Below are 57,161 nucleotides of genomic sequence, written 5' to 3' on the forward strand. Positions count from 1 at the left end.
AGCAAACCTTCCAAGCGGCGCCTGAATTCTTTTCAGGAGGGGGGCAATTTGGTTTGCCTCTTTATATTTATTGGGTTCATCCATCAGATCACCTGTAAAGAAGACAATATCAGGCTTCAAGCTGTTTATCTTTTCAATCAATTTTTCTAGCTGCTTCAGGTCATAATGAAATCCTAAATGGGTATCGCTGAATTGGATGATTTTTTTATTATGGAACGCTTTTGGAATAGCGTTGTCAGAGATTTTGTATTTTGTAATTTCCAAGAGCCGCGGCTCAATATCCCGTGCATAATAATAGCCGCCTGCACTAATACCAAAAACAGCAGCAAAAAAGCCTAGAGCTCTTTTTAAAAAAGATCTTCTGGACACTTTTTCCGGCATTTAGCATACCAACCTATCTATAAATAATTTATTGACATGAGTAAAGGCACTGCCTTCTCATAGCAGTATCTTTAATACTATCAAACTATCCTATTAAAAAGAAGAAATAACTATACTTGTTTTTTATCCTTCGTTTTCCTTAAAATTATTAATTTATTTGTAAATAATAATTCGAAAATTCTTTATTTAATGGTAAAATATAAATGAATGATCATTCATTTTTGGGAGGGGAATTAGAATGAAGAATAAAACAGTCATTGTTACTGGCGGTTCCAGCGGCATGGGAAAATATATGGCAAAGAGGTTTGCTGAAGCTGGAGCCAACGTGGTGATAACAGGAAGAAACCCGGAACGCCTTGAGACAGCAAAAGCTGAAATTCAAGCATTCCAGGGACAAGTTTTGACAATTCAAATGGATGTCCGTGAAATTGAACATGTTAAACATATGCTCAATGAAACACTGAGTGCATTTGGACAAATTGATTTCCTTGTTAATAATGCAGCGGGAAATTTTATATGCCCTGCAGAGCAGCTGAGTGCAAATGGATGGAATTCTGTTATTAATATTGTCTTGAATGGAACCTTTTATTGTTCGAGTGAAGTGGGTAAATACTGGATTGAAAAAGGAATTAAGGGGAGCATCATTAATATGGTGGCTACATATGCTTGGGATGCTGGAGCGGGTGTTATACACTCGGCAGCCGCAAAAGCAGGTGTATTATCCATGACAAGAACCTTGGCTGTAGAATGGGGTAGAAAATACGGAATTAGAGTGAATGCAATAGCCCCAGGTCCGATTGAAAGGACAGGAGGGGCTGACAGGCTTTGGGAATCAGAAGATGCTGCAAACAGGACACTCCAAAGTGTGCCTCTTGGCAGGCTCGGGAAGCCGGAAGAAATCGCAGAATTGGCATTCTTCCTTTTCTCAGAGCATGCAGGTTATATTAATGGGGAGTGCATCACTATGGATGGAGGACAGTGGCTGAATCAATTTCCATTTTGATGTTTATAAATACCGGCTGAATCAATTTCCATTTTGATGTTTATAAATACCGGCTGAATTATTTTCAGCCGGTTGACATTATCTATTGGTAACTTACTGCCCTGGATTGCAATGCTTTCCAAGAGGAGATGAATCGTTCTTTAGAAACCTTCACCTGTTTTTTCCCTGAGAGGGGATCGTTTAGAATAACAAACTGTTCATCATAGCCTACTAATACGACTGCATGAAGATCTAATGGGGTTTTAATGGTTTTGCCGGAGTGAGTCCAGGACTCCCAGCGATCAGGAAGCCTATAATCTCCTGTTGTCCAGACCACAGCAGGATATCCTTTGGACACATGCATAAGAACCGTTTCAAAATGTTGGCCGGATAAATTAACGGCTCTTCCGGGAAGATATTTATTCACTAATTCTTCAATTGGTTTATCAAAAACAGCGTAGCCTGCACTTGTTCCGGTCATATCTCCTACAAATCCTTCTGCTGGATTACCCCATTTCAAAATATCACCTTTTGAACGTATCAGCGGATCATTATCTTTCTTTACTGCATTATACAAATCCATTTTTCCCACTTGCACACCTGCATGCCGCAGGACCATTGTCAGGCTGGTTACTTCGCACCCATACTTCAATTCGGGGTTTTGTCTGATTAGTGGAACATCAATAATGACAGATTCCTTTTTCACAGCCGAAAGAGTTTTCGTAGACTGGGCTGTTACATTCTGCTGTACCTTTGCCTTGACTGATATTAGTGCATCCAGCTCTTTTGATGCTATGTCAGATTTTTGGAAAGAACTGGCTGGTTCTGAATGGCCGCAGCCAAGCAAAGGAATAAGAAGGGATATAAATAGGAAATTCCTCATGAAATACCCTCTTTCTTAGATGTCCTGCTATTAGCTTGTGAGAGAAGGCGCGGCAATATGATGCAAAGCTTTTGCCAAACAATGAGGTTTTATCAAAAAGTGGAATCTATATTTTGAATAGTAAAAGTTTTAAGCGAATATGGTATAATAACTCATTAATATACATAGGGAGGCTAGGACATGGATGCATTGGATATCCTTACAGATTTGGATAATGTATTTCCTTATTTCCAGCCAATATTCAGTGCGGATGAGCATCGTGTCATTGGTTATGAGGTTTTAGGCCGATATAGAGGATCTGATGGAGTTGCCAGTAGTCTGGGGCCGTTCTTCCAGGATGAGAATATTCCTGAAGAATACCGGATTGAAGTAGATTATGAAGTATTAAAAAAGGCTTTGGATAAGGCCCGGGACCTGGATAAAGATATTTTGCTTTTCGTCAACAGGGATGCTGACTTGCTCATGTATAATGACGGGGAACAATTTTTAAATACCCTGCACGAATATGAAAAACAAGGAATAAGTCTTGACCGGATTGTACTGGAAATTACAGAACGGAATTATAAGGGCGATATTGACCATCTGGACCATCTATTGAATTATTACAGGACATATGGAATCAAATTAGCAATAGATAAACTAGGCAATGAAAGCAGTCATCTGGACAGGATCGGGCAATTGGCTCCCGACATTTTAAAGGTGGATCTGGAGTCCATGAAATCAAATGCTTCTGCCTATAATTTTAATGATATCCTCTATTCTTTATCCATGCTTGCCAGGAAAATAGGAGCGAGCATGCTTTTTGAAAATATTGAAATGGTTTATCAGCTTCAGTTTGCCTGGAAAAATGGAGGCCGTTATTATCAAGGTTATTATTTGCAAAAACCGGCTGAAAATTTCACTGATAGAGATATTTTAAAGGAAAAATTACGAAGTGAATGCCATCGGTTTATTGTGCATGAAAAGAAAAAATTGGAGTCCTTGTATCAGGTTACACTGGAGTTCAATGAAAAGATGATTGATTTTGCCAATAAAAATAAAAAGGTTTTTGTATATGAAGAAACTTTGGAGCAGATTACGGTTCTTCTGGATGGTGCAGCTTTTCGCCTGTATATTTGCGATGAAGATGGATTCCAGAAATCTGCGAATTATTTCAAACGGGATGGGGAATGGATAACCCAGGAAGAATATCTTCACAAAAACTGGAGCTGGCGACCATACTTTCTTGAAAATATCATGAAAATGCGAATAAATAAAAAAGGTATCCTCTCTGATTTGTATACCGATATTGAGACAGGCGAAACAATCAGGACATTTTCCTTCCCGCTTAATACCAATGATTACTTATTTGTGGATCTATCGTACGAATTTTTATACAACCATGATGGGTTATTATAAGCATAAAAATTAAAAAGTATAAACAATCTTAATTTGAGGAAATGTAAGTGTAGAACTTTCCTTGAGGAGAGATTAGACATGAGCATGTACACATTGATCATATTAGTTATCGGTTTGGGGATACTCGGTTACGCCCTGGCTTACACCCTGTTTGCTGCAAAGGAGCGAAAGGCTGTAAAAGGTGATATTGATGCAGAACTGCCTGATAATGTTCAAAAGCATGCATATATCAGAAACCCAATCTTTCTCACATATGCGATTTGCTTTGGAATTCTTCTTGTTATGATCACTTATTTTGCACTTACATGGAATTGGTAAAGACCCTCATAGGCAGGGTCTTTTTTTATTTAAATAGGTACATGCTGCTGATTAACAATATTTACATCTTCATTTATATACACTTTTCCGCTTATTGCGTTAATTCTTTGTCAATACGGGTAGATTCATAACAAGAAACGAATTTTTATGTCAAAACATAAGAGAATTTCGGGTACGAAAACCGGCAACAGCAGATTTATTTGCTGGTAAAATTGATGGTATAGAATAGTGAACGATTAAGAAAGGGAGAGTGGAATGTACAAGCACTTAACAGGAATTATTATCACAATTGCAGTCATGGCAGCAGCGATTCCTTCCCATACAAATGCCGAGAGCCTTAACAATAAACAAGAGGTATACAAATTCCTGCAAAATGCATTTTATTCACAGGTTTCGCTGAGCGAGGAAGAGCGAAGCATGAAGGAAGTCGATGAATTGCTTGACCCATATTTTTCAGAAAAACCTAAAGCTGAATTTCTGAATGAAAACCTTGTTTCAGAGAATGGCAAGTACTTTACCCTTGGATCTGATGCTGCTGCATATTACATTCCCTTCTTTACGTATTCAGGTAATACAGAAGTAGTTAAAGAAGGAAGTAAAATTTATGTGTATGAATACTTTCCGGATAATCAAGACGGCCCTGTCGCATATGAAGGTCACTATGAGGGACTTTTGCTTGCGGAACAAGAAGGGGGATTTAAAATCACCAAATTCCTGGGTGAAAATATACCCGAGAAAATTTTAAAGAAAGCCGAGAGTAATGAAGAAGCAGCAACACAAAGCTCATTTAAAACACCTGAAAATCCAATTTGGATTAACAAACCGTCGTATCAATTCGGATTCCTGCTAAATCCATTCGACGCTTTGTTTCGTTCAGGAAGTATGCTTTTAACAGATAATAAACAAGGTATAATTGCTTTATTTGAACATCAGGAATTAAACGGGCAACTGGCATCCAATTAGATGATAGGAGCTTAAAAGCTTAGCTTTTAAGCTCCTATTTTAATTATTGCAGCCTGACAGGCAGGAGATCCCTGCAATGGAAGTTTCACTTTTTGCCATCATCTAATGCAGATTGCAGTCTTTCAAGGTCAAAACCCCTAATGACAGTATCTCCGATGACAATTGTAGGAGTGGAAAAAGAATTATATTTCCTGGTCAGCTCTTTGTGGGCTGCTGTATCTTTTTTAATATCTTTTATCGTATAAAAATATCCTTTTTCATTCAAAAACATCTTCGTAATCTCACAGGGCGGACAATCCGGCTGTGTGTATAAAACAATTTCTTTCAAAGTGCTTCCCCCCTGAGTTTTTTGTTATTCCATCATAATGCAGGATCTTAAAGTAAGCAATTAGTTTGTTTTTTGCAGATAATCGATCAATCCCATAGAGCACACGGTGATATCCACAGAGAGGATCTTATATACAGGGTGGTCAGATGGGATGCCTCTGCCATTTAGATAGACTTTGATTTTTTCTTCAAGCATGTCTTGCGCTGCCTGTGTCTGCTGATCTAAAGAACCGCCTTCAGATACGGCAATTCTGCCTGCATGCAGGAAAATCTTAAGCCAATCCTTAATTTGCCTGTAGACCTCTTTGGGGTTTGAACTCATGCCATAATGGCCAAAGAAAATAAAATCAATATCCATTTTTTCGTACATGGCAATGGATTCGAGCATTTTGTCTGGATCGAATTGGTTTGGTGAAGTTGACGGCAGATACATTTCAATTCCATTTTCTTTTAATTGAGGATAAGATACACCAGCAGTGTCTCCTGTGAACATTCCATTTAAACCAGGATGAAAGATACTGAAGTGGTGATTAGCGTGTCCGGGTGAATGATAAAATTTCAGGGTGCAATTTGGTCCTATTTTAAGCTCTTCTTTATGTTCTTTTGTGATAATTTTATCCTCTTGAACAGGCAAAATAGGATTAAATAGTCCATCAAATTTATCACCATAAACAGCTTTTGCACCAGCAATTAAGCGGGAAGGATCTGCCAAGTGCCTGCCGCCTTTCGGGTGGACAATAACCTTTGCATTCGGACAGTGGGTTAGTAAAAGGCCTGTGCCACCTGCATGGTCAAGATGAATATGGGTAACGATGATATACTCAACTTCCTCGGGTGTAATGTGAAGCTGGCTTAGTCCTTCCAGTATGTAGGGAATTGAAGGACTTGCGGAAGTTTCGATCAAAGTCAGCTTTTCTTCTGTTAAGACATATGTACCGGTACGTTTTTCCAATGAAAGATCAAAATCGTCAATTAAATATAGATTTTCCGCCAATTTTTCAGGTTTTGCCAAAAAAAATCACATCCTTTATTAAGCTTTTGCTTGTACAAACACCTGACAATATTTTATTCTGTTAATATTGGTATGTAAAGCTTCGAGCTTGAATATTCTGAATTTATTTCTTTAGGATAGAAACATGCCAAAAGAGAAACCTAAATGTAGAATTATGGGTTTTGTTTTGGAAAGGAGAGAGAGCATGTCACAGCTTCAAGGTATATTAACACGCTTAAAAAGCTTACAGGAACAAGCAACAGGCGGAGAGCCAATGCAAAGATTTTTTGAGGTGAATGGTGAAAGGAAATGCCAGGTCACTTTTCATCCGAAAAATGAAACATTTGAACTGGAAGTATATTACGATAAAGAAAAGCCAAAAAGATATCAATTCGACAATATTGATATGATTACAATCGAAATTTTCGATTTGATCCAATAATTCACCACATACATAAGGGGCCTTTTGGGCCTCTTTTCTTATTAAAAATAGCTTGAAGAGAAAGCGTGCTATAATATGAAATATCAATCTCCCAGAGGTGTGAAATGTATTATCTGCTCATGATTTTGCTGTTTTTTACAGTTCTTCTTTTGCTTGCAGATTTAATTAATACAAAAAAAGAAGTAATCCGGATCAGGAAAACTCTTGAAGAAATGAAAGAAATTTTAAAAGATAATAAGGACTCGAAAAAATAGGCATTGAGAACAATAAGTAATAAAGGACCTTTTGATTTGAGGTGAAGCAGAATGATGCCAAGTGTAACATGTCCAAGATGCATGGCTGAAAAAAACATTGATGCCGTTTTAACCGCACAGTCCAATCAAAATGTTATTTTTCGCTGCCCTGACTGCGGCTATGAAGTAAAAGACATTCAAACGAGTAAAGGTTAATAGGGGCAAAATACCGGAGACTATGATAAAATGGTTAAGAAGTATAACTAATTTTTGAGGAGTTTTCGGCGATGATCAGTCTCCATAGCGAGGAATTTTTAGAATTTAACATTAGTGATTTCATGATTCCTTCTGAACGGGTAGCACATGTACAGGTTGGAAATAACTTGGAGCATGCCCTCTTAGTGCTAACAAAAAGCGGGTATACAGCAATACCTGTACTAGACCCGCAATATAAGCTGCAGGGTTTAATCAGCACACCCATAATCATGGATTCCATTCTCGGGCTAGAGCGGATCGAATTTGAGCAGCTGGAGCAAAAAAGGGTTGAAGAGGCTATGAACAGAAATATCCCGCGGCTTGATGCCGAGTCTTCTATACAGCAATCGATCGAACTATTAGTTGACCATCCCTTCATATGTATAGAAAACAAGGAAGGCTACTTTGAGGGGATACTGACTCGCAGAACAGTTTTGGATCAATTAAATAAACACATCAGACGATTAAATAAGCGATAAACATCACTCAGCTCCCAGCAGTGGGAGCTTGCTTTATTTTCAATGATGAGAGTACCGGTGGATTTATTGCCGTCATTTTCAGGCGTTATTCATGTTTTTATTCATTTTGGAGGGGAAATGCTTGAGTCAGACTTTACATAAAAAAATGCCGGAAGGAAAAAGAAAAGTTACGAAAAAGCCTTTTGTGCTTGCTTCAGTTATGCTTGCCATGTTTATGGGTGCTATAGAGGCAACCATTGTTTCAACTGCGATGCCTGCCATTGTTGGGGATTTAGGCGGATTTGCTTTATATAGCTGGGTGTTTTCAGCTTATTTGTTAATGAATGCTGTGACTGTTTTGATTTACGGCAAGCTCTCAGACTTATTTGGGCGGAAGCCTGTTTTAACATTCGGGATTATCATATTTTTAATTGGTTCTATTTTATGCGGTTTTGCTGAATCAATGACAGCACTGATCATTTTCCGATTAATCCAAGGGGTTGGTGCTGGAGCAGTCATGCCGATAGCAACCACCATTGTCGGGGATATCTATACAAAAGAGGAAAGGGCACAGGTTCAGGGTTATCTATCAAGCGTATGGGGAATTTCAGCCATCATGGGTCCTGCAATAGGGGGGCTTCTTGTTGAATTCGTCAGCTGGCGATATGTTTTTTGGGTTAACATTCCGCTTGGCATCATGGCTATAGCAGGCTTATGGCTCTTCCTTCATGAGAATGTGGAAAGAAAAAAGCATCAGATCGATTATGCAGGGGCTGTGCTATTAACGGTTTCCATTTCATCTCTGATGTTTGTGCTCGTTGAGGGAGGAACAAATTGGGCTTGGAATTCCATTGAAGCAATCAGCCTTTTAGCGGTTAGTGTAATTGCCTTTATTTTATTTATCCTGCAGGAACAAAAAGCAGCAGAGCCAATGATGCCTTTTAATATTTGGAAGGAAAAACCGATTTTAATTGCTAATTTAGCTTCACTGACAACTGGTGTGATGCTGATAGGGATTTCCAGTTTTCTGCCGGCATTTGTCCAGGGTGTAATGGAAAGGTCACCAATTGTCGCCGGCTTTACACTTACGACGATGTCGATAGGTTGGCCAATAGCTTCTGCAGCTGCAGGCAAGCTTCTTCTGAAAATTGGTTTTAGAAGCACCTCTGTAATAGGGGGAGTATTTTTAATTGCAGGGAGCATTTTATTCGTCACACTCACTCCTGAAGCGGGACCTGTATGGGCGGCGGCTGGAAGCTTTTTAGTCGGGGCTGGAATGGGATTAACGAGCACTGCTTTTATTGTTTCCATTCAGAGTACAGTGGAATGGAAGCAAAGGGGAATTGCCACTGCTGCCAATATGTTTATGAGAAATCTTGGCAACACTATAGGAGCAGCCTTGCTGGGCGGCATTCTGAACAGCCAGATAAAATCATATATACAGAATAATGGTCAAGGCATAGATTCAAGCCTATCTTTAGATTCAGCAAATGTACTTTTAAATGAAGAGGCGAGAAACAGCCTGAATACGGGAGTGAAGGAAATCCTGCAAAATGGTCTCACCATTTCACTTCATTCAGTGTACTATGCAGTCCTATTATTTGCTGTTATAAGCTTCTTATTGGTAATTGCTCTGCCAAAGCATGAAAAGGAAGTTGCCGATTAAACGGCCAGAGATCTCTGCATCTACCATGCAGAGATCTTTATTTTCTTAAAGAGCTGTAAGCATTTCAGGTGCTGTGACCATTTTAATGATAATGAAACTCTAATTCAATTAAGATATACTATAAGAAAAACTTATGAAGGGAAGATGTTTATGTCTTCACTTACGGAATTTCACCTTTTATCAGTGCTGGCACAGGAAATGAATATGCGAAAAGCGGCAGAACGTTTATTTGTTTCGCAGCCGGCACTTTCACAGCGTCTCGTTAATATTGAAAAGGAATGGGGCAGCAAACTATTCCTCCGCTCACAAAAGGGTTTGTCACTGACGCCCGCTGGAGAAATTGTATTACAATTCATTAATGAAGTTCTTGCGAAGGAAGAAAAGGTCAGGGAGTCTATTACAGCCTTGAATTCAGAGGTCCATGGCACCTTAAAAATAGCAGTTGCTTCAATCGTAGGGCAGAATTGGCTGCCTCAAGTTCTTAAGAAGTTTGTTAGCCGCTATCCCCAGGCAAAAATTTCTCTGATCACCGGCTGGAGCAGTGAAATTTTAAAATCGCTCTATGATGATCAGGTTCATATTGGAATTATTAGAGGAACTCCTGACTGGAAGGGGATTAAAATCCCTTTATTTAAGGACAGTCTTTATCTAGTGGATACAGAGATTACAAGGCCGGAGCAGGTCCTGGAAACAGACAGGCCCTTTATTCAGTTTAAGAGTGATTCCAACTATTATCAGGAAATTCAGGACTGGTGGCTAAGGCAGTTCAAAACCTCTCCAAAACGGACAATAGTAGTTGATCAAATTGAGACGTGCAAGCAAATGACTTTCAATGGAATAGGGTATGCTATTCTTCCGGCCATTACGCTGAATGGTGCGGAAAAAAATATTTTTAAAATCCCGCTGCTGGATGAAAATAATTTGCCGATTAAGCGTGATACATGGCTGCTGGGATATGAATCCGCCTTTCAGCTCAAGCAAGTTCAGGCATTTGTTGAGTTGATTAAGGAACATATTGAAGAAGAAGGAAAATGATATCACCCATGACTTCTATTTTCATTTATTTTTCTTGTTTTCAGCGCTTTTGTTTGTTAAAGTAATGCTAGTTGCAATGTTATACATAGAGGAGGATTTTTAATATGAAAATGATGGATGCCAATGAGATTATTTCATTTATCCAGAACAGCACAAAATCAACACCTGTAAAGGTTTATATTAAAGGTGAATTAGAAGGAATCGACTTCGGTGCTTCAGCAAAGGCCTTTATAAATGGCAGCACCGGTGTGGTATTTGGTGAATGGCCTGAACTTAGCCAGGCAATTGAAGCAAACCAGTCAAAAATTGAAGATTATGTTATTGAGAATGACCGCAGAAACTCAGCGATTCCATTGCTTGATATGAAAAATATTAAAGCCCGCATTGAACCGGGTGCGATCATCCGTGACCAGGTTGAAATCGGTGATAACGCTGTAATCATGATGGGTGCATCCATTAATATTGGTTCAGTGATCGGTGAAGGTACAATGATTGACATGAATGTTGTTCTTGGCGGAAGAGCTACAGTCGGCAAGAATTGCCATATTGGAGCAGGAACAGTATTGGCTGGAGTTATTGAGCCTCCTTCAGCAAAACCTGTTGTTGTAGAAGATGATGTAGTAATCGGAGCCAATGCAGTGGTTCTGGAAGGTGTAACGGTTGGTAAGGGAGCAGTAGTTGCGGCAGGTGCGATTGTCATTGATGATGTGCCTCCTTATACTGTGGTGGCAGGAACACCAGCTCGTGTAATTAAAGAAATTGATGAAAAGACTAAGTCTAAAACAGAAATTAAGCAGGAACTTCGCCAATTATAAGAGTTTGAAAAGCGTGGATTGCGATCCGCGCTTTTTCTAAAGGTGAAAACCTTTTGGTTACGCAAGACTGCTGTAGAGTGAATGAAATATAAGGGGCATTTTTAAGAAGGGGGAATAAAGTTTTGGTCACAAACAATCCATTCGTTGCATTACGGCGGGAGCTGCATAAAATACCGGAGTTAGGGTTCCGTGAATTTAAAACACAGCAGTTTCTATTAGATTACCTGTATTCTCTCCCTCAGGACAGCATGGAAATTAAAACTTGGAAAACCGGTATTTTTGTGAAAATCAGCGGCAGGAATTCGACCAGGATGATTGGGTACCGTGCTGATATAGACGGTCTCCCAATCATTGAGGAAACAGGCCTGCCGTTCAAATCCGAGCATAGTGAACAGATGCATGCCTGCGGACATGATTTTCATATGTCGATTGCACTTGGCCTAATAACAAAATTCATTGAAGAACGCATTAACGATGATTTACTGTTTATATTTCAGCCAGCTGAAGAAGGGCCTGGTGGAGCAGAACCTATGCTTAAATCTGACATAATGAAGGAATGGAAGCCGGATATGATATTGGCCCTCCATGTTGCTCCAGAATATCCCGTTGGAACAATTGCATTGAGAGAGGGATTGCTGTTTGCAAATACCTCGGAACTTTTCATAGATTTAAAAGGAAAAGGGGGACATGCGGCATATCCGCATAATACCAATGATATGGTTGTGGCAGCATGTACTTTGGTCAGCCAGCTTCAGTCCATCATTTCAAGGAACATTGATCCCTTGGACAGCGCGGTCGTAACTATTGGAAAAATAACAGGTGGCACCGTTCAAAACATCATAGCTGAAAAAGCAAGGCTTGAAGGTACCATCCGAACGTTATCCCCTGAATCAATGAAAAAAGTAAAAAGCAGGATTCAGGCGCTAGTAAAAGGAATTGAAGTTGGGTATGAATGTGAAGCTTCAATCGACTATGGCAGCATGTATCATCAGGTCTACAATGAGGCAACCTTAACAAAGGAATTCATGGAGTTTGTACGCTCCAACACAGACATTAACGTTGTTGAATGCCGGGAAGCCATGACGGGTGAGGACTTCGGATATATGCTTGAAGAAATTCCAGGCTTCATGTTTTGGCTTGGAGTCGATTCAGAATACGGACTTCATCATGCCAGGCTGAATCCAAATGAAGCGGCAATAGAGAAAGCGATTGAATTGATTGCATCATATTTAAGGTATAAAGGATAAGTCAAATCAGTTTGCAATAAGTATTTACTAAAAAATGAAAAATTTTAAAAAGCTGATTTCTCAGCACCTGTTTAGGTTCTGCGAAATCAGCTTTTTGCTTACGGTTTTATCCGGCAGCACTTTCTGATCCTGCCTGTTTTTGAATGAGTACCTGATGAGGGAATGGGATTTCGATTCCGTTAGCTTCCAGGGCTTCCTTCAGTGCTTTTCTCAGCTGCCGTTCGACAGCCCACTGTTCCATGTTTTCTGTCTTGGCAATAATTCTTAATACAACATCCGATGAGCCTAATGTTTGTACGCCAATGACATTAGGTCCTTCAACAATCGCCTGGTTTACTTCGGCGATTTTGTCGCAGGTTTCCTGAAGTACTGTGATAGCTTCATCAATATTGTCATCATAGGAGATTCCTATATCAACCAGTGCGCGCATATTGCCGCGGGAATGATTGCTCAGACTGGTAATTTCCCGGTTGGGGATATAATGCAATGTTCCGTCAAAACCGCGGATTTGTGTAGTTTTTAATCCGATTTGCTCCACTATTCCTGAGTAGCTTCCGGTTGTAACATAATCCCCGACATCAATTTGCCTTTCCAGCAATATAAAAAATCCTGTTACTACATCGCTGACAAGGCCTTGAGCTCCAAAGCCGACCGCTAATCCGATTACCCCGGCACCGGCAAGAATGGCAGTTGCTTTTATACCGAAAATCTGAAGAATCGTAACAGCAAAAATAAAAATAAGTACGTAAGAGAAAATGTTTTTAGCAAGACTTTGCAGTGTCTTCGATCTTCCCGGAGATATTCTTTCCTTCCTCCCGATTCCCTCAAAACTTTTATGTATGATTTTATTTCCCGCAGACTTAACGATTAAAAATGCAAAATAGATAGCTGCCAGCTTTAATAGAATAAGTCCGGCATCTATCAGCAGGGCTTCCCAATTTATTTGCGATAAATTTAGATTTTCCATTCTAACGCTTCCTTTCAGTATGATTAAAGTCATCATTTTATCGCAACAGCACTTTATATGCAAACGGTTAGCTTTCTCTCATGCGGACAGCTCTATATAATGGCCTCGATGTGAATAATCAAATTACTGATATGCAGGTTTTTAGATCGAAAGCCTTTTTAGCGATTTTGAAGGGCATTAATAAAGATTAGGAGTTTGAATAGACACATTATAAAGATAGGCTTCAAAAAAAGTGGAAAAATCAAACAAAAAGGGGTGGAAAAATACTTCGAAACTCGATATATTTAATATTACGTTCTAACTTTTCTAATTTTTCCGCAAATTAAAAGGGGGCATGCAGATGGAAACATTTAAAAAGTTAAAGCAATATTACTTGCCATTTAAACATTACTTTCTCTGGTCCATATTCTTTCTGTTTATTGTGACAGCGATTACGGTTGTGTATCCGATGATCCTTCAGCTGACAATTGATGAGGTTGTCATTGGGGGAAATTATGGGTGGATACCCTATTTGGCTTTAGGCTTCATTGCCATAATGGGTGTAAAAGGGGCAGCGACTTATATCCATCAGTACACTGGTGATTTGTTTGGGATCACATCGGTCTATAAACTTAGAAATGTACTTTATGAAAAGCTGCAGTTCTTGCCGTTTCGATATTATGACAATGCAAAAACAGGCGATTTAATGTCTCGGCTTACTGCTGATGTTGAGGGGTTCCGTTTTTTTCTTTCATTCGGATTTTCTGAACTCATTCGTTTTGTTTTACTGATCTTTATCAGTGTTTCGGTCATGTTTTATTATTCAATCCCACTGGCGATTGTCACCCTTATTACGCTGCCTTTTCTTGCGGTAGTTACCTTTAAATTTGATAAAGCTGTGCATCCGGCATTCCGGAGCATCCGTAAATCATTCGGCCGACTGAATACAAAAGTTCAGGAGAATATAAGCGGAATTAATACAGTGAAGTCATTATCACGGGAAGATTTTGAGATTAATAAATTCAATGACTCTAACAGTGACTATAAAGATAAATATCTCTTTACATCGGATATTTGGGCTAAGTATTTTCCTTTAATGGAATTTTTAGGAAATTTAAGTGTTGTATTGCTTCTGGCTTACGGAGGTTATCTTGTTATGGCTGGCAGTCTGAGGCCAGGGGAACTTGTCGCTTTTTACAGCCTTGTCTGGTATATTATGTGGCCTATTATGAACCTTGGATTCATCGTTAATCTCTTTTCTCAGTCTAAAGCTTCCGGAGAGCGGCTCATTGAGATCCTTGAGGCAGATAATGAGATTGAGGATATAGAATCATGTGTTAAGGCAGAACGTTTGCTGGGTGAGGTGGAATTTCGCGATGTTACGCTGAAATATACCAAGGATGATAATGACGCTTTATCCAATATCTCTTTCCACGCTGAGCCAGGAAAGGTAATTGGGTTAATAGGCTCGACGGGATCAGGAAAAACGAGCTTAACACAGCTTATGACAAGATTTTATGAGCCAGTTGAAGGTCATGTGATTATTGATGGGGTAAAAGTGCAGGAATACTCTCTTCAATCTCTCAGAAGAAACATTGGCTTTGTTCTCCAGGAATCCTTTTTGTTTTCTTCTTCGATTAAAGCAAATATTGCATTCGGAAAGCCTGAATCCACTATGGAGGAAATCGTTGAAGCTGCCAAACGTGCACAGGCACATGAATTTATCATGGAGCTTACTGATAAATATGATACCGTTCTTGGCGAAAGGGGCATGGGGCTTTCAGGCGGACAGAAGCAAAGGATTGCGATAGCAAGGGCCATCTGTGCAGATCCGAGCATTTTAGTATTGGATGATGCAACAAGTGCTGTGGATATGGAAACAGAATTCAGAATACAAAAAGCTTTGAAAGAAGTGATGGCTGATCGAACTACCTTTATCATTGCCCACCGGATTTCTTCCCTGAAGCATGCTGATGAAATACTTGTACTAGAGAACGGGAGAGTGGCAGAACGGGGGACACATAAAAAGCTTCTTAGAAATAATGGCCCATATCAGCGGATTTACGATATTCAATATCAGGACCGCGACAAGGTTCTCCAATCAAATGCAGGCTAGGAGGTGCCTCCTTGAAAAAAAGTAAAACTAAAAATGACAATGTGTTAAATAGATTTCAATACTCTTCAGACGAAGTTATTGAGAAGCCATTTAACTGGAAGCAGATGCTGCGCTTATTCAGTTATATGGAGCCATACAGAAAAAATTTACTTCCGCTATCTATTATAATGGTATTAATAAATACAGCAGTCAGGCTTATAATTCCCATCTTAATAGGTGTGTATACCTTAGATAAAGCATTGATTGAAAAGGACAGCGGGCTCCTTGCCATTCTGGTTTTAGTGATTGCAGTACTCTACACCATTTCATATGCTGCAAACTATTACAGGATTAAATGGATGAATAAACTTGGCCAAAGTGTCATTTATGATCTTCGGAAACATTTATTTACACACGTACAGACCCTTTCACATCGTTTTTTTGATCAGCGTTCGGCAGGATCCATACTTGTAAGGATTATGAATGACATAAATTCGCTTCAGGAGCTGTTTACCAATGGAGTCATAAATCTGCTGATGGATCTGATTATGCTGGCAGGGATTTTTATTATTTTATTTACTCTAAGTCCAGAACTGACTTTGGCTATCATGGTCATTTTGCCTATCATGTTTTTTATCTCCACAAGTTTGCGCAGAAATATCCGCAGATCGTGGCAAACGGTCCGGTTAAAACAATCCAAATTGAATTCTCACTTAAATGAAAGCATTCAGGGGATAAGGATTACCCAGTCTTTTACACAGGAAAAAGAGAATATGGCATTCTTTGATGGTGTGAATACTGAGAACTTTGAAAGCTGGAGAAATGCATCTCAGAAAAATGCTATGTTCAGGCCGCTGGTTGAATTGACCAATGCTCTGGGCACAGCTGTACTGATTTGGTTTGGGGCACATCTGATTCAGGACGGGTCAATCTCGATCGGTGTATTTGTTTCTTTCGCCTTTTATTTAGGAATGTTCTGGGAGCCTATTTCTCGGCTTGGGATGGTTTATAACCAGCTTCTCATGGGAATGGCTTCCTCTGAAAGAATCTTTGAATTCCTTGATGAGAAACCAATCGTATCAGAAAGCAACGATGCATTTCATTTGCAGGAGATAAAAGGGAAAATTGAATTTGAGAATGTCACATTTTCTTATGATGAAAAAAGAACTGCCTTAAATGGGGTTTGCCTTGAGATAAAAGCAGGGCAAACCGCGGCTCTTGTGGGGCATACAGGATCGGGTAAAACGACGATAGCCAATTTAATCAGCCGCTTTTATGATCCTTCAGGAGGTACTGTAAAAATAGATGGCTGCGACCTTAAGGATGTATCCCTATCAAGTTTGCGCAAGCAAATCAGTGTGGTGCTGCAGGACACTTTCATATTTTCTGGAACAATCTATGATAACATCCGTTTTGGCAGACCTGATGCAACTGATGAAGAAGTAGTGGAAGCAGCCAAAGCTGTCGGTGCACATGGATTTATTGCAAAACTTACCAAGGGATACGAGACCGAAGTGGAGGAAAGAGGAAATATATTATCGGTGGGTGAGAGGCAACTCCTCTCCTTTGCCCGTGCTTTGCTTGCAGACCCCCGTATTCTTATACTTGATGAAGCTACTGCCAGTATTGACACTGAGACAGAGGTCAAAATCCAGCAGGCTTTAAAAACACTTTTAAAGGGCAGAACGGCCATTATTATTGCCCATAGGCTATCCACAATCCGTGAATCCGATCAAATCTTTGTGCTGGATCATGGAAATGTTTTAGAACAAGGAAATCATGAAGAATTAATGAATGCAAAAGGTGAATATTATCATTTGGTAAAAGCACAATTCAATATGCTTGATGCAATGTGAATGAACAAAATAAAACCTCCGCTCGGAGGTTTTATTTTGTCAGGAAGGAAAATCTAATAGCTATACTTCTGTCTGTGCTAATATGGTATTATTGTCTATATTGCTAACTATGCTGGGGGAAGATAGGATGAAGAAAGAATTTGCTGTTATCGGACTTGGACGTTTTGGAGGAAGCATCTGCCATGCTCTGGCTGAAGAAGGCATGGAAGTAATGGCAATTGATGTAAATGAAGACCGGGTGAACGAATTTGCTAGAATCGCTTCACACGCAGTGGTTGGCGATACCACGGATGAATCCGTTATCAAGAGTTTGGGAATACGCAATTTTGACCATGTTATCGTGGCAATTGGCGATAATATTCAGGCCTCCATCCTGACCACATTAATTTTAAAAGAGGTAGGGGTTAAAAAGATTACCGTTAAAGCTCAAAATGATTATCATGCAAAGGTATTGAGGAAAATAGGGGCAGATCATGTTGTTCATCCTGAAAGGGATATGGGCAGAAGAATTGCACATAGTATCGTTTCTAATAACGTTCTGGATTATCTGGAACTATCGGATGAGCATAGCATAGTAGAAATTGTAGCTAATGAAAAACTTGCTGGCCATAGCATTATTGATCTTGATATCCGTGCAAAGTATGGAATCAACATTGTTGCAATAAAAAGAAAAAATGAAATTATCGTATCTCCGCAGGCAAATGAAAAAATACAATTTGACGACATCCTTATTGTTATTGGAGCAGACGTAGACATCAACCGTTTTGAAAAGAAAGTGATGTCTTAATTTGAAAAAGGCTGAATCTCTCAAGTGAGAGATTCAGCCTTTTTTATACAAAATATAATAGATCTACTCGCGTCCATTAAGGCTTTTAAACTTCCATAATAATCGGTAAAATCATTGGACGGCGCTTTGTTTTTTCATAAAGGAAGGGTGCAAGTGTGTCAGTGATTTCATTCTTAATTTCTGACCATTGAGTTGTTCTGCGTTCCATAACCTTGCTTAAGTGTTTTGTAATAAGTGCCTGTGCATCATTGATTAAATCTCCGGATTCCCTCATGTAGACGAATCCGCGGGATATTAAGTCAGGGCCAGCGGCAATTTTGAAATCCTTCATATTGATGCTCACTACGACAACCACTAAACCTTCTTCAGAAAGAATGCGGCGGTCACGTAAAACGATATTTCCGATATCACCGATTCCGCTTCCATCAATATAAACAGAACCAGACGGTATTTTACCTGCAACTTGAGCAGAATCATCGCTGAGGGCAAGGACTTCACCATTATCCATGATGAAGCAATTCTCTTCATCCACTCCACAATCCACAGCTAATTTGGCATGCATTTTCTGCATTCTGTATTCACCATGAATCGGCATGAAGAATTTCGGCTTAATTAAACGAAGCATTAGCTTTTGTTCTTCCTGGCCGCCATGACCGGATGTATGAATATCGCTTAATTTTCCATAAATGACTTCTGCACCTGCACGGGAAAGTCTGTCAATAGTTCTGCTGACACTAATTGTGTTCCCGGGAATGGGAGAGGAAGAGAATACAACAGTGTCGCCAGGAATGATTTGGATCTGGCGATGCGTTCCGTTAGCAATTCTTGATAGGGCTGCCATTGGCTCTCCCTGGCTTCCTGTACATAGGATCGTCACCTGGTTGGCTGGAAGTCTATTAATTTGATGCGCATCAATAAAGGTGTCCTTTGGTGCCTGAATATAACCCAATTCCTGTCCGATATTTATAGCTGCTTCCATGCTTCTTCCAAAAACAGCAATTTTTCTGCCATTCGCGACAGCCGCTTCAGTCACCTGCTGAAGACGGTGAATATTAGAAGCGAAAGTGGCAAAGATAACCCGTCCTTCAACTTTGCGGAAGATATCATGAATACTATCGCCAACTCGGCGTTCAGACATGGTGAATTCAGGTATTTCACTGTTTGTGCTGTCAGAAAGCAGGCAAAGGACGCCTTCCTTTCCAATCTCAGCCATTTTTGTCAGGTTGGCCGGCTCTCCCACAGGAGTGAAGTCGAATTTGAAGTCCCCAGTGTGAACAACCTGTCCAGGCGGCGTTTTAACAACAATGCCATATGAATCAGGGATACTGTGAGTCGTCCGGAAAAAAGTCACGGAAGTTTTCCTGAACTTAATGATATCGTCTTCCTTAATTTCATGAAGAGTGGTTTGTCTCAATAGTCCGTGTTCTTCAAGTTTATTTCTCAGAAGGCCAAGGGCCAGCTTTCCGCCGTAGACCGGGATGTTAACTTCTCTTAGGAGATATGGAATTCCGCCGATATGGTCTTCATGCCCATGAGTGATAAATAATCCCTTAATCTTATCTTCGTTTTTCACTAAGTAAGTGTAATCAGGAATAACATAATCGATTCCAAGAAGCTCGTCCTCAGGGAATTTAATTCCAGCATCAATCAGGATAATTTCATCCTGGAATTGCACAGCGTAAGTATTTTTTCCAATTTCACCCAGTCCGCCCAGGGCAAAAACGGCTGTTTGATCATTTTTAACAAATTTCATAAATTACTCAATCTCCAATACTTTAAAGTCTTCATTTTGTTTTTCATATTCCAGGAATTCTCCTTGGACAGAAGTTACAAATTCAATATTATAGTTGCGGTCAGCCAGCTTTTTGCGTACGTCTCTTTCAGAATCGCCTTCCACAAAAATGGTTTTTGTTTTTTCTCTAACCGGTACCTCTGTCTTAGAATCCTGATAATATACCTTGAAAATCATTTCTATCTCTCCTTAATCCGATAAAAAACTTTTATCTAATATATAAAATAATAACATGTATTACATGTTTTTTCCTGCCGGATCTTAATAATAAATTTCTTCTCAGTGCTAATATGCTCCCGAATCTATGTAAAAAAGTATACTGATAACCAATTTACAATAAGGAAGGAGCCCTTCGCAAGTTTGAAGGGCTCAAATTTGTCAGGCAATTGATTTTTTTCGAAGCATTTCATTCCACTGTTTTAAAAGCTTCTTTCTCAGCTTCTTTAACATAGTGGATCAACTCCTTACTTTCTATTTTAAACGATCCTTGTCCAAAGTAAAGGCAGCAAGGACGTTTTAAACAGATTTTTGTAAATAATGAGGTCTCTTTTAATAACTATCTAGCGCAAGCAGCCTGCCTCGTTGTCGGGGGCAGGGCAGGCGCATCTGCTTTTCTTATTTATATTATATGGTAAAATAGTTAAATCTCTCGTGGGTAAAAATGGAAATACCGTCTGTTAATAGAAAGGAAATTGACTTTTTAACTTTATGGGTTTAGTGTTTTATTACGATAAATCATGTCATAGCAGTCAGCAAAATAACGCTTGAAAGGAAGTTAATTTTAAAATGAAAAAGATTGTTTTCTTTGATATAGATGGGACCTTATTGGATCACGATAAAAACTTGCCGGATAGTACGAAAGAGGCAATCGGCAAGCTGAAAGAGAACGGAACTTTCGTTGCAATTGCCACCGGCAGGGCGCCTTTCATGTTTGAAAGTCTTCGCAGCGAACTCGAAATTGATTCATTTGTCAGCTTTAATGGCCAATATGTAGTATTCGAAAACGAACCCATTTATCGTAATCCTCTTAAATCATCTGAGATTGAAAAGCTATATCTTCATGCACAGTCAAATGGGCATCCATTGGTGTTTATGAATGAGAAAACGATGAAATCTTCCGTACACCACCATGCATTTATTGAGAAAAGCATGAGCAGTTTAAAGTTTCCGCATCCTGAAGAAGATCGTGAGTTTTACAGTGGCAGGGAATTATATCAATCGCTGCTGTTCTGCGAGGAAAAGGATGAGGAAAAGTATATTTCTTCTTCTATATATCCTGATTTTGGCTTTATCAGATGGCATCCATACTCTGTTGATGTTTTGCCTGCAGGCGGGTCTAAAGCTGAGGGGATAAAACAAATGATAAAAAGACTTGGGTTTGATTTGAAGGATGTATACGCGTTTGGAGATGGACTAAATGATATAGAGATGCTGAACGCTGTAGGAAACGGAGTAGCAATGGGCAATGCAGAAGAAGTGGTTAAGAAGGCAGCAGACCATGTAACCTCCGGTGTTGACGATGAAGGAATTTGGAAGGGACTAAAGGAACTTCAATTAATATAGGAAGTGAAGGAAAGCATCCGATTAATTAGCTGGAGGCTTTCCTTTCCTTTTGTTATGTTTTGCTATGCAGCAGCAAGCTACCGTTCTATAGCAATTGCATTTTCAATTGGCTGAAAAGGATTTTGTTTATTGATGTGATCGTAAAACATGATTCCGTTCAGATGATCAATTTCGTGCTGAAATACGATGGCTGGCAGCCCTTTGAGCTTGAGTTTTACTTCATTGCCCTGCAGATCGGTACCTTTTACAGTTACTTTTGCATATCTGGGCACAAAACCGGGTATGGATTCATCAACAGATAAACAGCCTTCTCCTGCAGCCAGATAAGAAAGCTGCACGGAATGGCTGATGATCTTAGGGTTGAAGAGAGCATAACTGAATAACTCCTGGTTATAGGTTACATGAACAGCGATCATCCGCCTGGAAATATTAATTTGAGGAGCAGCTAAACCAATGCCTGCCCTTAAGCCATATTTTACAGAAAGCTCTGGATCCTGGCTGTTTTTTACATATTCCATCATTTCATTTAAAATTTGTACTTCTTCTGCAGATGGAGGCATGTCCACTTCCGCGGCAATTTTCCTTAAAGTTGGGTGGCCATCGCGAATAATATCTTTCATGCTCAGCATGATTCTCACTCCCGCTAAGTAATAAAGAAAAATGGCAAAATTATTGGCTAGAAGATCAAATGCCATAGCCAAAAAAGCCCTTTGTCTATTTAATTATATTCAGTCTATCAGAGCGGGGCAAAAAAGTTAATAAGAGAAGGTGCCTTTGGCACCTTCTCAAGTAATTAAAACTTCCAGCAAGCGCAGCCAACTATAATTAAGAGAATGAATAATACTACAATTAACGCAAAACCTCTGCCGCAGCCGGCCCCTGCTGCTGGATAACCGCATCCATAACCGTATCCGCCATATCCGAACATGTAGGATAACCTCCCTAAAGTAAGATTATCGTCCATTTTTTTTGCCTTGCCGCTTAGGACGATTAATATAGCCTATGTTTCAAGGGATGTTTGGTGTAGGCCATTACCCAAGTCATAAAGGAAAAATGAAGTGAATAGATTTAAATTATACTTGTAATAAGGACAAGCTCTGTAATGATGCGAAGAGTTTCGAACCAAAGGGCTATTGTCAAACCGGGCAGGTACCTTTATAGTTAAAAATGTTATAAGTAAGGGGGTTTCAAGGTGTCGATTTTGAACAAAAGCAGACTGCTGCTTGTTTTTATCATAGGGGCTTTCATCCTCACAGGCTGTATGAACAGCCCGGATCCCGAGGAAAAAATATATGATGTGCTGGAGAATGTAGTAGCTAAAGAAAAGGATTTTGAAAAGCAGCAGGAACCGCTCGTTAAGCTGGAAAAAAGAGAAAAGGAATTATACGATAAAATTATCAACCTGGGGATGAAGGATTTCAAGGAAATTAAAAAGCTGTCTGATGAGGCTTCCTCCATTGTGGAGCAGCGGGTTACTCATATGGAGAAAGAGCAGGAAAGCATCCAGGCGTCGAAAAAAGAATTTGAGACATTATCTCCGACCATAGAGGAGATAGAGGATAAAAAATTGAAAGATAAAGCTAAAGAGCTGTATGAGATCATGATGGACAGGTATAAAATCCATGACACTCTTTACAAGGATTATTCTAAAGCGACTCAATTAGATAAAGAATTATATGCCATGTTTAAAAAGGAGGATCTTACTCTAGAACAGCTGGAAGGCCAAGTGAGCAAAATAAATGATATGTATGAAAAGATACTGGCTTCAAATAAGCAGTTCAATGAAAAAACAAAAGAGTATAACGAAGCCAAACTTAATTTCTATAAAGAAGCAGGACTTGAAATAAAAACAGAAGAATAATTTTTATGCCGGCATATTTATGCCCGGCATTTTTTTTGCTTTTTGCTATCCTAAAAGCAATTGAATGGGAGAAAACACGGCTCGGGATGAATCCGCTTTCTTTTTGAGGGCGGTGCTTTTTATATTAAAATAATGACGGGAGGCTTCTCTTTACTATAACACATCGGAATATAATAGTTTTTTATAGTACAGATGAGGTTCATCCGATAATACAGTTTTGGTTATCAATAAAAAATATAAAAAGTATGGAAACTGTGAAAAACAAAAAGCAAGGTAATTGACTAAGGTCTTGAAGGTGTATTAAACTAAATCTCGTAATTAATTCTGTATCAATTATGTTGCAAAATAAATTGATACAGAATATGATAGTTAAAGATGAACCGAAAGACGTTTTTTTAGAAGTGATCTGTGGAACACTATTTAAAAGTATGCATATGGCAGAAACGAATGTTCTGCTTTTTAGAGATGCTTAATAAAACATGCCGAAAGAGAAAACTTTTTGCCTTTGAAAGAGTATCTAATATGGCTTCGTTTTGGGTAACCTAAATTTTGTGTATAAAACTCTATTAACGTCTTTTTATGAAAGGAAAGGGTGACTGATATGGCTTCTAAAACAAAGAAGGCACAATTCGATGCTAAAAAACAGCTCGAAACAGTTGAAGAACAGTTCCAAACTCTACAAATTTTAAACGAAGATGGCAAGGTTGTTAATGAATCAGCAATGCCTGACTTAAGCGACGAGCAGCTTCAGGAATTAATGCGCCGTATGGTTTATACTCGTATTCTTGATCAGCGCTCCATTTCACTTAACAGACAAGGCCGCCTGGGCTTCTATGCTCCTACTGCCGGACAGGAAGCTTCTCAGCTAGCATCTCATTTTGCATTGGAGAAAGAAGACTTCATTCTTCCAGGATATCGTGATGTTCCTCAAATCATTTGGCACGGCCTTCCGTTATACCAGGCTTTCCTATGGTCCCGCGGACACTTTGAAGGCGGAAACATCCCTGAAGGTGTAAATGTCATTTCACCTCAGATTATCATTGGAGCTCAATATATTCAGACTGCAGGGGTTGCCCTGGGAATGAAGAAGCGCGGCGAAAAGACAGTTGCCATCACTTATACTGGCGACGGCGGTGCTTCACAAGGTGACTTCTATGAAGGCATCAACTTTGCAGGAGCATTCAAAGCACCTGCTATCTTTATTGTTCAGAATAACCGCTTTGCAATCTCTACTCCAGTAGAAAAACAATCAGCAGCAAAAACAATTGCACAAAAAGCAGTGGCAGCCGGAATTCCTGGAATTCAGGTTGATGGTATGGATCCGCTTGCTGTCTATGCAGCTGTTCGCGAAGCGCGTGAACGTGCATTGAATGGTGAAGGTCCTACACTAATCGAAACTTTAACTTACCGTTACGGACCACACACAATGGCCGGTGACGATCCAACGCGTTACCGTACTTCTGACCTGGATAATAAATGGGAAAAGAAAGATCCGCTTGTTCGTTTCCGCAAATTCCTTGAGGATAAGGGCATCTGGAATGAAGACATGGAAAACGAAGTAATTGAACAAGCAAAAGAAGATATTAAAGAAGCTATTAAAAAGGCTGATGATACACCTAAACAAAAGGTTACTGACCTTATGAACATTATGTATGAAGAAATGCCTTATAACCTAAAAGAACAGTATGAAATATACAAAGAAAAGGAGTCGAAGTAAGCCATGGCGCAAATGACAATGATTCAGGCAATTACTGATGCTCTTCGCACAGAATTGCGCAACGATCCGAATGTATTGGTATTCGGTGAAGATGTGGGCGTAAACGGCGGCGTTTTCCGTGCTACCGAAGGCCTTCAAAAGGAATTCGGCGAAGAGCGTGTATTTGATACACCTCTAGCTGAATCCGGAATCGGCGGTCTGGCAGTCGGTCTTGGTTTACAAGGCTACCGTCCGGTGCCTGAAATCCAATTCTTTGGATTCGTTTATGAAGTAATGGATTCAATTTCCGGCCAGCTGGCACGCATGCGTTACCGTTCCGGCGGAAGATATAATTCACCGGTTACAATCCGTTCACCATTCGGGGGAGGGGTACATACTCCTGAAATGCATGCTGACAGCCTGGAAGGCTTAATGGCTCAACAGCCTGGACTAAAGGTTGTTATACCGTCAACTCCTTATGATGCTAAAGGACTGCTTATCTCTGCAATTCGCGATAACGATCCTGTTATCTTCCTTGAGCATATGAAATTGTACCGTTCTTTCCGTCAGGAAGTGCCTGAAGAAGAATATACAATTCCTCTTGGTAAAGCAGAAGTTAAACGTGAAGGTTCTGACCTGACTATTGTGACTTACGGGGCAATGGTTCATGAATCTCTAAAAGCTGCTGAAGAGCTTGAAAAAGAAGGGAAATCTGCAGAAGTTATCGATTTGCGCACAGTTGCTCCTCTTGATATTGAAACAATCATTGCTTCTGTTGAAAAGACAGGAAGAGCAATTGTTGTTCAAGAGGCACAAAAGCAGGCTGGTATTGCAGCAAATGTCGTTGCAGAAATCAATGATCGTGCTATTCTCAGCCTGGAAGCACCAGTTCTGCGAGTAGCTGCTCCAGATACTGTTTTTGCTTTCCCTCAAGCTGAAACTGTTTGGCTTCCAAACTATAAAGATGTAATCGAAACAGCTAAAAAAGTTCTTGAATTTTAATCGCATATAACTGATAAAACAAGGGGGAAAATATCCCCCTGACGTGTTTTATAATGAACGATCGAAATAATAGGAGGGTGAATTCCATTGGCATTCCAATTTAGATTGCCTGATATCGGTGAAGGTATCCATGAAGGTGAAATCGTCAAGTGGTTTGTAAAGCCAGGTGACGAAGTACAAGAAGATGACGTGCTTTGTGAAGTTCAAAACGATAAAGCGGTTGTAGAGATTCCTTCCCCAGTTAAAGGTAAAGTTGAAGAAATCCTTGTTGAAGAAGGTACGGTCGCAACTGTAGGTCAAGTATTGATTACTTTTGATGCTCCTGGATATGAAGATCTTAAATTCAAGGGAGACCATGAAGATGAGGCTCCTAAAGAAGAAAAAACAGAAGCGCAAGTTCAGGCAACTGCTGAAGCTGGCCAGGATGTAAAGAAGGAAGAAGCTCCTGCTCAAGATGCACCAAAAGAAGGAGTAGTTATTTCTGAGGCTGAAGTAGATCCTAATCGCCGTATTATTGCTATGCCGTCTGTTAGAAAATACGCTCGCGACAAAGGTGTAGATATTCGTCAGGTAGCTGGAAGCGGCAAAAATGGACGCATCCAGAAAGATGATATTGATGCATTCCTGAATGGCGGAGCAAAAGGTGCTGAAGCCACTGCTAAAGAAGACGCACCAAAGGCTGAAGCAAAAGAAACTGCACCTGCAGCTGCACAGGCGATTCCTGCTGGACAATATCCAGAAACTCGCGAGAAAATGAGCGGAATCCGTAAAGCAATTGCAAAAGCTATGGTAAACTCTAAGCATACAGCTCCACACGTAACATTAATGGATGAAATTGATGTTACGAAACTTGTTGCACACCGCAAGAAGTTTAAAGAAGTTGCAGCTAATAAAGGAATTAAGCTTACATTCCTTCCTTATGTGGTAAAGGCATTAACAAGTGCATTGCGTGAATTCCCGGCACTAAACACTTCAATTGATGATGCAGCAGGTGAAATCATCCATAAGCATTACTACAACATCGGTATTGCAGCAGATACTGAAAAAGGTCTTCTTGTGCCAGTTGTTAAGGATGCAGACCGCAAGTCGACATTTGCCATTTCTAATGAAATCAATGAGCTAGCTGGTAAAGCTCGTGATGGCAAGCTTGCTCCAGATGAAATGAAGGGTGCTTCATGCACAATTACAAATATCGGTTCTGCCGGCGGTCAATGGTTTACTCCGGTTATCAATCATCCTGAGGTTGCCATTCTTGGAATAGGCCGTATTGCTGAAAAGCCAGTAGTGAAGGATGGAGAAATTGTTGCTGCTCCAGTATTGGCATTGTCACTAAGCTTTGACCACAGAATTATTGATGGAGCAACTGCACAAAATGCATTAAATCACATCAAGCGTTTACTGAATGATCCAGAACTATTGTTAATGGAGGCGTAATAACAAATGGTAGTAGGAGATTTCCCAATCGAAACAGATACTATAGTCATTGGTGCGGGTCCTGGTGGATATGTTGCAGCGATTCGTGCAGCACAGCTTGGACAAAAAGTAACAATCGTAGAAAAAGCTAATATGGGCGGAGTTTGCTTAAACGTTGGATGTATTCCTTCAAAGGCTTTAATCGCAGCAGGCCACCGCTATGAAAATGCAAAGCACTCAGATGTAATGGGTATTACAGCTGAAAATGTAAAAGTTGACTTTACAAAAGTACAAGAATTTAAATCTGGTGTAGTTAATAAGCTTACTGGAGGAGTAGAAGGTCTTTTAAAAGGCAATAAAGTTGACATCGTGCGCGGGGAAGCTTACTTCGTTGATGCGAATACCCTTCGTGTAATGGACGATAATTCCGCACAAACTTATACTTTTAAAAATGCGATCATTGCTACAGGATCTCGTCCAATTGAATTGCCAACGTTTAAATTCTCCAAACGAGTTCTTGATTCAACAGGTGCACTGGCACTTCAAGAGATTCCAGAGAAAATCGTCGTTATTGGCGGCGGTGTTATCGGTATAGAACTTGGCGGAGCTTATGCGAATTTTGGTTCTCAAGTAACGGTTCTTGAGGGTGCAGATGATATCCTTGTCGGTTTTGAGAAGCAAATGTCATCACTTGTTAAACGGAACTTAAAGAAAAAAGGCGTTGAATTCATTACGAAGGCACTTGCTAAAGGTGTTGAAGAGAATGAAACTGGAGTTACCGTTAAGTTTGAAGAAAAAGGCGAAGAGAAATCTCTTGACGCAGATTATGTATTCGTAATGGTTGGAAGACGTCCAAATACAGACGAATTGGGCTTAGAACAAGCCGGCATTAAGATGACTGAACGCGGTGTTATTGAAATCGATAAACAATGCCGTACGAATGTAAGCAATATTTATGCTATTGGTGATATTGTTGCAGGTCCACAATTGGCTCATAAAGCTTCTTACGAAGGTAAGATTGCTGCAGAAGCAATTGCAGGCCATAACGCAGAAATAGATTACTTAGCAATCCCAGCTGTGGTATTCTCTGAGCCTGAATTGGCTTCTGTAGGATATACTGAGCAGCAGGCTAAAGAAGAAGGAATCGAAGTAGCGGCAGCGAAGTTCCCATTCGCAGCTAATGGCCGTGCCCTTGCACTTGATTCAACTGACGGCTTTTTAAAGCTAGTGACACGTAAAGAGGATGGTCTTGTAATCGGTGCGCAAATCGCTGGCGCAAGTGCATCTGATATGATTGCTGAGCTTGGATTGGCTATTGAAGCAGGCATGACTGCAGAAGATCTTGCCATGACTATTCATGCTCATCCGACATTGGGTGAAATCACAATGGAAGCAGCAGAAGTTGCTATTGGAAGCCCAATTCACATTGTAAAATAATTTAAAAATCCTTCCCTGGCGGGAAGGATTTTTTTGTATATGATGACTACTTTTAGTCCTTTTCATCCATTGCATCGGCAAGCGGATGAATGATCTTCTCTTTAGGTACAGTGCCTTTAATTTCAACAATCACTTTATCTTGATATACCAGCAGCATGGCAGGGCAGTTTTCTACATTATAATTGCTAATATGGCTGGATTCAGAAGCTGTTATGATTTTCATATTCTTGATCAGATCCGGATAGCTTCTCTTTAATTCGATGATGGCATCATAATAGGATATTTCCTGTTCATATTGTTTATTATCCGTGAAAAAAATGAGCTGTTTAACACTATCGTCTATCTTCAGCTCTTTTTTTACTTCCTTATGATTGCATGAAGAGGTCATAAACAAGAGTGCAGTAATTATGATCAGCGGCAAACCTTTCATCATTTTGCCCTCACTTTATTATAAATTCCAAAGTATGAGATAAGATCGTTTTATCTGAATCAGTATAGAAGTCTCGGTAATTTTCCAGTCTTCTAACAGTTGATGAGCAATTCATAATAAGAACTTAATATTTATGAGTATTTTATCATATAGTAAAAGAAAATTTTGGCTTGTCATTCAAATGTTACAGAAATGAAAAATAAGAATATCCTTTTCAACATATATTACATACACAAGTGTTTCTTCAATTAAAAAAGCGGGTAAGGATTAAAAAGTTTGGTGGTGGAGTGCATGAAGATTTATACAGCTCTTTTGCTGCAGATGTTAATATGGAGCGGATATACTTTTATTGAATGGCTGTCAAAATATGACCAGCTCATATATAAAGTCATTATGTTTTTTGTTTTTTTCTATTTGGCAATAAACATTGGAAATTGGGTAATTAAGTCTGCAAAAAAAACATTTATGGTAACTGTTATGAGCTTAAGCTTGTATGCATCTTTCCATCTTGCAATGTCCTACTTGTCTCATTGGTAAAGATACGAGTAAGGATAAAAAAATCGGCACCTTTTGCAGGTGCCGATTTTTTATTATTATCAGCTATTTTTTTTCTGGATGACTTCTTCTTTAAACGATTTAGCCAGCGATACCACAATTAGAAGCATAATGATGGTAAAAGGGAGTGCAGCTATAATGGAAGCTCTTTGGAGAGCTTCAAGACCACCGGTCCATAAAAGGATGGCTGCAGATGCTGATTGAATAATGCCCCAGACAAATTTCACTTTATTGGGAGGGTTTAGGCTGCCGTTAGTCGTCTGCATACCAAGAACAAAGGTAGCTGAGTCTGCAGAAGTAATAAAGAATGTACTGATTAAGAAAATAGCCATTGAGCTAAGAACAGTGCTGAAAGGGAAGTTATCAAACACGGTAAACAGTGCTACTTCCATTCCCTGCTGCTCGATTGTTTCCATGATAGGCTTAGCCTCGAAGAATTCAAGGTATATACCTGTTCCTCCAAAAACAGAAAACCAAAGGGCTCCAAATAGGGTTGGAACAGCAAGCACACCAATGACAAATTCTCTTATTGTCCTTCCACGGGATATCCTGGCTATGAACGTACCGACAAATGGCGCCCAGGCAATCCACCATGCCCAATAAAAAATGGTCCAATCCTGAAACCATGTCAGCTCCTGATCAAAAGGGCTGAGCCTGAAGCTCATGGATGGAAGATTTTGAAGATAAGAGCCAATAGTCGTTGTGAACAGGTCCATAATAAAGTTAGACGGACCTACAAACAGAAGAAATAATAATAAAGATATTGCTAAGATAATATTTAAATTACTTAAATACTTTATTCCCTTGTTTAATCCGGTTTGGGCTGAAAGCATAAACAAGACCGTTACAACGATAATAATAATTAATTGAGTGGTGAAATTATTACCGATGCCGTCGAATATTCCAGAAAGTCCTCCGGAAATCTGAATGGCACCCAGACCTAATGATGTTGCAACTCCGAAAACAGTAGCAAAGACGGCAATAAAATCAATTAATACGCCCAGCGGCCCATCCACTTTGCTCCCTAAAATTGGCCTCAAAATGGAGCTGATAACTCCCGGTGCTCCTTTTCTGAACTGGAAATACGCCAGTGCAAGCCCAATGACAGTATAAATAGCCCATGGATGAAGACCCCAATGGAAAAAGGAGTACCTCATGGCTGCCCTAGCTGCTTCTGGTGTCTGTCCTTCGAGAAAAGGAGGGGCATAAAAGTGATACATAGGTTCCGACACTCCCCAAAAAACCAGGCCTATTCCCATCCCGGCACTGAAGAGCATGGCAAACCATGATAAATAGCTATATTCGGGCCTATCTGCATCCTTGCCCAGACGAATATTCCCGTATTTGCTGAATGCTAATAAGATAGAAAAAATTAAAAAGATAGAAGCTGATAAAAGGTAAAACCAGCCGAACTTCTCTAATATGAATCCTTGAACAGATGCTGTAACAGAATCAAGATTGCCCTTTGGCAGTATGGTCTTCGGGACAAGTCCCCATAAAATAAAAATTGCTGTGAATATGACTGAAACCGTAAATACGGGTGTCAGTTTCTTCATCAAATCCCTCCAAATCTTAATAAAATGAACGTAGATAGAATAATTCCGTAATACTCCTAATCCTAAAAATGCAGGAAAATAAGCATTCCGCATTCCTGACAGTTATAGCTTGATTTTTAAAGCATATTGAAGCTCAGCAGGGGAGAGCAGCTTCCCGAAAAAGATCGCATTTCGAAAATCGAAAGGATGTATAGATCCACACTTAATTCTAAATTTTACTTTTAAATGTTCAAAACGTATCTATTTCGGGTAAAATCAGTAGGTAATAGTAAGGTATCAAAAAGGGGAACAACTCCTTTAAAAGGCCATTTTACATACTAACACTAATTGGTGTGAGTTTAAAGGAATAAGCACTCTAGGAGGTCAATATGAAAATAAAGGGACTTATCATAGGCGTTTTTTTTCTAATGATTCTGGCTTCATGTACGGATCTTAATGCGGTTGAAAGTCAGCCATCAGAATTGGAAAAAGAAGAGTATAAGCAAGAAGAAAATAATTCGGATGATCATTCCAAAGTTCATGAATCCAATTTGCAGAAGAACAAAGAAGATGCCAAAAAAGAACCGAAAGAAGAAGCTGTATCCTTATCAGAGCCGCAATACAAGATAAATGCAAGTAATTGGACAATAGAACCAATGAATCATGCAAACTCAAAGGTTGTATTACTGACCATTGACGATGCTCCTGATAAAAATGCATTGGAGATGGCCAGGATCTTAAAAAAACTTTCAGCACCAGCTATCTTTTTTGTTAATGGACACTTTATTGATACTCCGGAAGAAGCAGAAGTTTTGAAAGCTATTCACGAACTTGGTTTTGCTATCGGTAATCACACATACAGCCACCCCAACTTAAAAACTTTATCCGAGGAACAGCAATATGATGAGATTGTTAGTCTTAATGATCGAGTAGAAGAGATTATCGGAGAGAGGCCAAAATTCTTCAGGGCACCATTTGGATCCATTTCAGACTACAGCAGAAAGGTTGCTAAGGATGAAAACATGCTTCTCATGAATTGGACATACGGATATGACTGGGAAAAGGAATATCAATCAAAAGATGCTTTAGCAGATATAATGATTAATTCACCCTTTTTAGTGAATGGTGCAAACTTACTGATGCATGATAGGCAATGGACAAAAGAAGCATTAGAGGATATCGTGAAAGGGCTGCGGAATAAAGGATTTAGCCCAGTTGATCCTGCTCAGATCAGCCAGGAAATAGAATGAGAACAGCAGCTGCTGTTCTCAACGTTTTTTTATAATCAATTATTTTCTTTTATAATAGTACATGATTCTTCCATTGAAGAGATGCAGTTCACCTTGCAGCTTTTTAGCGAGAAATTTGCAAAATTCATTTGCTTTACCTTTATCTCCAAATGTTGCAGTTTCCGGCAATGTAACCTGTATGTAGACCTGCTCCCGTTCAGAACCGTCTTCCTCAATAACATTTTCTTTATCAATGCCAAGCAATATGGCGTTATATCGGTCATGGTCTGAAAATAGGTAAAACCAGGTTCCTTTTGCTTCAGGCTTTTCTTTAATCTCATAAGGAAAAGCGGCATCATTATATTCCCATTTAATCTGGCTGCCTGTTTTACCTGTAATATCCTTATAATATAAGAAAAGTTCTTTAAGCTCTTCAGTTGAAATATTATCCTTAGCTGATGAAGGAACCAGCTTGATAAAAGAATTAGCTGCCAACATCTTTCCCCCCATTATCCCCATAATTATGGTAATGAACATCTTCCTTCATTCTAGCATTAGATAAAATCTTATGACAACTTAAAATAGAAGGTAAATATAAATTACTTGTCAAAGCGCCTAAAGTGAATTATAATAATATTCTAAATATTTATTCAAAAAGGAGGTATTTTATGGATTATTTTGAGAAGCTCTATGATGAGCATGAAAACGTGAATGTCCGTTTTGTTGGATTTACGACCGAGTCAACACGTTATGATTTTGGAATTGTTTATACAAACCTCTTCTTTTCTAAGCCTCTGGTTATTTGTATGCAGACCGGCCGCTCCACTCTCCTCGACCCTAAAGATCTCGAAGACATCGAATACTTGCAAAAGGCATTTAAGCTTGATTTATATGAACAGGCGGCTGATTTAAGCGAGTTTTTCATAGAAGCGATCCCTGGTGCGCGTTTCGAAGAACAATACGATTAAACAAAAAAACAGGCCGAATTGGTCTGTTTTTTTATTATGTCATACTATTGATAAAGGTTTATAAATCTTATAAGCTTAAATACCAATAAAAAAATAATTATGTTATACAATTGGGCTTGATAATTTAATAATGTTATATTATTATTGATTTATAGATAAAGCGCTTTCAAATAATACTAAAACTCATTGAAAAGGAGAATGAAAAGATGGGTACAATCGTATGCCAGGCTTGCAATTCAACTATTGATCACTTTGAGGATGAAAAAGTAACAGTACTATATTCAAAAAAATGCAATTGCTGTGACGGAGATAAAACAGAGAATACAAAAAATAATCGTTAATAATAAAAAGAGCCTTTCCTAAAGAGGAAGGCTCTTTTGCATTATCTGATGGCCCGGTGCTCCTCAATAACGCGAAGATATTTGAAGTCATAATCTTCCGGCCCTTGAACTGGAAGTCCCGCTTCCATATTCGTTTTAATATAACGAAGGTTTTCCTTAGTAATGATTTCCCCTGGAATAAATATAGGTATTCCGGGTGGATAAACCATAATGAATTCAGCGATAATTCTACCTTCTGACTTGTCAAATGGAACCAGTTCTGTATCGGCATAAAATGCGTCACGGGGTGTAAGTGATAAAACGGGAATATCAGGCAGCAGCACTTGAGTTTCAAGCTTTTCAGTATTTCCTTTACGCTCATTAGCGAGTTCGGCAAGAGCGGAAACTAAGATATCAGCTTCTCTTTCAGTGTCACCGGGGGTAATGATGCAAAGGATATTATATAAATCAGACATTTCTACTTCGATATTATGATGCTCCCTAAGCCAATTTTCAACATCGAAACCATTCATGCCAAGTTCTTTAACAGAAATAATCAATTTGGTCGGATCGTAGTCATGCGCCGCTTGTGTTTCCAGTATTTCTTCACCGACACAATATAGCCGGTCAATTGCATTGATGCGACTGCGGATGGACTGGGCCAAATCAATAGTCTTTTGAATAAGTTCTTTTCCTTCAGTGGCAAGACGTTTTCTGGCAACATCCAAGGAGGCAAGCAATAAATAAGAAGTGGAAGTTGTTGTCAGCATGCTTAAAATGGATTGTACCCTTTTGGCAGAAATAAGGTTCCCTTTCATATTTAAGATTGAACTTTGTGTCATGGATCCGCCCAGTTTGTGGACTGATGTTGCTGCTAAATCAGCTCCGGCCTGCATGGCGGATAATGGAAGCTCGTCATGGAAGTGAATATGCACACCATGGGCTTCATCCACAAGGACAGGTACATTGTATGAATGGGCTATTTCAACAATTTTTTTTAAATCGGCAGAAATACCGAAATAGGTAGGATTAATCACTAATACCCCTTTTGCATCCGGATGAAGTTCCAGGGCTTTCGAGACTGATTCAGTTGTTATTCCGTGAGATATGCCCAATTTTTCATCAATTTCAGGATGTATAAAAATAGGGGTTGCCCCTGAAAACACAATTGCAGACATGACGGATTTATGAACATTCCTAGGAACAATGATTTTATCTCCTGGCCCGCAGACAGCCATAACCATGGTCATGATGGCTCCGCTTGTTCCTTGTACAGAGAAAAATGTTTTATCTGCCCCAAAGGCCTCTGCTGCAAGATCCTGTGCTTCTTTTATAATGCCTTTGGGCTGATGAAGATCATCAAGAGGACCAATGTTGATAAGGTCAATAGCGAGTGCATTATCACCTATATATTCCCTGAATTCCGGATCAATCCCGGCACCTTTTTTGTGGCCGGGTATATGAAACTGTACCGGGTCCTTTTTTGCGTGTGCAAGCAAACCGCTGAACAGCGGTGTTTTGTATTGAGACAACTTATTCCCACACCTCTTTAATAATAATATTTCAATATGCTCATGCTGTTATAAAACATTTGCATTATAGCATTATTCAATCCCTTTGCATAGAAAGTTTTATTGCACACTCATTCTGTTAAAGCGCATTCTAGTTACCGCTCCTAGGGACGAAAGGCTTGCCAGCCCCTTCCTTAAGGCAGGGCTCGTCTTATGCTTGTCGTCCTCCACATTTCGGTTTGCCATTAGTTTTTGAAGTTAACAGGAATTTAAACCTTACGAATAGAAAATAAAAGTTAGGAAGAAATGGAGGGTATATAAATGAACTGGAACACACGTGTGACAGAATTATTGAAAATTAAATATCCAATTATACAGGGCGGCCTTGCCCATCTTGCCTATTCAGAATTGGCTGCAGCTGTTTCAAATGCCGGAGGATTAGGGCAGGTTACCGCAATGTCTCTCAGCAGCCCGGAAAAACTAAGAGATGAGATCCAAAAGGTGAAGAAATTGACAGACAAACCATTTGGAGTTAATTTTGCTATTGGACAGCATGGAAGGCCATTTTCTCACTACCTGAATGTTGCGATTGAAGAAGAAGTCCCTGTTATTTCTATGACAGGGGGAAATCCTGCTCCTATTTTTGATCAATTAAAGGGTGTCAATGTTAAGAAACTTGTACTTGTGGCGGCAAAACGGCAGGCGGTAAAGGCGGAGGAACTTGGGGCTGATGCTGTGATGGTTGTCGGGCAGGAAGGCGGCGGACATTTAGGCAGGGATGATATTGGAACCTTCGTTCTAGTACCTCAGGTGGCTGATGCTGTATCCATTCCTGTTATTGCATCAGGAGGAATCGGAGACGGCAGGGGCCTAATGGCAGCATTAAGCCTTGGAGCAGAGGGTATTGAGATGGGGACAAGATTTGTTGCAACAAAGGAATGCGTACATGCTTCTGAATTATATAAAAATCGTTTAGTTGAAGGAACAGAAAATGACACAGTAGTAATAAAAAGAACTATAGGTGCACCTGCAAGAGTTATCGCCAACTCATGGTCGGAAAAAATACTCGAAATCGAAAAGCAAAACGGCGGCTATGAGCAGTTAAAAGACTACATTAGCGGGAATGCTAATAAAAAATATATATATGAAGGGAAAGACCATGAAGGATTTGCATGGGCAGGACAAGTTATGGGATTAATTAAGGATATCCCGTCTGTTCAAGAATTATTCCAGCAGATCATTGCAGAAGGAGAATCAATCAGGGGGAAATGGAATAAATAATTATGATAAAATAATGTGAAAATGCACCATGAATTATCGTAAATGAGGTGAAGTGAAATGGAATATCAATACCCGATTGACCAGGATTGGTCAACAGAAGAAATAGTTGACGTTATCAAATACTTTGAAAGCATTGAAATGGCATACGAAAAAGGAATTGAGCGAGAACAATTCATGAATGCATATAGACGCTTTAAGGAAATCGTTCCGGGGAAAGCCCAGGAGAAAAACATCTGTGATGAATTTGAAGAACAAAGCGGCTATTCCTCTTACCGGACAGTTAAATTGGCCAAAGAACGTTCAGCCGGGGATAAAGTAAGAATGCAGAAATAGACTTAGTAAAAAAACAAACCTTCAAATTGAAGGTTTGTTTTTTTTGAGCTGCGTAATCCACGTAGTGCGAAACATGTTTATGCCATTTTGTATAGGGGTAATAAATTTCTAAATACAGATTCAGCTTTTTCAATAAACTGATCAGGTGACATGTGAACGGCATCCTCTCGAGAAATATGATAGCCGCAAAGAATTTCAGCTTTTTTAACATTTTGCAGGCGCTGAAACATGGATTTCAATTCTTCTTTGGAAAGTTGATTATGCATAACAGCATCTGGTTTTGTGTGATCGCCGGACCAGACATAATCTTTGGGTATCTCTTTATAAAATTTATCCAGGCTGTTCTCAAAAGACTTGCCTGCAGCAGCTTTATTCGGTGCTTCATAGATGATGGCAAACCAGATGAATACATGCGTTTCCCACAAACCTATCTGGAAATGGGGAAGCATTTTGTATCCCCTTGCATTGCCTGCAAATGCGACCCAAGTATCATTTGGCGGATTCTTTGTTCTCCTAGCATGCTTAGCAACATGAGGGAACATTTCATCTCCGGACAGGTTTGAGAGAGAGGGTGCAAAATGGCGTCCCAAATCTTCTAACTTAGGCCTAATAACAGATTTTAATCTGTCCATTCTTTCATCAAGTCCATCTATTTTAAAGACATCGAAATCATCATTCGTAAAACCAGAAAAAGACATAAGCTAACCTCCTATATACTTTGTCAAATATTGTAGCATAACCTCGAACAATCGAAAAATTTTAAGCTCTAAAGACGAGACTAAATAAAGTTTTAGGTTATCGCACAAATTAGTTGCAACTGAGAATTGTCCTTCATATGATAATAGTAAAAATAATCAGAAAATTAAACACTTTTGGAAGGGGTGTACTGTCTAATGAAACAACTTATGAATACAGTTAAGAAGAAAAATGGTGATAGGGAAAGAACTGCGGTCTTAAGGCTGGAAATGGATTATGAGTTAGCAACTTTGTTTGATGCCATGTCAGAAAAAAATGAAGATCTTCAGAAAAAATCAAAACTAAAGCTTGAAAAAATCAGGCAGGAACTTCTTAGATTAAAAGCGCTTTAAGATTAATTGTGACTAAAGGAGAAAAGGCAGAAAAAATGCAAAAGAAAAGAAAGGATAATTAGAAACGGACTCCCAGAATATTATGAGGAGTTCGTTTATTATTTTGTTAATTGTTTTTACTGCAAATGATAACCCGCATCATAGGAGAGTATATAACTTGAAGAACATTGCTATTTAATTTAAGCTAGTTATATTTTAAGGATATACCAAGCGGAGGGTGGACCCATGACAAATTGGAGTGAAATTCATACATATGCCAAAGCCTTGATTAAAGAGGCTGGCGAGAATATTAAAAATTCTTTCAGCAAAACGTTGACCATCACCACCAAGTCAAATGCAAACGATTTAGTGACAGATATAGATCAGGAAACAGAACAATTCTTCATAAAAAAAATTAATGAAAAATATCCTGGCCATCGAATTCTTGGTGAAGAGGGTTTCGGTGATAAGCTGAGTGATATGGAAGGAATTATCTGGATTATTGATCCAATTGACGGAACAATGAATTTTGTCCATCAGCAAAGAAACTTTGCCATATCAGTAGGCATTTATGAAAATGGAAAAGGGAAAATTGGTTTAATTTACGATGTAGTCCATGATGAGTTATATCATTGCATGAAGGGGCAGGGTGTGTTCATGAATGATTTGGAACTTCCGCCATTACAGGAAACGGATGTCTCAAAGGCAATAATCGGATTGAATGCTACATGGGTTACGGAAAATAGAAGAATTGATCCATCACTACTGGCTCCCCTCGTAAGAAAGGCAAGAGGAACCCGATCCTATGGTTCAGCTGCAATTGAAATGGCATATATTGCATCCGGGAGGGTTGATGCATACATAACAATGCGTCTGGCTCCATGGGATTTCGCAGCAGGTGTGATTATGATTGAGGAACTGGGAGGAATTGCAACAACCGTTAAAGGTGATCCGCTGAACTATCTTGAAAATAATTCTGTTTTTGTCTCTAAGCCAGGGCTTCATCAGGAAATTATGAAAGAATATTTAAAAAATGGAAATTGGTAATTTATCAGGCAGCAGGTTCAAAGATGAAGACTTTCCATTTTTTTTAGAGGTCATCAGGGATAGTGCTGCTTGGGAAGAAGAAGAAAAAAGCGGGCATAACCTAATGGATTATATGGCCAGGTATCAGGAATTGAATGGGGAGTGGAGAATTTGGAGGCATGATGGAGAACGGATAGCCGTCACATTCCATGTAAATTCATCTCCTTCTAACCGGAAACCATGGCTCGGTACCATCCTGGTTAAGAACAGTATTCGAAGGAAAGGAATCGGTACCAAGATTATCGGGCAATTGGCCGCAGAATTAAAGAAAAAAGGAGAAAAGTCCTTCTTTGCAGGTGTTCCTGAAAACCGGCAAAGTTGGATATATTTTTTAGCTGATGCCGGTTTTGAGCAATTCAAAATGGAGGCTTCCCCTGATGGAAAAGACTTTTTAATAATGGTCTGTCCATTAATTTGAAAAAGCTGCAGCGCAGAGCTGCAGCTTTTATGCCGTTTCTATAATAAACCGTCTTCCCTCATTTTCTTCTTTGTTTTAAAACCGTATCCCATTACAAAAATTAAAGCAATGATGGCAATGATCATGCCTATAATGCTTCTTTCAGCTACTGCAACGCCTATGCCCATCATGCATAGAGCTGCCCCAATCGCAAAGGCTAATAAAGGCCACTTGATTTTGTTCATAATTTTTTTTACACTCCCAAGCGGATTATTTTAAGTAAATACTGGCGAAAAATAGGTAAAGAGAATAAAAATAAACAGCGTACATCAGAAATAAATCCTTTTCTACATTATTTTACACAAAAAGCTTTTAGGTTTCTATAGTAATTGTGATATAATGTATCAGTTGTGAAAAATGTTGAAAAGTGATTCAGTTTTTATAAATAGGAGGAAATCTTTTGAAATTAAGAGAAGATATTCGAAATATTGCAATTATAGCCCACGTTGACCATGGTAAAACAACATTGGTTGACGAGCTTTTAAAACAGTCCGGGACTTTCCGTTCAAATGAGCACGTGGAAGAGCGCGCAATGGACTCAAATGATCTGGAAAGAGAACGCGGTATTACGATCTTAGCTAAAAACACTGCAGTTAAATATAAAGATACAAGGATTAACATTCTGGATACGCCTGGACACGCAGATTTTGGCGGTGAAGTAGAACGTATCATGAAAATGGTTGATGGTGTTTTATTAGTAGTTGATGCATATGAAGGGTGTATGCCTCAAACTCGTTTCGTACTCAAAAAGGCTCTGGAGCAAAAATTAACACCAATCGTAGTAGTAAATAAAATTGATAAGGAATCTGCCCGCCCAACAGAAGTTGTTGATGAGGTAATCGATTTATTTATCGAACTTGGTGCAGACGAGGACCAGCTTGAATTTCCGGTCATATATGCGTCAGCTATTGCTGGAACTGCAAGTACAACTCCTGATAAACAGGATGATGATATGCATTCGGTTTATGAAGCAATTATTGACCATATACCGGCACCTGTTGATAATCGTGAAGAGCCGCTCCAATTCCAGATTGCCCTTTTAGATTACAATGATTATGTGGGAAGAATCGGAATTGGCCGTGTATTCCGGGGAACAATTAAGGTCGGCCAGCAAGTTGCACTCATGAAGCTTGATGGATCTGTAAAACAGTTCCGGGTAACGAAAATTTTTGGTTTCTTCGGCCTGAAGCGCGAGGAAATTCAAGAAGCTTATCCTGGAGATCTAATTGCTGTTTCTGGGATGGAAGATATAAACGTCGGGGAAACAGTCTGCCCTGTCGAGCATCAGGAAGCACTACCTGTTCTAAGAATAGATGAGCCAACATTGCAAATGACTTTCGTTGTAAATAACAGTCCGTTCGCAGGGAGAGAAGGCAAGTATATTACAGCCAGAAAAGTTGAAGAAAGATTGCGTGCCCAGCTTGAGACAGATGTGAGTCTTCGTGTCGAAAATACAGATTCACCTGACGCTTGGGTTGTATCTGGACGTGGAGAACTTCATTTATCAATCCTTATAGAAAATATGCGCCGTGAAGGTTTTGAATTGCAGGTTTCCAAGCCTGAAGTAATTATTAGAGAAATTGATGGTGTTCGCTGTGAACCGGTAGAACGTGTTCAAATTGATGTGCCAGAGGATAATACCGGCTCAATCATTGAATCAATGGGTACACGTAAAGGTGAAATGCTTGATATGGTCAATAACGGAAATGGCCAAGTGCGATTAACATTCAACGTCCCAGCACGCGGACTAATTGGCTACTCCACAGAATTTATGACGCTTACTCGCGGATATGGTATTATCAATCACACATTTGACAGCTACCAGCCTGAAATTAAAGGACAAATCGGAGGCAGAACCAAAGGTGTGCTTGTATCCATGGAAAGCGGAAAGTCATCCACATATGGTATTATGCAAGTAGAGGATAGAGGTACCATTTTCGTTGAACCAGGTACTGAAATCTATGAAGGAATGATTGTTGGAGAGCATACTCGCGAAAATGACCTTACTGTCAACATCACTAAAGTGAAACATGCAACCAACATCCGTTCTGCTAATAAGGATCAAACGAATGTAATTAAAAAGCCGCGTATTTTGACACTTGAAGAAGCGTTGGAATATTTGAATGATGATGAGCTACTTGAAGTAACACCTGAGTCAATCAGACTGCGCAAGAAAATTCTTGACAAAAATGAACGTGAAAGAATGGCCAAGAAGAAGAAATACGCTGAAACGAACTAAGGCTAAGAAGGGAGAGGAGAGAAGGATATGGATGTTTCACAGCGCCTGTCTTTTTTCGCTGCTTTGTTCAAAGTCGATGAGAATCCCACAACCGGAATGTGGCTTCTTTATATAACAATTGTTCTATTATCTATCCTGGTTTTTAAATTGGGATTTGCCAAGAAACTTCCTATTATAAAATCAGCTGTGATATACACCTTCTTAATTTTGGGATGCACTATGCTGACATTTCTTGGGGTATTCCTTCCTGTAGCAGAAGGACTTGTTGTGGCTGCGTTAATCTTGATTGTCTATAAGATCCGCCTTCACCAGGAAAAGAAGGAACAGGCAAAGGCGGAATAACAGGGAGAGGCTGAGATGAAATCTTTGCAGGATTCACTGTATAACTGGTTAACGATAAAAATTGTCTGTGATGAACGTCCGGATGATACAGCAGCAGCAGACACGGAAAAAATGTTTTTTGACATTCTTTCAGAAGAGCATAGGATTTCTGATATCGAAGTTGAGAAAGATGATTTTATGTACTTTGTGCATTATTCTAAGGATAGAGAACGGAAAAAGAGCCGTTTTCCCCGTGAATTAATAGAAGTGATGCTTAATCAGATTCAAAATGAACCTGAAAAGTATGTGAATTATCCAGAGGATTAAGAAAAGCCGTCCCTATATGTTCTTAGGGACGGCTTTTTTATAGTTTAGGAATTTCTAAAATATAACGATGTAAATAACTTTGATGAAAAATTATCTGCATCCAGCTCTAGCGCCTGCCCCTCGTGTAATAAGAAAAATCACTCCAGAAATCAGGACAAGGAATACTTCAGCAGCGATACATTGCCCGCCCAAAGTAAGCTTTGGGAGGTTTTCTGTGTAATTCATCTTAAGCCTGTCAGGGGATCAAGGAGCTTCCGCTTTTGTTGCTTCGTGATCGGTGTTGCCCGATTTACCATTCTTCCTCCTGGACTTTGCTTCGGTAGAGGTTAAAGTTTCCGGTTTCTGCTCTTTCTTGAGTTTTTTCGGTAATTCTTGTTTCACATGGTTTGCACATATATGTGTGAATAGGGCGGTTTCGAAGCCGTTTAGCCTGTAAGGACTCGTTTTCAATTGATTCGATTTTATCACAAAGTACACATTTAACTCGCATAGGACACCTCATATTGTTTTAGCTGTTGTTAATACCATTATAGTATAAGTTAAGGATTGATTCGAATGCTTTAACGGCAAATTAAAATTTTTACGGTTTGGCCGTATCGGGTTTATTGTGTTAGTTCATATTAGTATTAAAGTGCAAAGGCTTCAAACAGACTTGAGGAAAAGGATGTTATTGGTTGAAAGAAAAGCGTTATCATACTATGATGAAGTTAATAAAGGAGGGAAAAGAATGGCAAATCAGGTAGAACCGAAATTAATTAAACCATTATATGACGAACTGCAAAAGGAACGATTTGTTACACTTGCCACTGTTGATTTTGAAACCGGCGGTCCTAATGTCAATGCGATATCATGGGTATTGGCAAAAAATGAGGAAACATTGTATTTTGCAGTCGATAACCGTTCCAGGATTGTTCAAAACATAAATAGCAATAACATGGTTGTTCTGAATATTATTGCAAATGAATCTACATATTCCATCGCTGGTGAAGCTTCTGTTAAGGCAGAAAAGATGGAAGGAGTACCTCTTAAGCTTGCACTTATGGAGATCACTGTGAAAGAAGTCCGTGATGTTATGTTTTACGGGTCTAAAATCACAGTAGAGCCGCAATATGACAAAACATATGATAAAGACGCAGCAGCCCGTTTGGATAAACAGGTTATGGAAGCGATGAAAAAAGCTTAGTTCCCTTTGGGAACTAAGCTTTTTTTGGGGGCTAAAAAAGCGGCAGGCACCTAGCCGTTTATCTAAAACAGCAGATGCCTGTCACCCTTTTATTTATGATAATTCGATTGTTCTTCCTGTTTTTGTTCGAGCTGTTTTTCCTGATTGTTGTCGAGCTTTTTCTTTGGATCTTCGGTTGCGTTTTTCTCATTTTTCTTTTTTGGATCAACTAAATCGGCAGGAACTTCAGGCATAAGCCGTCCCGCGATATCTGCCAGTTCATTCATGATTCCTTGCAAGGGCTCACCGTTTTGGATGTCTTCAGCTATTTCCCGAAGCCTTGCGTTAATATCCGGATCAGCCACTACAATTGCTCTTGCACCATGAGGATCATTTTTGAGGCTTTCGGCAACTGAATACTTAATTGTTCCAACCTCAGAACGGTCGAGGTTTTTGTTCACATCTACTCCGACAATAGCAAAACGTCCAAGAACAACAGCAGTCGCATCATTCACATTAGGGACTCGGGTAGCCAAATTGACAAGATGCCTGGAAACTTGCTGTCCAGTTTCCCTGTCAACTTCCTGTATTGTACTATTTTTAACATTTATAGTGTTAGTATTTTGCTGTTCCTGATGGTCCTGCGCCTGATTGCCGTTCATACCGCACCCTGATAATAGCAATCCTGCCATGCATATCAGCAGCCATCTATTCATATTTGACACCTCCGGGCGATCAAAATTTCCCTGAAATTGAAAATGGTCACTTGACTTTTCAGGTTCAGGAATAATGAGATTCTTTAATGTTATTGTGCAAAATTTCTTCTATCTTTATTCGGCATTACATATATTTTTACCAAGATAGATTTGTCCACTTCGTAAGAAAGCTTTATTCCTGATTAATCAACATCTTAAAAGGAATGAATAATATAAAACAACAGGAGAATAATCCATCAAGATTGAAGGTGATTCTTTCATAAAGCTGCATCCGCAAGCAGGGGACCTCGCTTTTGTAATTTGCTTAATAAAGACACAAGAGGAGCAGGAGGCATCATATTGAGTAAAATTTACGTATTAGATACCAATGTCTTGTTGCAGGATCCTAATTCCATATTTTCATTTGAAGAAAATGAAGTAGTCATTCCAGCTGTAGTCCTGGAAGAAGTTGATTCTAAGAAAAGGTATATGGATGAAATTGGGAGGAACGCAAGACAAGTATCCCGGCTGATTGACAGCATGAGGGAGACGGGTAAGCTGCATGAGAAAATACCTCTTGAAAATGGCGGAAGCCTGCGAATAGAGTTAAATCATAGGTCGTTTCATGAACTTCAAGAGATCTTTGTAGAAAAAACAAATGATAATCGGATTTTGGCAGTTGCAAAAAACTTATCACTTGAGGAAGAGACAAAAGAAAATGGACGAACGGTTATTCTTGTAAGCAAAGATGCCCTTGTCCGAGTTAAAGCAGATGCTATCGGGCTAATTTCAGAAGACTTCTTAAGTGACCGTGTGGTTGAAAATGATCATTTATATCCTGGATTTCTGGAAGTCTATATCGGTCTCGATATTATGAACCGCTTTTATGAAAAAGGAGAACTGCCGCTATCAGAAATAGCGAACCATCCTTTATACCCTAATCAGTTTCTGGTGATGAAGGATGCGCTGGGTTCATCTTCGTCTGCGCTTGGTATTGTGGACAAAAGTGGAAAAATGGTGAAAAAGCTTATTTTTGACCATGATCATATTTGGGGGATCAAGCCAAGGAACGTCCAGCAGACAATGGCTCTCGAGCTCTTGCTTAGAGATGATCTGCCGCTTGTTACGCTTATCGGAAAGGCAGGAACCGGGAAAACTCTTATGGCGCTGGCATCCGGATTAATGCAGACAGAGGATTATGGCCAATACAAAAAATTGCTGGTGGCTCGCCCCATTGTGCCGGTAGGAAAAGATTTGGGATTCCTTCCCGGAGAAAAAGAGGAAAAGTTAAGGCCGTGGATGCAGCCGATTTATGATAATTTGGAGTACCTGTTTAATGTCAAAAAGCCAGGTGAATTGGATGCAATATTGGCTGGTATGGGCTCTATTGAGGTGGAAGCTCTGACATACATTAGGGGCAGAAGCATACCAGATCAATTTATTATTATTGATGAAGCGCAGAATCTGACAAAACATGAGGTAAAAACCATTTTAACCAGGGTGGGGGAAGGAAGTAAAATTGTCCTGATGGGAGACCCAGAGCAAATAGATCATCCCTACTTGGATGCTTATAACAACGGGCTCACTTATGTGGTGGAGAGATTTAAAGATCAGGTTATCTCAGGCCATGTCAAACTTGTTAAAGGTGAGAGATCTGGCCTTGCCCAGCTTGCTGCTGACCTATTATAGCCTGCCTAAAAGTGGCCCTGGAATATGCGGTTTATATGACGGGGAAGGTTCATGCCCGTTTGACTCCCAAAAGAAAAGCGCAAGTGCCTTGCCCACCCCCGACAAGCACAAGACGAGCCTCCCGGAAAGGTGTCGTTTGCCTTTTTGGGAGGGATTGCCCGAAATGTGGAGGCGACTGCCCTTTCAAGGAACGCAGACTAATAGCGCCACGTCCTGAGACAATGTCTGCATGACCCGCATCCTGCGGTGCCTTAGGCATAAGATGGTTCATGTTAGACGTTCTTCCTTCTGAAAGGAAACGGCTTATGACCCCGAGCCCCTGGGAGCCGCAACAAGACATGTGTGAGCTCGATGGGGGAGGCGCTGGAGCTAGTAATTTTCGACGTTCAAATATTTAATACATTAAATAAAAAAGGGCGATTCACAATCGCCCTCTCCGGTCATTCAACTCTAAATGCCTTCACACTTTTTATGGGTGAATTTTGATTGCTTCCATCCCCATAATAGACATGAACAGGGCCATCTTCTTTTAAAGGTTTTCCATCCTTTGAGAACCCCAATATCAATTCCTCGGCTTGAGATAAAGCTAATCGGGCTTCCCCATCTTCACTTTCAATGATAACAGTTTCAGCATTCTCCTTCGGTTCTGCATTCCTAAGAAATGGTTTAAAAGGTATACCGAATGTGCCTGTCAGAACTTTTTCTTTTTCAAATTTCTTTTCTGTTTTAAGTGTTGGAGGAAATACTGCACCTTCCATAATTTCTCTATCCCAGTGCTTTGAGACTGCTTTGGTATATTCCTCAAGTTCATTTTTCCTGATATCATCTTGAATAAAGTATGTTGTTAAATCGAGTCTTCGATCATCGAATATCCAGACTCCTGGATCTAAGGTGATTTGGTATTTAACGTTTCCTTTAAAGGTAATTATATTCTCCATATTAGACCTCCTGGCAGCTCCATGTTGTGCATTAAGTATGTAAATTTAAGTATACAGGTTTTTAAGCGGCTTGTCAGTCGCTCAATTGGTTCGGCGGTTTAATGAACAGGACCATTCCTGAAGTGTACTGATGACAGGCCATATTAGTGGTGTTCTGCAGAGAATCAAGAATCATTTCTCTTTGGAATCCCTTATTATCCTTGCTTTTTTCCAAGCTTAAGTATAAAATTTATAGATAGGATGATCGCTCGGAAATGGAGGGATTGAAAGTTGGCTTCTGACATGATTATTGATCACAAAGAAAAAGCAAATGCTCTATTAAAGGCAGATGCTGCTAAAATATTAAAATTAATTAAGGTGCAAATGGATAACCTGACTATGCCTCAATGTCCTCTATATGAGGAGGTTCTTGATACCCAGATGTTTGGCTTATCCAGAGAAATAGATTTTGCTGTCCGTCTTGGATTAATTGAAGAGGCTGAAGGCAAGGCTATTTTAGATGAATTGGAAAGGGAGCTATCCATGCTCCACGAAGCCTCAGTAAAAAAATAAAAAAAAACTCAAACATCTGTTAAAGATTGTTTGAGTTTTTTTATAACTGGATGAACTTTTAAAAGAAAAGAAATAGTATATCCAAAAGAAAAGAAATGTTAAAATTGTATAACTTAATTTAAAATTAGTATGACATAATTATAGAATTTTTTTCATTGCTGTGTTACATTTAAATTAACTTTTCTTTTCTTCGAAGCAGGATATTCAATACTATAGTAGAATAAGTAATAAACTTAGAAGATAAGGGAAGAGGGCTGGATGTTAAAAAAAATATTAAAATCATATGATTATACCCTGATTATTGCAGTAGCCCTGTTATCTGTTTTTGGACTCATTATGGTTTTCAGTGCAAGCATGGTAACAGCTGTGCAGATCTATGATCAGGAAAGCGACTTTTTTTATAATAAACAAAAAATGCATTTAATTATCTCAGCAATTGTTTTTATTATTGTCGCTCTATTTCCTTACAAAGCTATGCAAAGTAATAAATTTCTTGTTCCAATGGTGTTCATTTCGTTATTCGGCCTGATTGCTCTATTTATTTTTGGTAAAGTAGCCGGCGGTGCGATGAGCTGGTTTGAAATCGGGAGCAGAAGCCTTCAGCCTGCAGAATTTGTCAAGCTTTCAGTCATCATATATTTAGCAGCTGTCTATGCCAAAAAGCAGCCCTATATTAATGAGTTTAATAAAGGGGTTCTTCCCCCGCTTGCTTATCTGATTCTAGCCGCTTTGCTTGTTGCAGTTCAGCCTGACTTTGGTTCTGCGATGATTATTTTTCTGGTAGCAGCTGCCGTCATTTTTACTTCAGGCATGAATTTCAAAAACATATTTAGGCTAGGACTATTTGGAGTACTATTAGCTGCGCCTTTTATCCTCTTGTTAAAAGATAAGATTTTCGCACCTTATCGAATGGGCAGGGTCGAAGCATTTAGAGATCCTTTTGGTTCAGAATTCGGGTATCAGCTTTCGAATTCCTATATTGCCCTTGGTGCAGGCGGATTAAAAGGCCTGGGACTTGGTGAAAGTATACAAAAGCTTGGCTATCTTCCTGAGGCGCATACAGACTTCATTATGGCTGTAATTGCTGAAGAGCTTGGGGCATTTGGAGTAGGTTTTGTGATTTTGCTTCTCGGGTATATTGTCCTGAGAGGAATCTTTATCAGTTTAAAGTGTAAAGATGCTTTTGGCAGCTTATTGGCTATAGGCATATCCGCTATGATAGGTATTCAGGCATTCATTAATCTTGCAGGGATTTCCGGTGTTATGCCGCTGACAGGTGTTACACTTCCTTTTATCAGCTATGGAGGTTCATCTCTGCTTCAGCTTTCGATTGCAATGGGGATTTTAGTCAATGTATCTATGTTTGTAAATTATGAACAAAAATACAAAAATAAAAATGAACAGACAAATCCGGAACCTATGGAACTGGATTCCGAAAAAACATTTTCCATTCGTAAATAGGCACAGAAAACGTGCTTTATTTATACATCAATCAGCGAAGCTGATTACATAATTGCTTCCATCAGGGAGCAGCCAATTCAAAGTTACTAAGGCCGGCCAGCGGGAAACCCACCCGGCCTCAACTTGAATTTGGCAGAATATTGCCAAAAAATACATAAAGATGGGGTGTTTTGTTTGAACCGAAGAATTAACAAGGTATTAGTAGCCAATAGAGGAGAAATTGCCATTCGGGTTTTCCGTGCCTGCACAGAGCTGGATATCCGCACGGTAGCCATCTATTCCAAAGAGGACTCCGGATCCTATCATCGCTATAAAGCGGATGAAGCTTATCTGGTAGGGAAGGGTAAAAAACCGATTGATGCCTATCTGGATATTGAAGGAATCATTGATATTGCGAAAAGCAGTGATGTTGATGCCATTCATCCAGGATACGGATTTCTATCTGAAAATATAGAATTCGCAAAACGCTGCGAGGAAGAGGGCATCATATTTATCGGTCCTACTTCTAAGCATCTGGACATGTTTGGAGATAAAGTTAAAGCAAGAACGCAGGCACAGCTTGCTGAAATTCCGGTTATTCCTGGCAGTGATGGCCCTGCAGAAAGCCTGGATGAAGTGATTAGCTTTGGCAAAAATCACGGGTTCCCGATAATCATTAAAGCTTCACTTGGCGGCGGCGGAAGAGGCATGCGCATCGTAAGGAGCCTGGAAGAAGTTAAGGAATCATATGAGCGTGCAAAGTCGGAAGCTAAAGCAGCTTTTGGCAATGATGAAGTTTATGTTGAAAGATTCATAGAAAGGCCAAAACATATAGAGGTTCAAATCATTGGTGACAATGAAGGGAATATTGTCCACCTGTATGAAAGAGATTGTTCAGTCCAGAGGCGTCACCAGAAGGTTGTAGAAGTAGCACCTTGCGTATCTCTTTCGGAAAAATTAAGAGATGATATATGCCAGGCTGCTGTTAATCTTATGAAGAATGTAGATTATATTAATGCAGGAACTGTGGAATTTCTGGTATCAGGTGAACAGTTTTATTTCATTGAAGTAAATCCGCGTGTTCAAGTTGAGCATACGATCACCGAAATGGTAACAGGAGTTGATATTGTACAAACACAGATTTTAGTGGCTGAAGGCTACTCCCTGCACAGTAAAGAAGTGGGTGTTCCTGAACAGGAAAATATTAACATTCATGGATTTGCCATTCAATCACGTGTTACAACAGAAGATCCTTTAAATAATTTCATGCCTGATACTGGCCGGTTAATGGCTTATAGATCAGGCGGCGGTTTCGGCGTCCGGCTTGATGCGGGGAACGGTTTCCAGGGAGCGGTGATCACACCTTATTATGATTCACTGCTGGTTAAACTCTCAACGCATGCCATGACTTTCCAGCAGGCAGCATCAAAAATGGTGCGGAACCTGCAGGAGTTCCGAATCAGGGGCATTAAAACAAATATTCCTTTCCTTGAGAATGTAGTAAAACACGAGAAATTCTTAAGAGGGGAATATGATACATCATTTATTGATGAAACACCTGAACTATTCCTGTTCCCTAAAAGGAAAGACCGCGGAACGAAGATGCTGAATTATATCGGAAATGTAACTGTTAATGGATTCCCGGGAATTGAAAAGAAAAAACGTCCGGTATTTGATGAGCCGCGGGTGCCAAAATTAAAATACAGCACAGATTATCAGGACGGCACAAAACAAATTTTAGACAATCACGGTCCTGAAGGGCTTGTTAAATGGATTAAAGAGCAAAAAGAAGTTTTAATTACTGATACGACCTTCCGTGACGCCCATCAATCATTGCTGGCGACAAGAGTAAGGACAAATGACTTGAAGCATATCGCAGAACCGACAGCAAAATTGCTTCCTGATATGTTTTCCTTTGAAATGTGGGGCGGTGCAACTTTTGATGTCGCGTATAGATTCCTGAAAGAAGATCCCTGGGAAAGGCTGCTGGCATTGCGCGAAAAAATGCCAAATGTTTTATTCCAGATGCTTCTTCGTGCATCAAATGCAGTGGGATATAAAAACTATCCTGATAATGTAATAAGAGAGTTTGTTGAAAAATCAGCCTACGCTGGCATTGATGTCTTCCGGATTTTCGATAGTCTTAACTGGGTTAAAGGGATGGAAGTCGCAATTGACGCTGTCCGACAGACAGGGAAAATTGCAGAAGCCTCCATGTGCTATACAGGTGATATTTTGGATCCTGCCAGAACAAAGTACAATCTTAAATATTATAAAGACCTGGCAAAAGAGTTAGAGAATCAGGGAGCCCATATACTGGCAATCAAAGATATGGCTGGTTTATTGAAGCCGCATTCAGCCTACACCCTTATATCTGAATTGAAAGAGACTGTTGACATTCCAATTCACCTTCATACTCATGATACGAGTGGAAATGGAATTTTCACATATGCAAAAGCTATTGAAGCTGGAGTGGATATTGTGGATACTGCCCTAAGCACAATGGCAGGCTTAACATCACAGCCAAGTGCTAATTCTTTATATTACGCTCTGCAGGGGAATGACAGACAGCCAAAAATTGATATCCAGGCGCTTGAGCAGCTATCTTACTATTGGGAAGATGTGCGCAAATACTACCTGGACTTCGAAAGCGGCATGAAGGCCCCTCATTCAGAAGTCTATCAGCATGAGATGCCAGGCGGACAATACAGTAATCTTCAGCAGCAGGCTAAAGCTGTTGGCCTTGGAGATAAGTGGGATGAAGTTAAGGACATGTATTCCCGTGTGAATCAAATGTTTGGTGATATCGTTAAAGTTACGCCTTCTTCCAAGGTAGTTGGTGATATGGCATTATTTATGGTCCAGAATCAGCTGACAGAGCAGGATGTTTTGAATAAAGGCAAATCTCTGGATTTTCCAGACTCAGTTGTAGAATTGTTTGAAGGCTATTTAGGACAGCCATATGGAGGATTCCCGGCAGAACTGCAAAAGGTCATATTGAAAGACAGAGAGCCTATCACTGTCCGACCGGGAGAGCTTCTTGAAGATGTGGATTTCGATGCTTTAAAAGAAAAACTCTTTAAAGAACTGGGCAGGCAGGTTACAAGCTTTGATGCGATTGCCTATGCACTGTATCCAAAAGTATTTATGGACTATATTAAGACCTGTGAACAATTTGGTGATATTTCTGTTCTTGACACCCCAACATTTTTATATGGTTTAAGATTGGGTGAGGAAGTTGAAATTGAAATTGAAACAGGTAAAACATTGATAGTAAAATTGGTTTCAATTGGTCAGCCTCAAGCTGATGGCACAAGAATTGTGTATTTTGAGCTAAATGGCCAGCCTCGTGAAGTAAGCATAAAAGATGAAAGCATTAAAGCGACTGTAGCCTCCAAGGCAAAAGCTGATCCGCATAATGAAAGTCATATTGCAGCCAGCATGCCGGGAACTGTAATCAAGGTGCTTGTAGAAAAAGGTGAAAAAGTCGAAAAGGGCGATCACTTAATGATTACAGAAGCTATGAAAATGGAAACAACTGTACAGGCGCCATATTCTGGAACAGTTAAAGATATCCACGTCTTGAACGGTGAAGCAATTCAAACAGGAGACTTATTGATAGAGCTGTCAAAATAAGGTGAAACTAACAATCAGTGAGGACATTATCCCCACTGATTGTCAGTTTAGGAGGCCCACAGGACAAGGAAGGCTTCGTCAGTATGTTTCTTCGCACGACCAAAAGTGAGAGCTTTTGGGAGGAGTGGGCCACAAAGACGTTGGCACAGTAAGTGGCGTCTTAGTCTTTGTTCTTCTTTTTGGACCCATTTATCCTCCTTGATTCCACTGTGTCATGAAGTGGGAGCCATATTGCCTGTTAGATTCGATAAATATAGCAAAAGAGCTTCGGCAGTTTGCCGAAGCTCTTTTGTTTAAAGTAATTATGGAATGGAAGTAACGGTCGGGATAGCAGATTCATCATTTTTCTCTTTTTCTCTAACAGCAGAAAAAGCAAGCTCATTCTTCCTGCTCCGTGAGGATAAAAGGATAAAATAGCTTAATACTCCAAATAAGCAGGAAATAAAGAAGGCGTGGGCAAGAGCTATATACAAGTTAAGTCGGGTTAAAACAACTAATGCACCAGCAGCAACCTGCAGCGTTACTAGGATAAATGAAATGATCCAGCCCCAATAAACAACTTTCTGTTCCTTGTAATGCTTAATTGCAAGGTAAGTAATGTAACCGATCCATATAAAAATTAATCCGGCAGCAGCTCGGTGGCCCATTTGCACCCATTCATACATATTTTCCGGTAGAGCGAAAGAACCGTTAAAGCAAAGCGGCCAGTCACGGCAGACTAGACTTGCATTAACATGGCGCACAAGGGCGCCAGTGTATACAACAGCATAGCTGTAAATAGAAACTCCAATGATATGTTTCCTCATTCTTTTATCAATAATGAGCATCTCGGCCTCGAATTTCTTATCTACTTCAAAAATAAGTAAAGTTAAAAGCAGTACTGCAGCAAATGATATTAAAGAAATCCCGAAATGAAGGGCAAGTACAAAGTCAGATTGCCCCCATACTACTGCGGCCGCTCCGATTAAAGCCTGGAGGACAAGGAAGAAGAACGAAGTGAGTGATAAAAACTTTGTTTCTCTTATATGTCCTAATTTTCTCCATGTCCAAATCGATAATATCAGGACCATAAAACCAACTGAGCCTGAAACAAGTCTGTGCGCCAGTTCGATAATCAATTCAGGAGTAATGTCGCTAGGAACAAATTCGCCATTGCAAAGCGGCCAGGATTTCCCGCATCCCATTCCTGATTCAGTTTTAGTTACCAGGGCACCGCCGAGCAAAATTAAAAGCATGCCGATAGTAGTAAGAACGGCAAACCATTTTAAAGATCGTTGCAAAGCCTTTCACCTTCTTTAAATATTCTATGTCTATCATTGGGAAAACAATTGAATTACTAAGTATTTGTCCGTTTTCTATCTTATCAAAGATTCTATAAAAAGCCATATAATAATGTACGTCATTTTACTTTTTCGATAGTACAGGAATAAAGCTTTTTTTACAACAGTTATAAAATTTATAAAGTTAATTATAGTAAAAAAGGTTGAAACTTGTAATGGAGTTTGCTAGAAATATAAAGGGGGTATTAAATGGTTAACCCCTGTCGCGGAAAGTATCACAAAATACATAAAAGTGAGTATATTTTTTCTTCTTTAGTTTTCTAAAGCAGTTTTATTATCTCAAAAAAGCAACCATTCTTTAAGTGAATTTAATTTTTGACACAAATTAGTCATAAATTATTCTAAAAAAATTCACAAAAGAGTTTTAAAGTGTGATTTAATATACAGAGAAATGGTTTAGTTTCATTAGATAATATACAGTTTGAATACATTATTAATGGTAGAAAACTATTAGGATTATTATTATCCATCCAGGGTTTACCCCTCGTTTTTTTATCGCGAACATAGCTTTGCAGGCATTTATGCTTTATAGTAGGTGTAGTGCAAAGATAGCTATTGTCTGCGATAAGAGATAAAGGAGGAAAAGATATGTCTAACTCACGGGCTTTGAGTGATGCTGCTATTGAGGACAGTGAGCGAAGCCTTCAAAAAGATATACCTGAGACTACAGTTTGGAAGGATTTCCTTGCCCTTATCAAAATAGGCATTGTAAACTCCAATCTGATTACAACCTTCACCGGTCTTTGGCTTGCACTGCATTTTTCCGGAAAGGGATTTTTCAATAATCTTGATCTGGTTTTTTATACAGTCATTGGCTCCTCATTGATTATTGCAGGCTCCTGCAGCTTAAATAATTATATTGACCGCGACATTGATCCATTAATGGAAAGAACAAGAGGGAGGCCAACTGTTACCGGGAAAGTAAATGCGGGCAAGGTTGCACTTTTGAGCTTTCTCCTTATTGGCCTTGGTACGGCCTTTTTAATGTTTACAACAGCATCTGCAGTTGTAATAGGATTAATTGGCGTTTTCAGCTATGTTGTTTTATATACAATGTGGACGAAACGCAGATTTGTATCCAATACGATTGTAGGCAGCATTTCAGGTGCAGTTCCACCGCTGATTGGATGGGCAGCTGCCGATGGCAATCTCGACCCAATGGCTTGGGTGCTGTTCGCTATCGTTTTTATCTGGCAGCCTCCTCATTTTTATGCTTTAGCAATGAGAAGGGTGGAGGAATACCGGGCTGCGGGAGTTCCCATGCTTCCAGTTGTAAAAGGGTTTAAAACTACCAAAAGGCATATTTACATATGGGTTGCAGCATTATTGCCGCTGCCATTTCTTATGCCATCACTTGGATTGCCTTTTTTAATCCTTGCCACAGCTTTGAACATTGGATGGTTATTGACGGGATTATATGCGAGGAAATTTAACAATGATATAAAATGGGCTACATTAATGTTTGTATACTCCCTGCAATATCTGACCATCATGTTTGTAGCTATGGTGATCATCACACTTATCTAACTTAGTTAGGAAATTCTTTCTTTCGCTAGTACCGAGAGAGGATTTATCCATATTTTTTGATCAAACAATTCAAAAAATGAAATTTTTACGAAAGAGGGGTTTGATTAAGCTATGAAAAGGCTTGCAAAGTGGCGTCTTTTTTCTCTGTTTGCAATGATGGCGCTCATTCTTTCCGCTTGTTCCGGCAAACCGTATTTATCTACGCTGAATCCTGCCGGCGAAGTGGCGCAAACACAATTTGATTTGATGGTGTTAAGTACTGCAATAATGGTAGGAGTAATTGCGGTAGTAACAGTAATCTTCTTTATTGTTGTTTTTAAATTCCGCCGCAAGGACGACAGAATTCCAAAACAAGTTGAAGGAAGCCACAAACTGGAAATCATTTGGACTGTTATTCCTATTCTTTTGCTTCTAATTCTTGCTGTACCTACAGTTTCTGCTACCTTTAAGCTTGCAGATGTAAGCCCAATGGAAAAGAAGAATGAAGAAGGCAAAACAGATGCACTTGTTGTTAATGTGCGTGCAAACTTATACTGGTGGGAGTTCGAATATCCAAACCAGGAAATTATCACTGGCCAGGAATTAGTTGTGCCAACTGATGAAAAAGTTTATTTCAATCTGATAGCTTCAGATGTTAAGCACTCCTTCTGGATCCCTGCTGTAGGCGGTAAGCTGGATACGAACACTGACAACGTGAACAAATTCTGGCTGAAATTTGATGGTGAAAAGGCTGCTGAGGCTGATAATTTCTTCTATGGAAAATGTGCTGAGCTTTGTGGCCCATCACACGCTCTAATGGATTTCAAAGTTAAAGCGGTTCCACGTGATCAATTCGATCAATGGGTAACTGCCATGCAGGACGTTAAAGAACCTAAAAAGGCAGAGACTGATTTGGCTCAAGCTGGTCAGGAAGTCTTCAACAACAGCTGTATCGGCTGTCATGCTGTAACACCAGCTAACACTGCTCCAGAAGCAGCTCGTCTAGCTCCTAACTTAACGAACTTCGGTGATCGTGATCGTATTGCTGGTATCCTTGACCATACTGAGGAAGATCTTAAGGATTGGTTAAGAGATCCAGAGACATTCAAGCCTGGAAATAAAATGACAGGTACGTATGGCGAATTGACTGAAGAACAGCTTGATGCCCTTACAGAATATTTAATGGGCTTGAAAGTTACCGAACAATAGGGGATTTTTGAAAAGGGAGGTAAAATTGTGAGTACCTTAGCACAAAAAAAAGGTTTCGGAGCGGTTTTATGGGATTACTTAACAACTGTTGACCATAAAAAAATCGCAATCCTTTATCTTATAGCTGGCGGATTTTTCTTCTTGCTTGGCGGATTGGAAGCCATGTTCATCCGTATTCAGCTTGCAGTACCAAATAATGACTTTGTAAGTGCCGGATTGTATAATGAGATATTAACAATGCACGGTACAACGATGATCTTCTTGGCGGCTATGCCACTAATTTTTGCTTTTATGAATGCAGTTATGCCACTGCAGATCGGTGCGCGTGACGTTGCGTTCCCATTCTTGAATTCTTTAGGATTCTGGCTGTTTTTCTTTGGCGGAGTTTTCTTGAACCTATCATGGTTCTTGGGCGGAGCTCCTGATGCCGGCTGGACTTCTTATGCTTCTTTATCAATTGCTTCTGAAGGGCATGGGATCGACTTCTATGCAC

The 57,161-nt window shown here is 39.6% G+C and carries 60 protein-coding genes (2 of these 60 only partly in view); 41 read left to right on the plus strand and 19 right to left on the minus strand.

Annotation, left to right across the window (positions count from 1 at the left end; all coding sequences use genetic code 11):
* Window positions 1-381, minus strand: the 5' end (the start) of a protein-coding gene (locus DFO72_RS11140; protein ID WP_113881768.1) for a metallophosphoesterase. 495 nt of this gene lie to the left of the window's left edge; the window shows 381 of its 876 coding nt (coding positions 1-381); its start codon is at window positions 379-381; its stop codon lies beyond the left edge, outside the window.
* A gap of 238 nt (window positions 382-619) precedes the next feature.
* Between DFO72_RS11140 and fadH the strand changes: the two genes are divergently transcribed.
* Window positions 620-1,384 (plus strand): 2,4-dienoyl-CoA reductase, encoded by a 765-nt coding sequence (gene fadH / locus DFO72_RS11145; protein ID WP_113881769.1) that lies wholly within the window; start codon window positions 620-622, stop codon window positions 1,382-1,384.
* 82 nt (window positions 1,385-1,466) lie between these two features.
* Here the strand turns inward: fadH and DFO72_RS11150 are convergent, their stop codons facing one another.
* Window positions 1,467-2,246 (minus strand): C39 family peptidase, encoded by a 780-nt coding sequence (locus DFO72_RS11150; protein ID WP_113881770.1) that lies wholly within the window; start codon window positions 2,244-2,246, stop codon window positions 1,467-1,469.
* 180 nt (window positions 2,247-2,426) lie between these two features.
* Here DFO72_RS11150 and DFO72_RS11155 point away from each other — a divergent pair, with 180 nt between their 5' ends.
* From DFO72_RS11155 to DFO72_RS11165, 3 genes are all read left to right on the plus strand, one after another.
* Window positions 2,427-3,644 (plus strand): EAL domain-containing protein, encoded by a 1,218-nt coding sequence (locus DFO72_RS11155; RefSeq protein WP_113881771.1) that lies wholly within the window; start codon window positions 2,427-2,429, stop codon window positions 3,642-3,644.
* A gap of 78 nt (window positions 3,645-3,722) precedes the next feature.
* Window positions 3,723-3,962 carry a hypothetical protein gene (locus DFO72_RS11160; protein ID WP_113881772.1) on the plus strand — a complete coding sequence of 80 codons (240 nt, stop codon included), beginning with the start codon at window positions 3,723-3,725 and terminating at the stop codon, window positions 3,960-3,962.
* A gap of 255 nt (window positions 3,963-4,217) precedes the next feature.
* Window positions 4,218-4,925: a DUF3993 domain-containing protein gene (locus DFO72_RS11165; RefSeq protein WP_113881773.1), complete on the plus strand. Its 708-nt coding sequence runs from the start codon at window positions 4,218-4,220 to the stop codon at window positions 4,923-4,925.
* Window positions 4,926-5,010: 85 nt separating this feature from the next.
* Here DFO72_RS11165 and DFO72_RS11170 read toward each other — a convergent pair whose 3' ends face one another.
* Both DFO72_RS11170 and DFO72_RS11175 read right to left on the minus strand, forming a co-directional pair.
* On the minus strand, window positions 5,011-5,253 hold the full coding sequence (locus DFO72_RS11170; protein ID WP_113881774.1) for a glutaredoxin family protein: 243 nt from the start codon (window positions 5,251-5,253) through the stop codon (window positions 5,011-5,013).
* A 60-nt stretch (window positions 5,254-5,313) separates the two neighbouring features.
* Entirely contained in the window at window positions 5,314-6,264 is a 951-nt protein-coding gene (locus DFO72_RS11175) for an MBL fold metallo-hydrolase (RefSeq protein WP_113881775.1), read from the minus strand.
* 184 nt (window positions 6,265-6,448) lie between these two features.
* Between DFO72_RS11175 and DFO72_RS11180 the strand changes: the two genes are divergently transcribed.
* The 8 genes from DFO72_RS11180 to DFO72_RS11205 all read left to right on the plus strand — a co-directional run bounded on the left by DFO72_RS11180 (window position 6,449) and on the right by DFO72_RS11205 (window position 12,394).
* Window positions 6,449-6,685: a YkuJ family protein gene (locus tag DFO72_RS11180; protein WP_019381663.1), complete on the plus strand. Its 237-nt coding sequence runs from the start codon at window positions 6,449-6,451 to the stop codon at window positions 6,683-6,685.
* A 104-nt stretch (window positions 6,686-6,789) separates the two neighbouring features.
* Window positions 6,790-6,939, plus strand: coding sequence for a hypothetical protein (locus tag DFO72_RS29455; protein ID WP_019381664.1), 150 nt, complete (start codon window positions 6,790-6,792; stop codon window positions 6,937-6,939).
* Between the two features lie 51 nt (window positions 6,940-6,990).
* Window positions 6,991-7,134 carry a hypothetical protein gene (locus DFO72_RS29460; protein ID WP_166672470.1) on the plus strand — a complete coding sequence of 48 codons (144 nt, stop codon included), beginning with the start codon at window positions 6,991-6,993 and terminating at the stop codon, window positions 7,132-7,134.
* A gap of 71 nt (window positions 7,135-7,205) precedes the next feature.
* Window positions 7,206-7,652 (plus strand): cyclic-di-AMP-binding protein CbpB, encoded by a 447-nt coding sequence (gene cbpB / locus DFO72_RS11185; protein ID WP_009330996.1) that lies wholly within the window; start codon window positions 7,206-7,208, stop codon window positions 7,650-7,652.
* Between the two features lie 145 nt (window positions 7,653-7,797).
* Window positions 7,798-9,297: an MDR family MFS transporter gene (locus DFO72_RS11190; protein WP_113882139.1), complete on the plus strand. Its 1,500-nt coding sequence runs from the start codon at window positions 7,798-7,800 to the stop codon at window positions 9,295-9,297.
* A 150-nt stretch (window positions 9,298-9,447) separates the two neighbouring features.
* Complete coding sequence (locus DFO72_RS11195; RefSeq protein ID WP_113881776.1) at window positions 9,448-10,332, plus strand: LysR family transcriptional regulator; 885 nt, start codon at window positions 9,448-9,450, stop codon at window positions 10,330-10,332.
* 104 nt (window positions 10,333-10,436) lie between these two features.
* Window positions 10,437-11,147 (plus strand): 2,3,4,5-tetrahydropyridine-2,6-dicarboxylate N-acetyltransferase, encoded by a 711-nt coding sequence (dapD, locus tag DFO72_RS11200; RefSeq protein WP_113881777.1) that lies wholly within the window; start codon window positions 10,437-10,439, stop codon window positions 11,145-11,147.
* A gap of 122 nt (window positions 11,148-11,269) precedes the next feature.
* On the plus strand, window positions 11,270-12,394 hold the full coding sequence (locus DFO72_RS11205; protein WP_113881778.1) for an N-acetyldiaminopimelate deacetylase: 1,125 nt from the start codon (window positions 11,270-11,272) through the stop codon (window positions 12,392-12,394).
* A gap of 106 nt (window positions 12,395-12,500) precedes the next feature.
* Here the strand turns inward: DFO72_RS11205 and DFO72_RS11210 are convergent, their stop codons facing one another.
* Complete coding sequence (locus DFO72_RS11210; protein WP_113881779.1) at window positions 12,501-13,361, minus strand: mechanosensitive ion channel family protein; 861 nt, start codon at window positions 13,359-13,361, stop codon at window positions 12,501-12,503.
* Between the two features lie 340 nt (window positions 13,362-13,701).
* Here DFO72_RS11210 and DFO72_RS11215 point away from each other — a divergent pair, with 340 nt between their 5' ends.
* The 3 genes from DFO72_RS11215 (at window position 13,702) to DFO72_RS11225 (ending at window position 18,078) form a co-directional block, all read left to right on the plus strand.
* The gene (locus tag DFO72_RS11215) at window positions 13,702-15,456 is read left to right on the plus strand and encodes an ABC transporter ATP-binding protein (RefSeq protein ID WP_113881780.1); all 1,755 of its coding nucleotides are present in this window, start codon (window positions 13,702-13,704) and stop codon (window positions 15,454-15,456) included.
* Window positions 15,457-15,467: 11 nt separating this feature from the next.
* Window positions 15,468-17,291, plus strand: coding sequence for an ABC transporter ATP-binding protein (locus DFO72_RS11220; RefSeq protein ID WP_113881781.1), 1,824 nt, complete (start codon window positions 15,468-15,470; stop codon window positions 17,289-17,291).
* A 127-nt stretch (window positions 17,292-17,418) separates the two neighbouring features.
* Window positions 17,419-18,078: a potassium channel family protein gene (locus tag DFO72_RS11225; protein WP_113881782.1), complete on the plus strand. Its 660-nt coding sequence runs from the start codon at window positions 17,419-17,421 to the stop codon at window positions 18,076-18,078.
* A gap of 85 nt (window positions 18,079-18,163) precedes the next feature.
* Here DFO72_RS11225 and rnjA read toward each other — a convergent pair whose 3' ends face one another.
* Window positions 18,164-19,831 carry a ribonuclease J1 gene (gene rnjA, locus DFO72_RS11230; RefSeq protein WP_113881783.1) on the minus strand — a complete coding sequence of 556 codons (1,668 nt, stop codon included), beginning with the start codon at window positions 19,829-19,831 and terminating at the stop codon, window positions 18,164-18,166.
* A gap of 3 nt (window positions 19,832-19,834) precedes the next feature.
* Window positions 19,835-20,047, minus strand: a complete 213-nt coding sequence (locus DFO72_RS11235) for a DNA-dependent RNA polymerase subunit epsilon (RefSeq protein WP_113881784.1) — start codon at window positions 20,045-20,047, stop codon at window positions 19,835-19,837.
* A gap of 609 nt (window positions 20,048-20,656) precedes the next feature.
* Between DFO72_RS11235 and DFO72_RS11240 the strand changes: the two genes are divergently transcribed.
* Window positions 20,657-21,433, plus strand: a complete 777-nt coding sequence (locus DFO72_RS11240; protein WP_113881785.1) for a Cof-type HAD-IIB family hydrolase — start codon at window positions 20,657-20,659, stop codon at window positions 21,431-21,433.
* A 77-nt stretch (window positions 21,434-21,510) separates the two neighbouring features.
* On the opposite strand, the gene def is transcribed toward DFO72_RS11240, so the two are convergent.
* Together def and DFO72_RS11250 are read right to left on the minus strand one after the other, a co-directional pair.
* Entirely contained in the window at window positions 21,511-22,062 is a 552-nt protein-coding gene (gene def / locus DFO72_RS11245) for a peptide deformylase (RefSeq protein WP_113882140.1), read from the minus strand.
* Window positions 22,063-22,226: 164 nt separating this feature from the next.
* Window positions 22,227-22,361, minus strand: a complete 135-nt coding sequence (locus tag DFO72_RS11250) for a YjcZ family sporulation protein (RefSeq protein ID WP_113881786.1) — start codon at window positions 22,359-22,361, stop codon at window positions 22,227-22,229.
* A gap of 264 nt (window positions 22,362-22,625) precedes the next feature.
* Between DFO72_RS11250 and DFO72_RS11255 the strand changes: the two genes are divergently transcribed.
* The 5 genes from DFO72_RS11255 to lpdA all read left to right on the plus strand — a co-directional run bounded on the left by DFO72_RS11255 (window position 22,626) and on the right by lpdA (window position 28,842).
* Window positions 22,626-23,294 carry a YkyA family protein gene (locus DFO72_RS11255; RefSeq protein ID WP_113881787.1) on the plus strand — a complete coding sequence of 223 codons (669 nt, stop codon included), beginning with the start codon at window positions 22,626-22,628 and terminating at the stop codon, window positions 23,292-23,294.
* 601 nt (window positions 23,295-23,895) lie between these two features.
* Window positions 23,896-25,011 carry a pyruvate dehydrogenase (acetyl-transferring) E1 component subunit alpha gene (gene pdhA, locus DFO72_RS11260; protein WP_113881788.1) on the plus strand — a complete coding sequence of 372 codons (1,116 nt, stop codon included), beginning with the start codon at window positions 23,896-23,898 and terminating at the stop codon, window positions 25,009-25,011.
* Window positions 25,012-25,014: 3 nt separating this feature from the next.
* Window positions 25,015-25,992: an alpha-ketoacid dehydrogenase subunit beta gene (locus tag DFO72_RS11265; protein ID WP_113881789.1), complete on the plus strand. Its 978-nt coding sequence runs from the start codon at window positions 25,015-25,017 to the stop codon at window positions 25,990-25,992.
* A gap of 87 nt (window positions 25,993-26,079) precedes the next feature.
* Window positions 26,080-27,426: a dihydrolipoamide acetyltransferase family protein gene (locus DFO72_RS11270; protein ID WP_113881790.1), complete on the plus strand. Its 1,347-nt coding sequence runs from the start codon at window positions 26,080-26,082 to the stop codon at window positions 27,424-27,426.
* Between the two features lie 6 nt (window positions 27,427-27,432).
* Entirely contained in the window at window positions 27,433-28,842 is a 1,410-nt protein-coding gene (gene lpdA / locus DFO72_RS11275) for a dihydrolipoyl dehydrogenase (protein WP_113881791.1), read from the plus strand.
* A 52-nt stretch (window positions 28,843-28,894) separates the two neighbouring features.
* On the opposite strand, the gene DFO72_RS11280 is transcribed toward lpdA, so the two are convergent.
* Window positions 28,895-29,275, minus strand: a complete 381-nt coding sequence (locus DFO72_RS11280; protein ID WP_113881792.1) for a small peptidoglycan-associated lipoprotein — start codon at window positions 29,273-29,275, stop codon at window positions 28,895-28,897.
* Window positions 29,276-29,563: 288 nt separating this feature from the next.
* On the opposite strand from DFO72_RS11280, the gene DFO72_RS11285 reads away from it, so the two are divergent.
* Window positions 29,564-29,809, plus strand: coding sequence for a hypothetical protein (locus DFO72_RS11285; protein ID WP_113881793.1), 246 nt, complete (start codon window positions 29,564-29,566; stop codon window positions 29,807-29,809).
* Between the two features lie 59 nt (window positions 29,810-29,868).
* Here the strand turns inward: DFO72_RS11285 and DFO72_RS11290 are convergent, their stop codons facing one another.
* Window positions 29,869-31,383: a glycine betaine uptake BCCT transporter gene (locus DFO72_RS11290; RefSeq protein WP_113881794.1), complete on the minus strand. Its 1,515-nt coding sequence runs from the start codon at window positions 31,381-31,383 to the stop codon at window positions 29,869-29,871.
* Window positions 31,384-31,751: 368 nt separating this feature from the next.
* Here DFO72_RS11290 and DFO72_RS11295 point away from each other — a divergent pair, with 368 nt between their 5' ends.
* Entirely contained in the window at window positions 31,752-32,612 is an 861-nt protein-coding gene (locus DFO72_RS11295; protein ID WP_113881795.1) for a polysaccharide deacetylase family protein, read from the plus strand.
* A 39-nt stretch (window positions 32,613-32,651) separates the two neighbouring features.
* Here DFO72_RS11295 and DFO72_RS11300 read toward each other — a convergent pair whose 3' ends face one another.
* A complete protein-coding gene (locus DFO72_RS11300) occupies window positions 32,652-33,089 on the minus strand; it encodes a DUF1885 family protein (RefSeq protein ID WP_113881796.1) in 438 nt (145 codons plus the stop codon).
* Window positions 33,090-33,259: 170 nt separating this feature from the next.
* On the opposite strand from DFO72_RS11300, the gene DFO72_RS11305 reads away from it, so the two are divergent.
* On the plus strand, window positions 33,260-33,559 hold the full coding sequence (locus DFO72_RS11305) for a DUF3055 domain-containing protein (RefSeq protein WP_009330973.1): 300 nt from the start codon (window positions 33,260-33,262) through the stop codon (window positions 33,557-33,559).
* A gap of 206 nt (window positions 33,560-33,765) precedes the next feature.
* Entirely contained in the window at window positions 33,766-33,900 is a 135-nt protein-coding gene (locus DFO72_RS11310) for a GapA-binding peptide SR1P (protein WP_113881797.1), read from the plus strand.
* Window positions 33,901-33,941: 41 nt separating this feature from the next.
* On the opposite strand, the gene DFO72_RS11315 is transcribed toward DFO72_RS11310, so the two are convergent.
* The gene (locus DFO72_RS11315; protein ID WP_113881798.1) at window positions 33,942-35,411 is read right to left on the minus strand and encodes an aminotransferase class I/II-fold pyridoxal phosphate-dependent enzyme; all 1,470 of its coding nucleotides are present in this window, start codon (window positions 35,409-35,411) and stop codon (window positions 33,942-33,944) included.
* Between the two features lie 300 nt (window positions 35,412-35,711).
* On the opposite strand from DFO72_RS11315, the gene DFO72_RS11320 reads away from it, so the two are divergent.
* Together DFO72_RS11320 and DFO72_RS11325 are read left to right on the plus strand one after the other, a co-directional pair.
* Window positions 35,712-36,671, plus strand: a complete 960-nt coding sequence (locus DFO72_RS11320) for an NAD(P)H-dependent flavin oxidoreductase (RefSeq protein WP_113881799.1) — start codon at window positions 35,712-35,714, stop codon at window positions 36,669-36,671.
* Between the two features lie 57 nt (window positions 36,672-36,728).
* Complete coding sequence (locus DFO72_RS11325; protein WP_113881800.1) at window positions 36,729-37,004, plus strand: UPF0223 family protein; 276 nt, start codon at window positions 36,729-36,731, stop codon at window positions 37,002-37,004.
* Window positions 37,005-37,081: 77 nt separating this feature from the next.
* Here DFO72_RS11325 and DFO72_RS11330 read toward each other — a convergent pair whose 3' ends face one another.
* Window positions 37,082-37,702 carry a YktB family protein gene (locus tag DFO72_RS11330; protein ID WP_113881801.1) on the minus strand — a complete coding sequence of 207 codons (621 nt, stop codon included), beginning with the start codon at window positions 37,700-37,702 and terminating at the stop codon, window positions 37,082-37,084.
* A 195-nt stretch (window positions 37,703-37,897) separates the two neighbouring features.
* On the opposite strand from DFO72_RS11330, the gene DFO72_RS11335 reads away from it, so the two are divergent.
* The 3 genes from DFO72_RS11335 (at window position 37,898) to DFO72_RS11345 (ending at window position 39,575) form a co-directional block, all read left to right on the plus strand.
* Window positions 37,898-38,092 (plus strand): hypothetical protein, encoded by a 195-nt coding sequence (locus DFO72_RS11335; protein WP_113881802.1) that lies wholly within the window; start codon window positions 37,898-37,900, stop codon window positions 38,090-38,092.
* A gap of 225 nt (window positions 38,093-38,317) precedes the next feature.
* Window positions 38,318-39,118, plus strand: a complete 801-nt coding sequence (locus DFO72_RS11340; protein WP_113881803.1) for an inositol monophosphatase family protein — start codon at window positions 38,318-38,320, stop codon at window positions 39,116-39,118.
* A complete protein-coding gene (locus tag DFO72_RS11345) occupies window positions 39,105-39,575 on the plus strand; it encodes a GNAT family N-acetyltransferase (protein ID WP_113881804.1) in 471 nt (156 codons plus the stop codon). Before DFO72_RS11340 ends, DFO72_RS11345 begins: the two co-directional genes overlap by 14 nt.
* A gap of 38 nt (window positions 39,576-39,613) precedes the next feature.
* Here DFO72_RS11345 and DFO72_RS11350 read toward each other — a convergent pair whose 3' ends face one another.
* On the minus strand, window positions 39,614-39,799 hold the full coding sequence (locus DFO72_RS11350) for a YlaF family protein (RefSeq protein WP_113881805.1): 186 nt from the start codon (window positions 39,797-39,799) through the stop codon (window positions 39,614-39,616).
* A 215-nt stretch (window positions 39,800-40,014) separates the two neighbouring features.
* On the opposite strand from DFO72_RS11350, the gene typA reads away from it, so the two are divergent.
* The 3 genes from typA to DFO72_RS11365 are packed head-to-tail and all read left to right on the plus strand — an operon-like array spanning window position 40,015 to window position 42,501.
* A complete protein-coding gene (gene typA / locus DFO72_RS11355; RefSeq protein ID WP_113881806.1) occupies window positions 40,015-41,853 on the plus strand; it encodes a translational GTPase TypA in 1,839 nt (612 codons plus the stop codon).
* Window positions 41,854-41,880: 27 nt separating this feature from the next.
* Complete coding sequence (locus DFO72_RS11360) at window positions 41,881-42,195, plus strand: YlaH-like family protein (protein ID WP_113881807.1); 315 nt, start codon at window positions 41,881-41,883, stop codon at window positions 42,193-42,195.
* 15 nt (window positions 42,196-42,210) lie between these two features.
* Window positions 42,211-42,501, plus strand: a complete 291-nt coding sequence (locus DFO72_RS11365) for a hypothetical protein (protein ID WP_113881808.1) — start codon at window positions 42,211-42,213, stop codon at window positions 42,499-42,501.
* Between the two features lie 289 nt (window positions 42,502-42,790).
* On the opposite strand, the gene DFO72_RS11370 is transcribed toward DFO72_RS11365, so the two are convergent.
* The gene (locus DFO72_RS11370; protein WP_113881809.1) at window positions 42,791-42,991 is read right to left on the minus strand and encodes a YlaI family protein; all 201 of its coding nucleotides are present in this window, start codon (window positions 42,989-42,991) and stop codon (window positions 42,791-42,793) included.
* A 237-nt stretch (window positions 42,992-43,228) separates the two neighbouring features.
* Here DFO72_RS11370 and DFO72_RS11375 point away from each other — a divergent pair, with 237 nt between their 5' ends.
* Window positions 43,229-43,684 (plus strand): pyridoxamine 5'-phosphate oxidase family protein, encoded by a 456-nt coding sequence (locus DFO72_RS11375; protein WP_113882141.1) that lies wholly within the window; start codon window positions 43,229-43,231, stop codon window positions 43,682-43,684.
* 89 nt (window positions 43,685-43,773) lie between these two features.
* Here the strand turns inward: DFO72_RS11375 and DFO72_RS11380 are convergent, their stop codons facing one another.
* Entirely contained in the window at window positions 43,774-44,379 is a 606-nt protein-coding gene (locus DFO72_RS11380) for a YhcN/YlaJ family sporulation lipoprotein (RefSeq protein WP_113881810.1), read from the minus strand.
* A 336-nt stretch (window positions 44,380-44,715) separates the two neighbouring features.
* On the opposite strand from DFO72_RS11380, the gene DFO72_RS11385 reads away from it, so the two are divergent.
* On the plus strand, window positions 44,716-46,047 hold the full coding sequence (locus DFO72_RS11385) for a PhoH family protein (protein ID WP_181782278.1): 1,332 nt from the start codon (window positions 44,716-44,718) through the stop codon (window positions 46,045-46,047).
* A gap of 440 nt (window positions 46,048-46,487) precedes the next feature.
* Here the strand turns inward: DFO72_RS11385 and DFO72_RS11395 are convergent, their stop codons facing one another.
* Window positions 46,488-46,985, minus strand: a complete 498-nt coding sequence (locus DFO72_RS11395; RefSeq protein WP_113881813.1) for a peptidyl-prolyl cis-trans isomerase — start codon at window positions 46,983-46,985, stop codon at window positions 46,488-46,490.
* 270 nt (window positions 46,986-47,255) lie between these two features.
* On the opposite strand from DFO72_RS11395, the gene DFO72_RS11400 reads away from it, so the two are divergent.
* From DFO72_RS11400 to pyc, 3 genes are all read left to right on the plus strand, one after another.
* Window positions 47,256-47,537 carry a YlaN family protein gene (locus DFO72_RS11400; protein WP_019381685.1) on the plus strand — a complete coding sequence of 94 codons (282 nt, stop codon included), beginning with the start codon at window positions 47,256-47,258 and terminating at the stop codon, window positions 47,535-47,537.
* Window positions 47,538-47,795: 258 nt separating this feature from the next.
* Window positions 47,796-48,998, plus strand: coding sequence for an FtsW/RodA/SpoVE family cell cycle protein (locus tag DFO72_RS11405; RefSeq protein ID WP_113881814.1), 1,203 nt, complete (start codon window positions 47,796-47,798; stop codon window positions 48,996-48,998).
* A 174-nt stretch (window positions 48,999-49,172) separates the two neighbouring features.
* Window positions 49,173-52,613, plus strand: coding sequence for a pyruvate carboxylase (pyc, locus tag DFO72_RS11410; RefSeq protein WP_113881815.1), 3,441 nt, complete (start codon window positions 49,173-49,175; stop codon window positions 52,611-52,613).
* Between the two features lie 302 nt (window positions 52,614-52,915).
* Here pyc and DFO72_RS11415 read toward each other — a convergent pair whose 3' ends face one another.
* Window positions 52,916-53,893: a COX15/CtaA family protein gene (locus DFO72_RS11415; protein ID WP_113881816.1), complete on the minus strand. Its 978-nt coding sequence runs from the start codon at window positions 53,891-53,893 to the stop codon at window positions 52,916-52,918.
* 648 nt (window positions 53,894-54,541) lie between these two features.
* On the opposite strand from DFO72_RS11415, the gene cyoE reads away from it, so the two are divergent.
* The 3 genes from cyoE to ctaD all read left to right on the plus strand — a co-directional run.
* Window positions 54,542-55,480, plus strand: coding sequence for a heme o synthase (cyoE, locus tag DFO72_RS11420; RefSeq protein ID WP_113881817.1), 939 nt, complete (start codon window positions 54,542-54,544; stop codon window positions 55,478-55,480).
* A 111-nt stretch (window positions 55,481-55,591) separates the two neighbouring features.
* Window positions 55,592-56,668 carry a cytochrome c oxidase subunit II gene (gene coxB / locus DFO72_RS11425; RefSeq protein WP_019381689.1) on the plus strand — a complete coding sequence of 359 codons (1,077 nt, stop codon included), beginning with the start codon at window positions 55,592-55,594 and terminating at the stop codon, window positions 56,666-56,668.
* Between the two features lie 27 nt (window positions 56,669-56,695).
* Window positions 56,696-57,161 carry the 5' portion of a cytochrome c oxidase subunit I gene (gene ctaD / locus DFO72_RS11430; protein ID WP_113881818.1) on the plus strand. It continues 1,403 nt past the right edge of the window, so only the first 466 of its 1,869 coding nucleotides appear in the window; its start codon is at window positions 56,696-56,698; its stop codon lies off the right edge, out of view.

It is taken from the genome of Cytobacillus oceanisediminis (genome assembly GCF_004366035.1).
GTDB classification, from domain to species: domain Bacteria; phylum Bacillota; class Bacilli; order Bacillales; family Cytobacillaceae; genus Cytobacillus; species Cytobacillus oceanisediminis_C.

What these genes read in the sequence shown, in the direction of transcription:
- fadH (WP_113881769.1), top strand. Translation starts at nt 620, where the DNA reads ATGAAGAATAAAACAGTCATTGTTACTGGCGGTTCCAGCGGCATGGGA.
- DFO72_RS11150 (WP_113881770.1), bottom strand. Translation starts at nt 2,246, where the DNA reads ATGAGGAATTTCCTATTTATATCCCTTCTTATTCCTTTGCTTGGCTGC.
- DFO72_RS11155 (WP_113881771.1), top strand. Translation starts at nt 2,427, where the DNA reads ATGGATGCATTGGATATCCTTACAGATTTGGATAATGTATTTCCTTAT.
- DFO72_RS11160 (WP_113881772.1), top strand. Translation starts at nt 3,723, where the DNA reads ATGAGCATGTACACATTGATCATATTAGTTATCGGTTTGGGGATACTC.
- DFO72_RS11165 (WP_113881773.1), top strand. Translation starts at nt 4,218, where the DNA reads ATGTACAAGCACTTAACAGGAATTATTATCACAATTGCAGTCATGGCA.
- DFO72_RS11180 (WP_019381663.1), top strand. Translation starts at nt 6,449, where the DNA reads ATGTCACAGCTTCAAGGTATATTAACACGCTTAAAAAGCTTACAGGAA.
- DFO72_RS29455 (WP_019381664.1), top strand. Translation starts at nt 6,790, where the DNA reads ATGTATTATCTGCTCATGATTTTGCTGTTTTTTACAGTTCTTCTTTTG.
- DFO72_RS29460 (WP_166672470.1), top strand. Translation starts at nt 6,991, where the DNA reads ATGATGCCAAGTGTAACATGTCCAAGATGCATGGCTGAAAAAAACATT.
- cbpB (WP_009330996.1), top strand. Translation starts at nt 7,206, where the DNA reads ATGATCAGTCTCCATAGCGAGGAATTTTTAGAATTTAACATTAGTGAT.
- DFO72_RS11190 (WP_113882139.1), top strand. Translation starts at nt 7,798, where the DNA reads ATGCCGGAAGGAAAAAGAAAAGTTACGAAAAAGCCTTTTGTGCTTGCT.
- DFO72_RS11195 (WP_113881776.1), top strand. Translation starts at nt 9,448, where the DNA reads ATGTCTTCACTTACGGAATTTCACCTTTTATCAGTGCTGGCACAGGAA.
- dapD (WP_113881777.1), top strand. Translation starts at nt 10,437, where the DNA reads ATGAAAATGATGGATGCCAATGAGATTATTTCATTTATCCAGAACAGC.
- DFO72_RS11210 (WP_113881779.1), bottom strand. Translation starts at nt 13,361, where the DNA reads ATGGAAAATCTAAATTTATCGCAAATAAATTGGGAAGCCCTGCTGATA.
- DFO72_RS11215 (WP_113881780.1), top strand. Translation starts at nt 13,702, where the DNA reads ATGGAAACATTTAAAAAGTTAAAGCAATATTACTTGCCATTTAAACAT.
- DFO72_RS11225 (WP_113881782.1), top strand. Translation starts at nt 17,419, where the DNA reads ATGAAGAAAGAATTTGCTGTTATCGGACTTGGACGTTTTGGAGGAAGC.
- rnjA (WP_113881783.1), bottom strand. Translation starts at nt 19,831, where the DNA reads ATGAAATTTGTTAAAAATGATCAAACAGCCGTTTTTGCCCTGGGCGGA.
- DFO72_RS11235 (WP_113881784.1), bottom strand. Translation starts at nt 20,047, where the DNA reads ATGATTTTCAAGGTATATTATCAGGATTCTAAGACAGAGGTACCGGTT.
- DFO72_RS11240 (WP_113881785.1), top strand. Translation starts at nt 20,657, where the DNA reads ATGAAAAAGATTGTTTTCTTTGATATAGATGGGACCTTATTGGATCAC.
- def (WP_113882140.1), bottom strand. Translation starts at nt 22,062, where the DNA reads ATGCTGAGCATGAAAGATATTATTCGCGATGGCCACCCAACTTTAAGG.
- DFO72_RS11250 (WP_113881786.1), bottom strand. Translation starts at nt 22,361, where the DNA reads ATGTTCGGATATGGCGGATACGGTTATGGATGCGGTTATCCAGCAGCA.
- pdhA (WP_113881788.1), top strand. Translation starts at nt 23,896, where the DNA reads ATGGCTTCTAAAACAAAGAAGGCACAATTCGATGCTAAAAAACAGCTC.
- DFO72_RS11265 (WP_113881789.1), top strand. Translation starts at nt 25,015, where the DNA reads ATGGCGCAAATGACAATGATTCAGGCAATTACTGATGCTCTTCGCACA.
- lpdA (WP_113881791.1), top strand. Translation starts at nt 27,433, where the DNA reads ATGGTAGTAGGAGATTTCCCAATCGAAACAGATACTATAGTCATTGGT.
- DFO72_RS11280 (WP_113881792.1), bottom strand. Translation starts at nt 29,275, where the DNA reads ATGATGAAAGGTTTGCCGCTGATCATAATTACTGCACTCTTGTTTATG.
- DFO72_RS11285 (WP_113881793.1), top strand. Translation starts at nt 29,564, where the DNA reads ATGAAGATTTATACAGCTCTTTTGCTGCAGATGTTAATATGGAGCGGA.
- DFO72_RS11290 (WP_113881794.1), bottom strand. Translation starts at nt 31,383, where the DNA reads ATGAAGAAACTGACACCCGTATTTACGGTTTCAGTCATATTCACAGCA.
- DFO72_RS11295 (WP_113881795.1), top strand. Translation starts at nt 31,752, where the DNA reads ATGAAAATAAAGGGACTTATCATAGGCGTTTTTTTTCTAATGATTCTG.
- DFO72_RS11300 (WP_113881796.1), bottom strand. Translation starts at nt 33,089, where the DNA reads ATGTTGGCAGCTAATTCTTTTATCAAGCTGGTTCCTTCATCAGCTAAG.
- DFO72_RS11305 (WP_009330973.1), top strand. Translation starts at nt 33,260, where the DNA reads ATGGATTATTTTGAGAAGCTCTATGATGAGCATGAAAACGTGAATGTC.
- DFO72_RS11310 (WP_113881797.1), top strand. Translation starts at nt 33,766, where the DNA reads ATGGGTACAATCGTATGCCAGGCTTGCAATTCAACTATTGATCACTTT.
- DFO72_RS11320 (WP_113881799.1), top strand. Translation starts at nt 35,712, where the DNA reads ATGAACTGGAACACACGTGTGACAGAATTATTGAAAATTAAATATCCA.
- DFO72_RS11325 (WP_113881800.1), top strand. Translation starts at nt 36,729, where the DNA reads ATGGAATATCAATACCCGATTGACCAGGATTGGTCAACAGAAGAAATA.
- DFO72_RS11330 (WP_113881801.1), bottom strand. Translation starts at nt 37,702, where the DNA reads ATGTCTTTTTCTGGTTTTACGAATGATGATTTCGATGTCTTTAAAATA.
- DFO72_RS11335 (WP_113881802.1), top strand. Translation starts at nt 37,898, where the DNA reads ATGAAACAACTTATGAATACAGTTAAGAAGAAAAATGGTGATAGGGAA.
- DFO72_RS11340 (WP_113881803.1), top strand. Translation starts at nt 38,318, where the DNA reads ATGACAAATTGGAGTGAAATTCATACATATGCCAAAGCCTTGATTAAA.
- DFO72_RS11345 (WP_113881804.1), top strand. Translation starts at nt 39,105, where the DNA reads ATGGAAATTGGTAATTTATCAGGCAGCAGGTTCAAAGATGAAGACTTT.
- DFO72_RS11350 (WP_113881805.1), bottom strand. Translation starts at nt 39,799, where the DNA reads ATGAACAAAATCAAGTGGCCTTTATTAGCCTTTGCGATTGGGGCAGCT.
- DFO72_RS11360 (WP_113881807.1), top strand. Translation starts at nt 41,881, where the DNA reads ATGGATGTTTCACAGCGCCTGTCTTTTTTCGCTGCTTTGTTCAAAGTC.
- DFO72_RS11365 (WP_113881808.1), top strand. Translation starts at nt 42,211, where the DNA reads ATGAAATCTTTGCAGGATTCACTGTATAACTGGTTAACGATAAAAATT.
- DFO72_RS11370 (WP_113881809.1), bottom strand. Translation starts at nt 42,991, where the DNA reads ATGCGAGTTAAATGTGTACTTTGTGATAAAATCGAATCAATTGAAAAC.
- DFO72_RS11375 (WP_113882141.1), top strand. Translation starts at nt 43,229, where the DNA reads ATGGCAAATCAGGTAGAACCGAAATTAATTAAACCATTATATGACGAA.
- DFO72_RS11380 (WP_113881810.1), bottom strand. Translation starts at nt 44,379, where the DNA reads ATGAATAGATGGCTGCTGATATGCATGGCAGGATTGCTATTATCAGGG.
- DFO72_RS11395 (WP_113881813.1), bottom strand. Translation starts at nt 46,985, where the DNA reads ATGGAGAATATAATTACCTTTAAAGGAAACGTTAAATACCAAATCACC.
- DFO72_RS11405 (WP_113881814.1), top strand. Translation starts at nt 47,796, where the DNA reads ATGTTAAAAAAAATATTAAAATCATATGATTATACCCTGATTATTGCA.
- cyoE (WP_113881817.1), top strand. Translation starts at nt 54,542, where the DNA reads ATGTCTAACTCACGGGCTTTGAGTGATGCTGCTATTGAGGACAGTGAG.
- coxB (WP_019381689.1), top strand. Translation starts at nt 55,592, where the DNA reads ATGAAAAGGCTTGCAAAGTGGCGTCTTTTTTCTCTGTTTGCAATGATG.